Source organism: Gordonia soli NBRC 108243 (assembly GCF_000334455.1).
Taxonomy (GTDB): domain Bacteria; phylum Actinomycetota; class Actinomycetes; order Mycobacteriales; family Mycobacteriaceae; genus Gordonia; species Gordonia soli.
The window spans coordinates 1-40,968 of sequence record NZ_BANX01000046.1 but is presented as its reverse complement, the minus strand read 5'-3'; the positions used below and the strand labels follow the sequence as shown (position 1 = coordinate 40,968).

Here is a 40,968-nt window from a genome sequence, read left to right as displayed (position 1 = left end):
CGTCACCAGCACCGCCGTCAGCGTGATGCGACTCCCGGCCGGGGAGCAGTTGGTGGCCCACGTCGTCGGACCAGATGTCGATCAGGACACGGTTCATGCTGCGGCACGGTCACTCCCGGCCTACATGCGACCGTCTGCCTGGGTATTCCTGGACGAGATGCCGCTGACCACGTCCGGCAAGATCGACCGTCGAGCGTTACCCGCCCCGGTCCGCGAGGCCGATGAGCACCAGGTACCCACAACGCCTGCCGAGCAGATGATCGCCGAGGTCTTCGCCGACGTGCTCGGTGTCGGTGTCGCGGAGGTCTCGGCCACCGACGACTTCTTCGACATCGGCGGCAACTCGCTGGCGGCCACCCGGGTGACGGCCCGCGTCGCCGAACGGCTTGCGGTCGAGGTCGGTATCCGTGATGTCTTCGAAGCCCCGACGGTCCGTGGACTGGCAACTCTGCTCGCCACCCGTCCCGGGGTTGCCCCGCGGCACACGGCCGATCCGATGCCGCGGCCGCCGATCCTCCCCACATCGTCGGCCCAGCGTCGGATGTGGTTCCTCAACCAGTACGACCCGACCGTGGCGAGCTATGTGATCCCGTTCGCGTTCCGGCTCGGTGGCGCGGTGGACCTGGACGTGGTGGAGGCCGCACTGGTCGACGTCGTCGACCGGCATGAGATCTTGCGCACCAGGTACCCCGCCGGCCCGGAGGGCCTGCCGATCCAGGAGATCCTGCCGTCGGGTGGCGCAGTCGACTGGTCGTTCGTCGACACCGACGCCGACGCACTCGACCTCGTCGAGCGTCCGTACGACCTCGTCCGCGATCTCCCGGTGCGGGCCAGGGTGAGCCGTCGGGACGACACCGGTCATGCGCTGCTGGTCATCACCGTCCACCACATCGCCGCCGACGGCGAGTCCGGGCCTGTCCTCGCCCGCGACCTCATGAGCGCCTATCTCGCCCGAACATCGGGCACCGAGCCACGATGGCCCGCGCTCCGGAAGCAGTACGCCGACCACGTGCTCGATCTCACCCGCGTGGATACCGACGCCGAGCAGCGACTCCGCGACCGGGTCGATCACCTGACCGGGGCGCCCTCTCTGCTCGACCTGCCGACGCACCACCCACGGCCACACCGACTGTCGGGGGCGGGCGCAACCGTCCGCTTCACCGTCCCGGGCCGGACCGCCGACAGGGTCCGCGTCGTCGCACGCCGCCGCGGCCTCACCGAGTTCATGGTGTTGCACGCCGCCCTCGCCGCGACCGTGAGTCGACTGTCCGGTACCTCCGACGTGGTGATCGGCACCGCCACGGCGGGCCGAGGAGCTCCCGCAGTCGACGACCTGATCGGCATGTTCGTCAACACGGTCGCCCTCCGGACCACCGTGCGCCACGGGGATCGATTCGACGAACTCCTCGACCACGTCGGCGCCGTCGATCTCGAGGCTTTCGCCCACGCGGACATCCCGTTCGACGATGTGGTGGACGCGCTCGGCGTGCCGCGCTCGGATGCCTTCGCGCCTCTGGTCCAGGTGTTGCTGACCACCTCCGATGCTGCCGACGGCGCAAACGCGATACCTGCCGCGGCCGACCTCGGGGTCGAGCCGGTGGTCGTCCAGGATGCATCCGCCAAGGTCGACCTCACGATCGGGGTGCAGACGGGGCGCACCCCGGGAGCGCCGTGGCAGGGCACGATCACCTACGCCACCGACCTCCACACCGACTCGTCGGCACGTCGTCTGGGCAGCCGCTTCGTCGAGATCCTGTCCTCGGCGGTGGCCGACGACTCGCGCCTCGTCGGCGATCTCGCCCTGCGGCTCGCCGACGACCCGTCTGCGATCATCCATTCCACTGATCCCGAGCCCTCGCCGATCCTCCTGCCCGACATGCTGACCCGCGCCGCAGCGGCCCGCCCGCACCACCCCGCGGTCGTCGCCGCCGAGGGGACGTGGAGTTACGCCGATCTCGACGCCGCGAGCACCCGCCTGGCCCGCCGGCTCATCGCGAAGGGGATCGGACCGGACGATGTCGTGGTCAGTCTGCTACCCCGGTCGGCGACCACGCAGCTCGCGTTGTGGGCCATCGCCAAGGCAGGTGCCGTCTACTGCCCGGTCGATCCGCGGTACCCGGCCGACCGTATCCGGCGCGTGCTGTCGGCCAGCGGCGCGCGGCTCGGGATCACCGATGCCTCGATCGTCGACGCGCACGCAGTCGGTGCGCATTCGGACGGTGCCGGGTGGGGCGGCGTCGAATGGTTGGTGCTCGATCCGGAACAGATCGAGAACGTGCGTCACGCGCCCGAACTCGCCCCGGTCCCACCGACGGATGCCGATCGCACCCGGGCCCTCCGCCACGACGACGGCGCCTATCTCATCTTCACGTCCGGGTCCACCGGTGAACCCAAGGGCGTCCTGGTCACCCACACGGGTCTCGCCGGAGTGGCGCACGTCTTGTCCGACCGACACGGTTCCGGAGCGGATGCACGCTGGCTGGGGATCAGCTCACCGGCTTTCGATGCGGCCATCCTCGAGATCCTCGGAACCTACGGCAGCGCCGCGACCCTGGTCGTCACCCCGCCCGACGTGATCGGCGGCCGGGAACTGGCCGAGTACATGATCGCCGGCGGTGTCACCCACGCGTTCCTCGTCACCTCGGTGGCTGCGTCGCTACCGGACCCGGCGATCCTGCCGTTGACTCATCTGTTGCTGGGCGGCGAGGCGGTGCCCGACGCCGAGAAGAACAAGTGGGCAGTACATCTCGAGGTCCACAACGGCTACGGACCTACAGAGACCACGGTCATATCGGTGACCTCACCGCCGATCTCGACGCGAGAACCGGTCCACCTCGGCCGACCGGTGCCCGGCGTGATCGCCGAGGTCCTCGACGACCGACTCCATCCGGTGCCGCCGGGCGTCGTGGGCGAGCTGTATCTGCGTGGACCCGCCCTGGCACGCGGGTATCACCGACGAGCGTCCGCTACCGCGGAGCGCTTCGTCGCCGCACCGACGGGTTCGCCCGGTGCCGTGATGTACCGAACCGGGGACCTGGTCCGTCGTACCGTCGACGGCCGGCTCGTCTACGTGGGGCGCACCGACCATCAGGTGAAGCTGCGCGGGCAGCGTCTCGAGCTGGGGGAGATCGAACGGACCCTCACCGATCACCCGGCGGTGCGTGCCGCAGCTGTCGTCTCGGTGGGCGATCCGATCACGGCTCTCGCCGGGTACCTCGAACCTGCCGACGAGCTCGAGATCGACGTGGAGGACGTCCGCGCCTTCCTCGCGGCGCGGGTCCCCGGGTACATGGTCCCGGCGACGATGACCGCCCTCGACGCGTTGCCGCGCAACCCGATCGGAAAGATCGACCGGGCAGCGCTTCCCACCGTCGCGCCCGTCCCCGTCGAGGCGTACACGCCACCGGTGGGACGCACCGAGCAGATCCTCGCGACGATAGTCGGAGACGTTCTCGGTGACGACAGCATCGGCGTCACGGTCGACTTCTTCGCCGCGGGCGGGAACTCGTTGTCGGCAACCCGGGTCAGTGCGCGGGCCTCCGATGAACTCGGTGTGCGGGTCGGTGTCCGGGACATCTTCGAGGCACCGACCGTCCGGAGACTCGCGCGGCGGCTCGACGCCGCCCCCGGAACCGACGCCGCGCTACGACCACTCAGGTCCGGTGACCGGCCATCACGTATCCCGTTGTCCTATGCGCAGCAACGGATCTGGTTCCTCAACCGCTTCGACCCAGGAACGTCGGCGTACACGATCCCGCTGGTGCTCCGACTCCGCGGCGGAGTAGACCTCAGTGCGCTGCGTACCGCAGTCGACGATCTGCTCGATCGCCACGAGGTGCTCCGTACCGTGTTCCCCGCCGATGCAGGGGTGCCCTACCAGCAGATCCTGTCGGCCCGCGACGCACGCGATCGCCTGGTGTGGGAGGTCCTCGACGCCCCGACGTCGGTCGCGGGAACAGGATCAGCTGCCGATGGTGATACCTCGGCGAGCCCGGATGCCGCGGAGATCCTGGGCACCACGGGCTTCGACGTCACGCAGGACCTACCGATTCGTGTCCGCGTGCTCGTCGCCGGGCCCCGGGAGTACATCGTCGCGCTGGTCCTGCATCACATCGCAGCCGACGGACAGTCGATGCGGCCCTTGACCGTCGATCTGGCAGCGGCCTATCGCGCGCGATCCGAGGGTCGCGTACCCGACTTCGCCGAGCTACCGGTCCAGTTCGCCGATCATGCAGTCTGGCAACGGGACACCTTCGGCGACGTCGACGACCCGGAGTCGGTCCTCGGCCGGCAGGCCGAGTACTGGGTCGACCGACTCACCGGGCTACCCGATCTCCTGCCGTTGCCCACCGATCGACCGCGTCCGGTCGTCGCCTCCCAGCGTGGTGCTCAGATACGGACGGCGATCCCGGCCGACCTCGCCACGCGGATCGTCGAGTGTGCTCGCCGCCACGGACTCACGGAGTTCATGGTGCTGCACGCCGCCACCGCGATCCTCTTGGCCCGACTGACCGCCGGGCGCGACGTGGTGATCAGCACGCCGGTCGCCGGGCGAGGACATGCGGACCTCGACGATCTGGTGGGCATGTTCGTCAACACCATCGTCCTGCGAACCCATGTCGATCCGGATCAGTCGATCGGTGACCTGATGTCGCAGATCCGATCCGACGACCTCGATGCGCTCAGTCGCGTCGACGTCCCATTCGAGTATCTGGTGGACCGGCTGTCGCCGCATCGATCCGAGGCGTTCGCCCCCCTGGCCCAGGTGATGTTGTCGGTTCTGCCGGCGGTCTCGGGAGGACCGGCACTCGTCGAGCCGGGAGCCGATCCGGGTGAGCTGGAGATCACGCCTGTCTCCACCGGCGTGGCCACCACGCCGCTCGATCTCACCATCGCGGTCGGCCTGGCTCCGGACGGAGACGACTGGGAAGTGGAGATCGTCTACGCCGCAGATCTGTTCGACAGTGGGTCGATCGCGACCGTCGGCGACCGGCTGGTCCGCGTGCTCGAGGCGATCACCGACGAGCAGGCGCCGTTCGCGGACGATGGGCGACGCGCCGGCCGGCCGGTCGATGACACCGGGATCGATGACACCGCGGTCGGTGACATCGAGATCGACGACGACGCCGAGCGTTCGCGGATCGCCGCAGTGGTCTCGGGGCGACACGTCCCACAGAGGTGGCAGACGATCCCCGAGGCCATCGCCGAGAGGGCCGCGCAGATTCCCGACGCCGTCGCGATAGACGCGGGGGAGCGTTCGCTGACCTACCGCGAATTCGTCCTCCGCGTGTCCGATCTCGCAGCCCACCTCACCGACCGCGGAGTCGGCCCGGATGTCTCCGTCGGCGTGTGCATCCCGCGGTCGATCGAACTGGTGATCGCCATCCATGCGATCGGCTGGGCCGGCGGCGCGTACGTGACCATCGACCCCGCGGCCCCTGCGGCACGTGCTGCCGCCATGGTCGACAGCGCGGATGTCCGGCTGGTGGTGGTGGCCGACGACCTACCGGCCCCGGTTGCCGGAGTCGCGATCGAGACGGTGACGGTGGACGCCACGACACCCGTCGACGTGATCGCCGACCTCCCGGTTCCCGCGAGCGGGATCCGCTCCGACAACGCGCTGTACACGATGTTCACGTCAGGATCGACCGGAACCCCGAAGGGCGTCACGCAGACCCACCGCGCGGTACTGAACCGCCTGGCCTGGATGCAGCGGCGAGCACCGCTGGGTATTGACGACGCCGTGCTGCTGAAGACACCTGCCACCTTCGACGTCTCGGTACCGGAGCTGTACGCGCCGTTGCTGTTCGGTGCGCGCATGGTCATCTCCGCCGACGGGGCGCACGTCGATCCGACTCGGCTCGTCGACGTGATCCGGCGGCATCGGGTGACAAGCGTGCACTTCGTGCCGTCGATGATGGCCGCGTTCGCCGAGGCGGTCGCGTCCGATCCGGGACGCGTCGCGTCGCTGTCCGGTCTCCGACGCATCCAGGCGTCCGGAGAAGTGCTCACCGGCGCAGTCGCCCGCACGATGGCGGCGATGGTCCCGAATGCCGTCATCGACAACACCTACGGGCCCACCGAGACCGCGGTCGAGGTGACCGGCCACGTGGTGCGTGCGGACGAAGACCACCTGCCCATCGGCGGCCCTGCCGACAACAGCACGACATGGGTGCTCGACGACCGGCTGCGGCCGACGCCCGTCGGGGTGACCGGCGAGCTGTATGTCGGTGGCGCGCAGTTGGCGCGGGGTTACGCGGCGCGCCCTGATCTCACCGCCGAGCGGTTCGTCGCCGACCCGACGGGCACGACCGGCGAGCGCCTCTATCGCACCGGCGATCTCGTGCGATGGTCGGCGGACGGAGAGCTGGAGTATCTGGGCCGCGCCGATCTCCAGGTCAAACTGCGGGGGCAACGCATCGAGCTCGGTGAGATCGAGGCGGTCCTGCAGCAGATCGAGGGCGTCGGGCAGGCGGCGGTCGCGGTCCATCACGGACACGGTGGAGACGCACTGGTGGGTTACGTCGTGGGCACCGCGCCCGTCGATGTCCTGCGCGACGAGGTGGGCGGTCGGCTGCCCGAGTACATGCGGCCCACACGGTGGGTCGTCCTCGACGACCTGCCGACCACCCCGACCGGCAAGCTCGATCGTCGACGACTACCGGCGCCGGAGGTCGCGACACCCGAGCTCGTCGAGCCGGCCGACGCGGTCGAGCGTGCGGTTGCCGACGTGATCGCGGACGTCCTCGGCCTGGAAGAGGTCTCGGTGACGGTGCCGTTCTTCGATCTCGGCGGCAACTCGCTGGCCGCGATGCGGGTGGTGGGCAGACTGTCGGAAGCCTTCGGCGTCGACCTCGACGTCCGCAGCATCTTCAGTTCACCGACGGTCCGGGGACTGGCGCGCACGCTCGCCCGCCGGCGGGCGGCCGCGACACCGCTGGTGCGTGGTGATCGCCCGGCGTCGATCCCGCTGTCACACGCTCAGCAGCGCATCTGGTTCATCAACCAGTTCGACGTCGCGTCGCCGGTCTACAACATGCCCTTCGCGTTACAGGTTCGGGGACACCTCGACATCGATGCTCTCCGGCAGGCGATGCTCGACGTGATCGGGCGTCACGAACCGTTGCGGACGGTCTACCCGATGGGAGCCGACGGGACTCCGCGGCAACAGATCCTGGATCTCGACGTGGCTGCGTCGATGCTGCGCCGAGTCTCGGGCAGCACGGTCGACGAGACGATGGCACTCATGTCCGAGGGCTTCGATGTCACATCCGACCTCCCGATCCGGATGGGCATCGCCCGCGAAACCGACGGCCCGTCCGGGGCCGGCACGCCTGATCCCGACGGATCTCCGACACATCGCGTCGTGGTGGTCATCCACCACATCGCCGGTGATGCCGCGTCGCTCCAGATCTTCGCCCGCGAACTCCTCGGCGGTTACGAGCGGCGGGTCGACGCGCGGGGAGAGCCTCTCGTCGCGCCGACTGTGGGGTATGCCGACCACACACTGTGGCAGCGGACGACGCTCGGTGAGATCGACGAACCGACCTCGATCATGGCGGCGCAGTACGCATTCTGGGAACGGACCCTGGACGCGGTGCCGGAGATGATCGAGGTACCGACGAACCGTCCCCGACCCGAGGTGATGGATGCCACCGGCGGCCGAGTCCGGATCGAGCTCGGAGCGCGACGCGCCGCGTCGATCGCCGACGTGGCGCGCACAACCGGAACCACATCGTTCATGGTGTGTCACGCCGCTTTCGCGGAGACCATCGCACGCATCGCGGACGTCGACGACGTGTTGATAGGTGCCGCGCTGTCGGGACGCACCCACCCGGCGACCGTCGACCTGATCGGTATGTTCGTCAACACGGTGGTCCTACGGACCATCCACACCGATCACCAGACCGGCCGCGATCTGCTCCTGCGAGTACGTGATACCGACCTCGCGGCATTCGCCCACGCCGACATCCCGTTCGAGTCCCTCGTCGAGCGGCTGGCACCAGCTCGCTCCACTGCACACGCGCCGTTGGTCCAGGTGATGATCAACTACCTGTCGGACCTCACCGGCCGGCCACCTGCGGATCCGCCGATCGACAGCCGGCGGATCGCGGACCTCGAGATCAGTGCCCTCGACCCGGGGGCGCCGCCGGCGAAGGTGGATCTGACCCTCGGCCTCGCCGAACACGTCGGCAGCGCCGGGGAGCTGCTGATCGACGGTGAGATCGACTACGCCACGGCCCTCTTCGACGTGGAGATGATCGAGGTCATCCGAGAGGTGTTCCTGCGCATGGTCGACGCCATCGTCGGCGATCCGGATACGGTGCTCGCAACGGTCGACACGATCGGCACCCCGGTGGTGATCGCGGCGCCGGACGAGGTGCCCTGGTCCGATCCCATGTCCGACGGCACCGGTGTCGCCGACCGCGCGGTCGTGGTGCTCGATCGACTCCATCGCCCGGTGCCACGTGGCGTTCCGGGCGAGGTGTACCTGCGGGCGGTCGATCTCGACTCCGTCGGTGGTGATCTGGACCCCGTCGGTGGTGAGCTGGACGTCCCCACCGGACATGTCGGGCGGTGGACCACCGGCGGCGACGGCACGCCGCGACTCGAGCATCTGGGCCGGTCGGATCGGCACGTCCGGATCCGCGGTCGTCGCGTCGATCTCGACCATGTCGAGTCGACTCTCTCGACGGTCGACGGCATCGCGGACGCGAGTGTCCACGCAGAGGACGCGGTGGACGGCACGCGACTGCGGGCAGCCGTGGTCCGGCGCGATTCGGCGGTGGCGCCCGGTGCCGACCTGTTGCGCCGGCGCCTGGCCGAACACCTGCCCGCACACGAGGTCCCGCCGGCGGTCGTCATCGTCTCGGAGATCCCCAGGGCCGCCGATGGGACGATCGACGGTGCCCGGCTCCACGAACTGATGCCCGAGGTGGACGTCCCGGCGGCAGACGGACGGCCGATCGGTCGCTGGGAGCGGATGGTCGCCGATGCGATGGCTGATGTCACCGGTACGTCCGTGGATCGGGCAGGACAGTCGTTCTTCGATCTCGGCGGCTCGTCGCTCTCGGCGATCCATCTCGTCTCGCGGCTGCGCCGGGAGTCCGGGGTGCCGGTCGAAGTCGCATGGGTGTTCAGCGGGCCCACCCCGCGCGATCTCGGGTCACGGATCGCAGCCGCGACACACGAGACGCCCACCGTGGGAATCGCGCCTACCGGGTCGGTCTCCGACGTCGAGGTCGTGGCGATCGCTCCCGAGGTCGCCGATGCGGCTACCGACGTCGTCGAGTTCACCGACCAATCCGGGAAGCCGACCCCTGACGTCGTCGTCCCGCTCCGCGCCGAGGGCTCACGCCCGCCGCTGTTCTGCATCCACCCGGCCGACGGGCTGTCGTGGCTCTTCGGCGGCCTCGCACCCCACCTCGACGATCGTCCGGTCTACGGGCTGCAGGATCCGTACGTGGTGGCCGACGGTCGACCCGACGCATCGATCCACGATCTCGCCCGGCGCTACGTGGACGAGATCCGGCGAGTCGCGCCGAACGGGCCCTATCACCTGCTCGGCTGGTCGATCGGTGGCGTGATCGCACACGACATGGCGGTGGAGCTCCGCTCACGAGGACACGAGGTCGGGTTGCTCGCACTGGTCGACAGCTTCCCGGCAGGCCAGGCGCCGACGTTGTCGGTCGAACCGGGCGGCAGCGTCCCGACCACGATCCGTGTCACCGAACCCACTGTCATCCAGCCCCCTGTCGTCGATCCGGCTCTCACCGATCCTGATGCGGCGCGCGAGCTCGCACCGGTGTCGGCCGGGGCGGAGACCGACGCGGTGAACGGGCAGGTTCTCGAGATCGATGCTCGCCGAGCCGTTCTCGAAGGCCTCCTCGGTGGCTGGCGCGAGGTGATCGACGTCGACGAACTCGACGGCGTCGGTGACGATCCCGAAGCGATGGCCGCGGCGTTGCGTGCGCGGATCGTCGGACTGGGACTGCTGAGCCCGCGCGCGTTCGACCGCATGCTCGACCGCATGATCGCCTCGGACGATCTGACGGGACGACACCGACCGCAGATCCTCTCGGGTGACGCGATCGTCGTGGTGGCCGCGGCGGACAAGGACGACCCGGACGCCCTGGTGGCGCGCTGGACACCGCACATCACCGGCGGGCTCCGGCGAATGGACGTCGCCGTCGATCACCTCGCGATCATCGGCGGCGACGCGCTGCCGACATGGATGCCGATCGTCGAGGCCGCGATGCTCGAGTCCGACCGTCGCTGACCGGTCCGGAGGAACGTCCAGGCCGTGGCGAGCAGGGTCAGTCGCGGCCGGGCAGGTCGGCCAATTCGGGCGGTAGCGGGTCCGAGTGGACGACGATCAGCTCCTGGGTCGCTCGGGTGAGCGCGACATAGAGGTCGCTGTGTCCGCGCGGCGACTGGTCGATCAGCCGACCCGGATCGACGACGACAGTCGTGTCGAACTCGAGTCCCTTGCACGCGCTCACGGTGAGCACGCGCGGTGGATCCGCGAGCGCCCGGGCCTCGACGGCGGCAGAGATCGCAGCGACCGCGGCGTCCGGTGCGATGATCGCGGTCAGACCGGCGACATCGGTGCCGAGGGCGGCATCCACGGCGGCAGTCGACGGATCGCCGTCCACCGGAATCGCGACAGGTTGCATCCCGTTGCTGCGCAGCGAGGTCGGCGCCGCCTGATCCGGGGCGATCCGCGTCAGCACACGGTTCGCGTACCGGGTGATCTCGGATGGCGTGCGGTAGTTGACCGACAACTCGCGTAGGTGCCAGCGGTCGGCGACATACGGCTCCAGGACCTCGCGCCACGAAGTCGTGCCGGCGAGGTCGCCGGTCTGTGCTGTGTCGCCGATGATCGTCATCCATCGATTCGGGATGCGGCGCATGATCATCCGCCACGCCATCGCGGACAGTTCCTGCGCCTCGTCGACGATCACGTGTCCGAACGTCCACTGACGATCGCCGTGCGCGCGTTCGGCGGTCGTCAGCCGGCGCGTCTCGGTCTGACGTGCGGCGAGCTGCTCGGCATCGATCAGGTCGTAGGCCATCAGGATCTCGGGATCGAGTTCGTCCTCGAGATCCTGTGGAGCCGAACCGGTCAGGATGTCCAGCGCATCCTGGGCCTCGGCGAGTTGTCGGCGCCAGCGTGCCTTCTCGGCGTTCTCGGCATCTTCGGTGCCGTAGCCGATCAACTCCGCGAGTTCGTCGAGCAACGGGACGTCGGCGGGGCCGAGGTCGGCGTCGTCGGTCAGGGCCGGCCGGTGTGGGCGTAGCAGTGCGGTCCGGTCCTCGTCGGACCAGCCGGGTGTCGCCTTGCGGACCGCGGCGGGGTCCGACAGCAGGTCACGCAACATCCCCTGTGGGGTGAGCAGCGGCCAGAACCGCGCCACCGTCCGGCGGATCTCGGGGTCGGCACGCATCTCGTCGCGGATGTCGGCGATGTCCGACGCACTGAGCATCTGCGATCCGTCGAGCAGGCTGGCGCCGATCGTACGTGCGTGTGCACGTGCCAGTTCGTCCATCGCCGCGCGGATGAACGCGGGCTGTGCGAGGTTGTGGGGCCGTCGAGTGCTGCGGGCCTTCGCGCGAGCGGCCTTGACCAGGGTGGAATCGATGGTGACCGGGTATCCGTCGAAGAACACGGTCTCCGGTGATCCCGGCAGCGACTGGCGGGCCCGCACGGCTCTCTTGATCACGTCGACCATCCGGACGTCCCCCTTCACCGCGAGGGTCCGGCGGGACTCCGATGCCCGTGCGCCGACGCCCGGGAAGAGGTCGGCGATGGTCGACAACAGCACACCGGACTCACCGAGTGAGGGGAGCACCTGCCCGATGTAGTTGAGGAAGTCGGGATTCGGTCCGATGATGAGGATGCCGCTGCGCGACAGGATGTCCCGGTGCGTGTACAGAAGGTATGCGGCCCGGTGGAGCGCGACGGCCGTCTTGCCGGTGCCCGGACCGCCCTGGATGACGGTGACCCCGCGGTGGGTCGAGCGGATGATCAGATCCTGCTCGCGTTGGATCGTCTCGACGATGTCGGTCATCTCGCCCGTGCGCGCCGCATCCAGCGCCGCGACCAAAGCCGACTCGTTGACCACGTCGCCGTGGGCCTCGACATCGGCCGGGATCTCGCCGCCGATCAGGTGCTCGTCGCTGACGCCGCGGACGTGCCTGCTGCGAGTACGGATGTGTCTGCGGCGGGCCACGTCCTCCGGGGCGGCCGGGGTCGCGAGATAGAACGGTCGTGCCAGCGGCGCTCGCCAGTCCAACAGCAGTGTCGAATCGGCCGCGTCGTCGTCGAGGATGCCGATCCGACCGATCCGGCGGATCTCGTCGCTGTCGAGATCGAGCCTGCCGAAGTACAGGTTGTGTTCGGCCGCATCGAATTTGGCCAGATCTTCGGTGTACAGACGCTCGTACGACTCGCGCTCCGACAACGCCTGGGGGGTGTCGCCTGCTTCTCGCAGCGTCGAGTCGAGGCGACGGCGGGTGGTGGCGCGCATGCGGTCCAGACGCGCGTACACCGCATCGAGATGGGTCTGTTCCTCGTCGACCTTCGGGTCGGCGGAGATCTCGGTGGTCACGATGGGATCCGTTCGACAGGGGAGAGAGCCGACGCGCGGGCCAGACCGGCGGCATGGATCCGATGGGTGAGGTCGGTGCCGATCGCGGGCTGTGCGAGTCGGGAGCAGAGTTGTTCGGCGGAGCCGGTCAGGTCGGTGTCGATGAGTCGGTGGGCGAGCCACCCGTACACGGCGGTCTGGGTGCCGAAGGGGAGCACTTCGCGGTCGGCGAGCACCTCGCGGTCGGCTGGCATACCGTGCGGGGTGCTGGCGAGCACACCGTGCAGGGAGTCGTAGAGATCGAACTCCCGAACGCCGGGAAGTATTTCCTCGCCCCTCGAGTCGACCGTCGTGAGCCGGAACACGCCTGTCGACACGCTGATCCGGCGGTAGTTCGGTTCGGTGGCGTCGAGGCAGTCGAGTTCGTCCTCGGCCAACCACAGCGCAGTGGTCGACAGTCGGTGATCGGGCGCCGCATACGGTGCCGCTGCGACGAAACCGCGTCTGGAGACATGGGCCGAATGACCGATCGCCACTCCGCAGACGGTCACCGAGCCGATGCGGCGACGGGCTTCATCAGGGGCGATGTCGAGCTTGTCCGCGACGACCCGGGGGCTCGAGTTGGAACCGACCGACACGACCAGCCGGTGGTCGGCCGAGGGGGACGGTCCGACCGGGGCGGACGGGACACCGTCGGTCCAGGGGTACTCATGAGCGGGGCGATCACCGCACCCGGCCGGGGCTGGCCGCGGCCGGGGCGGATCGAACGGTGTGACTATGAGCGGGCCTTCCGCCACAGGCGCCGGCCCTCGTGCGCCTGATCCTGTGCCTTGTCGCGAGCCGACTCGGCCCAGGAGCGCGCGGCATCAGCCTGGTCCTGTGCCTTGTCGCGTGCGGTCTCGGCCCAGTCCCGTGCGGAGTCGGCGAACTCGGGTGCCCGATCACGTAGGCGCGCGGCAGCCTCCGCCGAACGATCGCGCGCCACCTCGGCCAATTCGGGTGCCCGATCCCGGACCTTGCCCGCGGCCTCGGCCGAGCGCTCGCGTGCGGTGTCGGCCAATTCGGGGAGCTGGTCGCGCAGTCGGGCGGCGGCGTCGGCGGAGCGATCACGGGCAGCTTCGGCGAGTGTCGGGGCGTGCTCGCTGATCCAGTCCGCGGCCTCGGCCGAACGCTCGCGAGCCGCATCTGCCAACTCGGGCCCGTGCTTCTCCAACCAGTCGGCGACCTCGGACGACCGGTCACCGATGACGTGGGCGGCGTCGGTGGAACGCTCGCCGATCACGTGGGCGCCCTCCTGTGCGCGGTCGCGCAGAGAGTCCCACGCCGACGAGCCCGCGCTCGCACCCAGCGGCAGTGCGGCAGCGACGACCTGCGCCTTCTGTCGACCGCGCCACGCGAGCGACGGCTTGCCCTCGGTGTCGGCGGCGGCCAGCAGCACGCCCCCGAGCAGCCCGACGTTCTTGATGAACGCGTTGCGCTGCTGCTCCTTACGGACCGGGTCGGCCTCGTTCCAGAAGTCGGCGCCGAACACCGTCGACGGGATCACCGAACCCGCGAGCACCACGGATGCGATTCGGGGCAGCTTGCCGGTGGCCAGCAGCACACCGCCACCGATCTGCGCGGCCGCGTTGATGCGGACCAGCGTCTCCGGATCGGACGGAATCCGCTCGGCGACGTCCGGCGGCAGCACCTCACGTCCGCGGTCGACGACCGGCGCAGCGGTCTGGGCGAGCGGCTTGGGCGTACGCAAGGCGTCGACGCCCGATGCGATGAAGGCGGAGGCGAGGAGCGGACGGGCGATGCGGCGCAGGATCATTGGTGTTCACGACCTTCGTTTCGGGGCGACATTGTCTCGGTTCGATAGCTCAGGTGATTCGGTGCTGCGGATTCGCTGGTTCGTGTTCGGTTCGCTGGTGCTTCGGTAATGCTGCTCGCGCTCGTGCACGGGTACGGTTCGCGCCCGTGCGCTCGATCGGATGGGTCGGAACACCCGCCCCGGCGATCGGCGCGCAATCGAGATTACCCGCAGGCGGCGCCGTGAAACGGCCTCGGTGGATCTCACCAGCCGCGTTGTCGCCACTCCGGGAGAGCGGGACGTTCGGTGCCGAGCGTGGTGTCGGTGCCGTGCCCGGGATAGACCACCGTGGAGTCCGGGAACCGGTCGAAGAGTTTGGTGGTGACGTCTCGGTAGAGGGTCTCGAAATCCTCCGGTCGCCATGTCTTCCCGACACCGCCGGGGAACAAGGAGTCGCCGGTGAACAGATGGACGACGTCATCGTCGGTCAGGGCGAGCGCGATCGAGCCCGGCGTGTGACCGACCAGATGGATCGCCTCGAATCTGAGGTCACCGATTTCGATGACGTCACCGTCGTCGATGAGTCGATCGGGTTCCACCGGCAGTTCGGCGGCGTCCAGACGACCGGTTGCGGTCGGTACGCCGAGTTCGGTGGCGACCCGCTCCAGCGCCTGCCAGTGATCGAAGTGCTGATGGGTGGTGAAGATCGATCGCGGCGTCCCGGGGAGTGCCTCGACGACGGCGAGGATGCGGTCCGCGTCGTTCGCGGCGTCGATGATCAGCTGATCGCCGGTCGCGCGGCTGGTGATCACGTAGACGTTGTTGTCCATCGGGCCCACCGAGGTCTTCACGATGGTGGCCGTCGACAGGGTTCGGCGTTGTGGTGCGGGGGAGTTGGAGAGGTCACCGGTGTACTCGTCGGTGACCGCGGTGTCACTGGGGCTCATGGATGACAGGCTAACGCCGCGGCGACGGTACGCGCGGTGAGCGCACGCGGAGTCCACCGGCCATCCGACCGGCGTATCGTGGGGCCGTGGTTGCGCTCGGGAACAACTCCGGCGGACCTGCGCCGACACCGATGGCCCGACCGGGCCTGCCGTGGCCTGTACCCCGTGCGAGCAGGTAGGACTCTTTTGTCGGTGGCCATCGTTATGGTTGTCGGCGGCATCACGTGCGCCCGTTGTCGGGTGCGCTCGAGCAGCCCGGAGACCCGCCCGAATCCGACGACCCAGCCGACCGTCCTCGGATTCGCGCGGCCAGACATGTAAAGGACAGAAGTGGTTGATCGCCTGATCGTCCGCGGCGCCCGCGAACACAACCTGCGCGGCATCGACGTGGACCTCCCGCGGGACAGTCTCATCGTCTTCACCGGGCTGTCGGGGTCGGGGAAGTCCTCGCTGGCCTTCGACACGATCTTCGCCGAGGGACAGCGCCGGTACGTCGAGTCGCTGTCAGCCTATGCGCGGCAGTTCCTGGGACAGATGGACAAGCCGGACGTCGACTTCATCGAGGGGCTGTCGCCCGCGGTGTCCATCGACCAGAAGTCGACCAACCGCAATCCACGGTCGACGGTCGGCACCATCACGGAGGTCTACGACTACCTGCGACTGCTGTACGCACGAGCCGGCCGTGCCCACTGCCCGGAATGCGGCGCGGCGATTGCCAAGCAGACCCCGCAGCAGATCGTCGACCAGGTGCTGGAGATGGACGAAGGCACCCGCTTCCAGGTGCTCGCACCCGTGGTGCGGACCCGCAAGGGTGAGTTCGTCGATCTCTTCGCCGACCTGCAGACCCAGGGTTTCTCACGTGCCCGCGTGGACGGGGTCGTGCACCAGCTCACCGACCCGCCCAAGCTGAAGAAGCAGGAGAAGCACGACATCGAGGTCGTGATCGATCGCCTCGTCGTGAAGTCTTCGGCCAAGCAGCGTCTCACCGACTCGGTCGAGACCGGTCTACGGCTCGCCGACGGCATCATCGTGCTCGACTTCGTCGATCTCGAGGAGAACGACCCGCAGCGGGAGCGACGGTTCTCCGAGCGGATGGCCTGCCCGAACGGGCACCCCATCGCGATCGACGACCTCGAGCCGCGCTCCTTCTCGTTCAACACGCCCTATGGTGCGTGCCCGGACTGCGACGGTCTCGGCATCCGCAAGGAGGTCGACGAGGAACTGGTGGTCCCGGATCCCGACCTCTCGCTGTCGGAGGGGGCGATCGCGCCGTGGTCGGGCGGCCACAACGCCGACTATTTCCTCCGTCTGATGACCGGTCTGGCCGATCAGATGGACTTCGACGTCGACACACCGTGGAAGAAGCTGCCGGTCAAGGCCCGCAAGGCGCTGCTCAACGGCAGCGACCACCAGGTCCACGTGAAGTTCCGCAACCGGTACGGCCGCACGCGGTCGTACTACACCGAGTTCGAGGGCGTCATGTCGTTCCTCAGTCGGCGGATGGAACAGACCGAGTCCGATGCGATGAAAGAACGTTACGAGGGCTACATGCGGGACATCCCGTGCCCGGTGTGCCAGGGCGCGCGACTCCGTCCCGAGATCCTCTCGGTCACGCTCGACCACCCGGTGTACCCGTCGAAGTCCATCGCCGACGTGTGCGCGCTGTCGGTGGCCGACTGCGCCGAATATCTCAGCGGTCTGCAGCTCGACAGTCGGCAGAAGGCCATCGCCGGGCCGGTCCTCAAGGAGGTCCAGGCCCGCATCACGTTCCTGCTCGACGTCGGGCTCGACTACCTCTCGCTGGCGCGGGCCGCGGGCTCACTGTCCGGCGGTGAGGCGCAGCGTATCCGCCTGGCCACCCAGATCGGTTCGGGTCTCGCGGGCGTCCTCTACGTCTTGGACGAGCCGTCGATCGGTCTGCACCAGCGCGACAACCGTCGCCTCATCGACACCCTGACCCGACTGCGGGATCTGGGCAACACGCTGATCGTCGTCGAGCACGACGAGGACACCATCCGCGCGGCGGACTGGATCGTCGACATCGGTCCGCGCGCCGGTGAGCACGGCGGGCATGTCGTGCACAGCGGTAACTACCGCGACCTGTTGAAGAACCGGAAGTCGTTGACCGGTGCCTACCTGTCGGGTCGCGAGTCGCTGCCGGTCCCGGCGATCCGTCGTCCCATCAACCGCAAGCGGCAGCTGACCGTCGTCGGCGCACGCGAGCACAACCTCCGCGGCATCGACGTGGCGTTCCCGCTCGGTGTGCTCACCGCGGTGACCGGGGTGTCGGGTTCGGGCAAGTCGACGTTGGTCAACGACATCCTGGCGACCGTGCTGGCGAACAAGCTGAACGGGGCCCGGCAGGTTCCCGGTCGACACAAGCGGATCAACGGTCTCGACCAGCTCGACAAACTGGTCCGTGTCGATCAGTCGCCGATCGGTCGGACCCCGCGATCCAACCCGGCGACCTACACCGGCGTCTTCGACAAGATCCGCACGTTGTTCGCAGCGACGACCGAGGCGAAGGTCCGCGGGTACCAGCCGGGCCGGTTCTCGTTCAACGTCAAGGGCGGCCGATGCGAGGCGTGTACCGGTGAGGGCACGATCAAGATCGAGATGAACTTCCTCCCGGACGTGTACGTGCCGTGCGAGGTGTGTCAGGGCGCGCGCTACAACCGCGAGACCCTCGAGGTGCACTACAAGGGCAAGACGATCTCCGAGGTACTCGACATGCCGATCGAGGAGGCGGCCGACTTCTTCGAGCCGGTCACCTCGATCCATCGGTACCTCAAGACGCTGGTGGACGTGGGTCTCGGATACGTGCGGCTCGGTCAGCCCGCGCCGACGCTGTCCGGCGGCGAGGCACAGCGCGTGAAGCTGGCGGCCGAACTCCAGAAGCGGTCGGCCGGCCGGACCATCTACATCCTGGACGAGCCGACCACGGGACTGCACTTCGAGGACATCAAGAAGCTCCTGGGCGTCATCAACGGTCTCGTCGACAAGGGCAACACGGTCATCGTCATCGAGCACAACCTCGACGTCATCAAGACGGCGGATTGGGTGATCGACATGGGACCCGAAGGCGGTACCGGCGGTGGCACGGTGATCGCAGAGGGCACGCCCGAGGACATCGCGGAGGTGCCGGAGAGTCATACCGGCGGGTTCCTGGCCGACATCCTCGACATCGAGGAGTCGGTCGCGACCGCAGGCTGACGGCAGGTCAGGCCCGCACGCAACGGACGCAGAAGGCGCACGATCTCTGGCAGATCGTGCGCCTCTCGCGGGTCTGCGTCCCTACGCGTCGGTTCGGATCACCCCTGGCCCATCGACTTCCGGATCTCGTCCAGCTTCTTCTTCGCGGCCTCGTCGCGCTTGCGGATCATCTCGTCGACCTGCCGGCCCTCGGCCGACTCGTGGGCGAGTTCCTCCGAACCGATCGCGGTCGCGATCCGGTTCTCGATCTTGTCGCGGACGAAATCGAAGGTCGGGACGCCCGCGTCGGTGTACTGCGCCCCGGGCAGATGGGGATCGCCGGGCGTCGGTGGGATCGGTGTGCCCGGGGAGACGATCTCGGCATCGAAGATCTCGTCGTCGCGGGATGTCGCGGCGGCCGATGGATCCGAGGACTGCCCCGTCGGCGTATCGGTCGGCTGGTCGGGAGTCGATGCGTCGGGGGAGGAGGACCCGGGTGTACTCATCCCTCCAGGGTAGAGCGGTCACCGGACCGAGGTCTTCGATCGATTTGGACGGTTGACTCAGCGCCGGCTGTCGCGGACCGGACCGGTGTACTTCTCACCGGGTCCGTCGCCGGGCTCATCCGGATGTGAACTGGCCTCGCGGAAGGCCAGCTGCAGGCTCTTGAGCCCGTCGCGAATGGGTGCCGCGTGGATGCCGAGGTCTGCCTTCGACGCGTCGACCAGCCCGGCCAGCGCGGTGATCAGCGTCCGCGCCTCGGCGAGATCGGTGTGCTCGTCGGACGCCCCCTCGGCGAGCCCGAGTTTCTCGGCTGCGGCGCTCATCAGCATCACGATCGAGCGGGTGATGACCTCGATGGCGGGAATATCGCCCAGGTCGCGCACGTTATCGAGATCGGTCTGCCCCCGACCGGGATCCCGGCCGCCACCAGCCGAATGCGCAGGTGGCGAATAGGAGTTGTCGGTCATGGCTGCTAGACTCCCACAGTACGACCGCCCCGGTGCATGCCGGGGTCGCAAGTGGAGTTCCGCTCCCACCGTTCGACACGGGTTCCCCGCAGTTGCACGGTCCGGTTCACAACCGACGGTCGTCGCACCCAACGGTGCGTCGATGACGTCGACCGATGTGCCCCATCGGCAGCGAACCGGTCGGTATCGGAGCCCCGCGATGACCACGTCATCCGGGGCTCTTCTGCTGAGGAACCCCTCGCACCTCGAATGATCGCGGCGGCCACCACAGAAGCATTGATCAAGGAGGCCCCATCAGCACTGAGACCCGCATCAACGAGCGCATCCGCGTCCCAGAGGTCCGACTCGTCGGACCGAATTCGGAGCAGGTGGGCATCGTGCGTGTTGAAGATGCGCTTCGCCTGGCCTATGAGGCCGACCTGGACCTGGTAGAGGTCGCGCCCGACGCGCGTCCGCCCGTGTGCAAGATCATGGACTACGGCAAGTTCAAGTACGAAGCGGCCCAGAAGCAGCGTGAATCGCGTCGCAACCAGCAGATGACCGTCATCAAGGAGCAGAAGCTCCGCCCGAAGATCGACGACCACGACTACGAGACCAAGAAGGGTCACGTCGTCCGGTTCCTCGAGGCGGGTTCGAAGGTGAAGGTCACCATCATGTTCCGCGGTCGTGAGCAGTCGCGACCCGAACTCGGCTACCGCCTGTTGCAGCGGCTCGGAAACGACGTCGCCGACTACGGCTTCGTCGAGACCTCGGCCAAGCAGGACGGCCGGAACATGACCATGGTCCTCGCCCCGCACAAGGGAGCGAAGACCCGCGCGAAGGCGCAGGAGACCCGCGACCAGGCCCCGCGCCCGGCAGCCGGTCAGACAGCGTCCGAATAGCCATCGGCGCGGCGTGACCGACTCGAAGGTCGGTGCGCCCGCGAGCGCCCCAGTCCATCGTGGACGACGCCACCCGTGTCACACGGGCGGCGACGTTCGCCTGAACGAAGGAAAGACATGCCCAAGAGCAAGACCCACAAGGGCACCGCGAAGCGATTCAAGGTGTCCGGCAGCGGCAAGATCCTCCGCCAGAAGGCCAACCGCCGCCACCTGCTGGAGCACAAGTCGTCGCGACGGACCCGCCGCCTCGACGGCGTCGCCGTCGTGAGCGAGAACGACGCACCGCGCATCAAGCGACTGCTGAACCGCTGACGCGGTTCACGCCCATCCCAGACATCTGACGAACGAAGAGGTATCAACCAATGGCACGCGTGAAAAGGGCTGTCAACGCCCAGAAGAAGCGTCGTACGGTTCTCGAGTCCTCCAAGGGCTACCGGGGTCAGCGGTCGCGTCTGTACCGCAAGGCCAAAGAGCAGCAGCTGCACTCGCTGACCTACGCGTACCGCGATCGCCGCGCTCGCAAGGGTGAGTTCCGCAAGCTGTGGATCGCGCGTATCAACGCGGCGGCCCGCGCCAACGACATCACCTACAACCGTTTCATCCAGGGCCTGAAGGCCGCGGGTGTCGAGGTCGACCGCAAGGTCCTCGCCGACATCGCCGTCACCGACCCCGAGGCCTTCACCGGTCTCGTCGAGGTCGCGCGCACCGCGCTGCCCGCCGATGTGAACGCACCGGCCGCCTGATCGGCGACCCGAGCACCACTTCACGACCCGCGATGGATGTTCTCACCGAACGTTCGTCGCGGGTCGTGTCGTATGCCAAACTCCACCGCCCGTCGGTGCGGCGCAGCGAGAACCGGTTCCTCGTCGAGGGGCCCAACGCGGTCGGTGCAGCGCTCGACACCGGTCGCGTCCGGACGCTGCTTGTCCGCGACGGGGACGACGGTCGCTTCGCCGATCTGATCTGCGCCGCGCAGACCGCCGGTGTGGATGTCGAGACCCTCACCGAGCGGGCCGTCGGCAAGCTCTCCGAGGCGACCACGCCGCCGGGCATCTTCGCGGTGTGCACCCTCCTCGACCGGTCGCTGGCCGAGGTGCTGGCCTCTGCCCCTCGACTCCTGGCCGTGGCCGTCGAGCCGAGGGAGCCCGGCAACGTCGGGACGCTGATCCGATGTGCCGACGCGATGGGCGCCGACGCCATGGTGCTACTGGGGGATTCGGCGGATCCCCACAACGGCAAGAGCATTCGCTCCTCGGCGGGGTCCATCTTCCATCTGCCGATGGCCCGTGAGCGGTCGGTGACCGACGGGTTGTCGGCGATCCGGGCGGCCGGCGTCGCTGTGCTGGCCACCGCGGCAGACGGCGACACCGACCTCGACGCCGCCGATCCGATCCTCGCCGGCCCCACCGCGTGGCTCTTCGGCAACGAGGCGCATGGCCTGTCCGACGATGTCCTCGCACTGGCCGATCATCGGGTCTCCATACCGATAGCGGGACGTGCGGAGAGCCTCAACATCGCTGCCGCGGCCGCGATCTGCCTCTACGCGAGTGCCCGCGTCCATCGCACGGCCCGGTAACCCCACGATTCGGTAGAACTTCCTCCCGGAAACCGGGAAGAGCCTCTACGAAATCGGGAACGGGGGAGTTTGCGCTCGCCGACTGAGTAATTGTGCTCAGGCCGGTGCGGCGCGATCTCGCGAGACTCGTCGCATGTCACAGCGCACGATCCCCACCGCCCGCGAGCTCGATGCACTGACCGGTTCCCGGGACCGCGTCGTCGACCTCATCCGACTCGTCTCGCTCGTGGTCGTCATCGCCGGCCACTCGTTGATGCTCACCGTGCAGATCGATTCCGACGGCATCGAACTGGGCAGCCTGCTCGCCGACGCCCGGATCCTGCAGGCACTCACGTGGGTGCTGCAGATCCTGCCGTTGTTCTTCTTCGCCGGCGCGGCCGCCGCCACCTACGGCTGGGACACGGATCGGCCACCGAGCCCCGGCCACTGGCTGCTCACCCGTGCGCAGCGGCTGCTGCGGCCGGTGTTCTGGTACCTGGCCGCAGTTCTGGGAGTGCTCGGACTTCTCCGCGTGTTCCACGCATCCGCCCTCGCCGACGTCGTCGCGCGTCTGGGCGTGCAGCTGTTGTGGTTCCTCGGTGCCTACCTCCTCGTGCTCGCCATCCTGCCGCTGATGCAGCGCATCTCGACCGGACGCGACGTGGGAGTGGTGGTCGGCGGCGCGTGGTTGCTGACCGCTGCCGTCGACACGCTTCGCCTCACCACCGGCCTCGACGGCCTCGGGGACCTGACCTTCGTCACCGTCTGGATGATCCCGGCGGCGCTCGGGGTCGGGTACGCCAAGCGGCTGGTCAGCGTGCCGGTGGCTGCGGCAACCGCGCTCGCCGCGTTACTGGTCGACGTCGCGATGGTCGTCTTCGGTCCATACGAGGTGTCGCTGGTGACGGTTCCCGGGCAGCAGCTGTCCAACATGAGTCCGCCGACGGCGTTGCTCGCCGGCCACGCGATCGTCCTCTGCATGCTCGCGATCGCGCTGTGGGCCCGATTGTCGCGATTGGTGTCCCGCCCGCGGATCTGGTGGTGGGTGGTCCTCGGCAACCGGAATGCGATGACCCTCTACCTCTGGCACCTGCCGGTGCTGGCCCTCGTCATCGCGCTCGGCTGGGCGGCGGGTCTGCCGCGTACGGGACCGACCGACGGATTGGGGTGGTCGGTGGTCGTCACCGAGACGATTCTGCTGGTCGCGCTGATGATCCCGACCATCAGACTGCTGGGTGCGACGGAGAACCGACTGCTGCCGCTGTGGGACGCGCCCGTCGCCCGGCGGGCCGGACGGCTTCGCGATGCCGGGGTATGGGTATTGGTGACGATCGGAGGCCTGGGCCTGCTCATGCTCGCGCGCGACGGTCTGATCGGCACCGGCCTCGGTTGGGGTGCGATGGCCGTGGGCGCGATGGTCTGCGGACGTCTCCTGGCCGCGTCGCGGGCCGATGCCGCCGTCGCCCCCGTGCCACCTCTGCCTGCGGCTAAACCCGTTGAACGGGTCGACTAGGCTCGATGACTGACGACCGGCACAGACCGCAGGTCCCGATGCCGCCCCGACGTTCCGATCCCCAGAGGAGAGCTCCGCCCGTGTCCCAGTCCGGCGACGACGCAACCGACTCCGCACAGTTCCCCACCACCGCGGAGCTCGATGCCGCAGCCCAGGCGGCGGTCGCGGCATTCGAGGAGGCCACCGACCTCGAGCAGCTCGGGGCCGCGAAGTCTGCGCACCTCGGGGACCGCTCGGCGATCGCGTTGGCGCGGCGGGCATTGGGAGCGCTGCCCAAGGATCAGCGCTCGGCCGCCGGCAAGCAGGTCAACGAGGTCCGTGGTCGGGTCAGCGCCGCACTGGACCTGCGCCAGGCGACCCTGACCGGCGAACGCGATGCTGCGGTCCTCGTCGCGGAGGCGGTGGACGTGACCCTGCCCAGCGGTCGGCGCCCGGCCGGTGCCCGGCATCCGATCACCGTGATCTCCGAGCAGGTCGCCGACGTCTTCGTCGGGATGGGGTGGGAGATCGCCGAGGGACCCGAGGTGGAGACCGAGCACCACAACTTCGACGCACTCAACTTCCTGCCGGACCACCCGGCGCGCTCGATGCAGGACACGTTCTACATCGCCCCCGAGGGGTCGCGGCAGGTGCTGCGTACCCACACCTCGCCGGTCCAGGTGCGGTCGATGCTCACCCGCGACCTGCCGATCTATGTGGCGTGCCCCGGTCGCACCTTCCGCACCGACGAACTCGACGCGACCCACACCCCGGTCTTCCACCAGATCGAGGGCCTGGCCGTCGACAAGGGGCTGACGCTGGCCAACCTGCGTGGGACCCTCGAGCTGTTCGCGCAGGCGCTGTTCGGTCCAGAGACCACCACACGCATGCGCCCCAGCTACTTCCCGTTCACCGAACCCTCCGCGGAGGTCGACATCTGGTTCCCCGCGAAGAAGGGCGGACCGGGATGGGTCGAGTGGGGTGGTTGCGGCATGGTGAACCCGAACGTGTTGCGCGCGAGCGGCATCGACCCGGAGACGTACAGCGGGTTCGCGTTCGGCATGGGGCTGGAGCGCACCTTGCAGTTCCGCAACCACATCCCCGACATGCGCGACATGGTCGAGGGCGACATCAGGTTCACGCTGCCCTTCGGTCCGGCGGCCTGACCCCGCCCCGCCGACAGCCGAGAGATCATCCGAACGACGAGAGAAGTTGGTAGACAGTGCGTGTTCCGCAGTCCTGGATCACCGAGGTCCTGCGTCAGGGTGCCGCCGACTGGTCGGCGAGTGCCGCGGAGATCGACGAGGGCTTCGTCCGGGTCGGATTCGAGATCGAAGACGTGGAGTCCTTCCCGGAGATCACCGGTCCGCTCGTGGTCGGGCGGGTCCTGGAGATCGAGGAACTGACCGAGTTCAAGAAGCCGATCCGTTTCTGCCAGGTGGAGGTCGGTGAGGCCGAGCCACGCGGGATCGTCTGCGGCGCACGCAACTTCGCTGTCGGCGACCTGATCGTCGCCGCACTGCCGGGCGTGGTGCTTCCCGGACCGTTCGAGATCGCGGCCCGCAAGACCTACGGCCGCACCTCGGACGGCATGATCTGTTCGGTCTCCGAACTCGGTGTCGGCAGCGACCATTCGGGCATCCTCGTGCTCGCCCCGGGCACGGCCGAACCGGGTGCCGACGCCCGCGAGGTGCTCGGCCTGGTCGACACCGCCATCGACGTGAACGTCACCCCCGACCGCGGCTACGCATTCTCGATGCGCGGACTCGGACGCGAGATCGCCGGCAGTTTCGGCGTGCCCTTCGTCGACCCGGGCGCGGTGCCGCCGTCGGCGTCCGAGGGCGACGACGGCCGTCCCGTCGAGATCGACCCGACCTCGACGGCCACGCGGTACACCGCGCGGACCATCACCGGGGTCGACCCGCACGCCGTCTCGCCGTGGTGGCTGCAGAAGCGTCTGCTCGTGGCCGGGATCCGTCCGATCTCCGCGATCGTCGACGTCACCAACTACGTGATGATCGAGCTCGGCCAGCCGCTGCACGCCTTCGATGCCGATCGGGTCGTGGGCACGGTGCGGGTCCGTCCCGCGCGGGCAGGGGAGAAGCTCACCACCCTCGACGGCGTCGAGCGCACTCTCGACGCCGAGGACGAGCTCATCACCGACGACTCCGGCCCCATCGCGCTCGCCGGCGTGATGGGCGGTGCGACCACGGAGGTCGGCGACGAGACCACCACCGTCCTCCTCGAGTCGGCCACCTTCGACCCGGTCCGTGTGTTCCGAACCGCCAAGCGGCACAAGCTCACCTCGGAGGCGAGCAAGCGTTTCGAGCGCACGGTCGACCCCGAGATCACCGTCGCGGCGTCCGACCGCGCAGCACACCTGATCGTCGAGATCGCAGGCGGCGTCGTCGGCGCCGAGCGCACCGAGGCGCGCATCGCGACCCCGCAGGTGCAGCCGATCACCATCGCCGTCGACGAACCGGACCGCACCGCGGGCGTCCAGTACCCGGCGGGTACGACCGCGGCACGTCTGGTCGAGGTCGGATGTTCGGTCGACGGCAGCGACCCTCTGCAGGTCATCCCGCCCTCGTGGCGACCCGACCTCCGGCAGCGCGCAGATCTCGTCGAGGAGGTCCTCCGACTCGAAGGCCTGGAGGACATCCCGGCCGTGGTGCCGCGCGCGCCGGCCGGACGGGGCCTGACCGCGGCGCAGCGTCGTCGGCGGAGTATCGGACGCACGCTGGCTCTCGACGGTTACGTCGAGGTCCTCCCGTACCCGTTCCTGCCCGTCGACGTCTTCGACGCGTGGGATCTGCCGGCCGACGACGAGCGACGCGCCACCGTGCGGGTACTCAACCCGCTGGAGTCCGACCGCCCGGAACTCAACACCACCCTGCTGCCGGGGCTGTTGGAGATGACCGCGCGCAACATCTCCCGCGGACAGCGCGACGTCTCGCTCTACACCGTCGGGCAGGTCGTGTTCGCCGGACCGCAGGTGGCCTCGGTGCCTGCCATCGACGTCACCCGACGGCCGACGGACGCGGAGATCGCGGCACTCGACGCCTCGCTGCCGCGGCAGCCGCTGCACGTGGCGGTCGTCGTGACCGGCGCGCGCGAGCCTGCCGGACCGTGGGGGCCCGGTCGTCCTGCGGATGTGGTCGACGTCTTCGAGGCCGCCCGCAGCATCGGTTCCGCAGCCGGGGTGAGAATCGAACTGTCCGCCGACGACGCCCGACCGTGGCACCCGGGCCGCTGCGCTCGGCTGTCGGTGGACGGCCAGACGGTCGGGCACGCGGGAGAACTCCATCCGGCGGTCCTGGAACGCCTGGGCCTACCCGCCCGGCTCGCCGCACTCGAGATCGACGTCGATGCCCTGCCGCTGCGCACCGTCCTGCCTGCGCCGCAGGTGTCGGTGTTTCCGGCGGTGCTGCAGGACGTCGCCGTCGTCGTGCCGGCCGAGATCGCCGCCGCCGACGTCGAGGCCGCCCTGCGCACCGGCGCAGGCGACCTCCTCGAGTCGGTGCACCTGTTCGACATCTACACCGGCGCCCAGGTCGGCGAGGGCAACAAGTCGTTGGCCTTCGCCCTGCGGTTCCGGGCCGCAGATCGCACGCTCACCGAGGACGAGGCCAGCGCGGCGAAACTGGCGGCAGTGGAGGAAGCCGGGACGCGCGTCGGCGCCCGCTTGCGCTGACAGACGGCGCCCCGGGAGGCCGTGGCGGGGTACACACCCGGCCCGGCTGTGAATTGATTTGCATGTCGATGCATAATGATTGCATGACGATCAAGGTGGCGGTCGCCGGTGCGAGCGGCTACGCGGGCGGCGAGATCCTGAGACTCCTACTCGACCATCCGCGTCGACGCAGCGGCGATCTCGAGATCGGTGCGTTGACCGCGGGTGCGAACGCCGGGGAGCGGGTCACGTCGCTGCATCCGAACCTGTTGCCGCTGGCCGATCGGCTTCTCGAGGAGACGACCCCGGAGACCCTCGCGGGTCACGACGTCGTGTTCCTCGGGCTGCCGCACGGTCAGTCCGCGGTGATCGCCGACGCCTTGCCGCCGACCACCCTGGTCATCGACTGTGGCGCCGACTTCCGGCTGGAGGATGCGTCGGCCTGGACCGCCTACTACGGCGGCGACCATGCAGGCACCTGGCCGTATGGGTTGCCGGAGATCCCCGGCAACCGTGATGTGCTGCGCGATGCCGCACGGATCGCGGTTCCCGGCTGTTACCCGACGGTCTCCTCTCTGACCCTGCTGCCGGCCGTGGCCGCAGGGATCGTCGAGCCCCGCGTGACGGTGGTCGCGGTGAGTGGCGCATCCGGTGCCGGTCGGTCGCCGAAGGTCGATCTGCTCGCGGCCGAGGTCATCGGTTCGGCACGTGCCTATGGAGTCGGTGGCACGCATCGACACACACCGGAGATCTCGCAGGTGTTGTCGGCCGCGGCCCGGACCCCTGTCTCGGTGTCCTTCACCCCGGTGCTGGTGCCGATGGCACGCGGCATCCTGGCCACCTGCTCGGCTGCGACCACTGCATCCGTCGACGAGGTCCGCGCGGTGTATGAGAAGGCGTATGCGGACGAGCCGTTCGTCCATGTACTGCCCGAGGGGCAGCTGCCGACCACGGGCTCGGTGGTCGGGTCCAATGCCGTCCAGATCGCGGTGTCGGTGGACGATCGGGCCGGGACCCTCGTGGCGGTCGGTGCCGTCGACAACCTCACCAAGGGCACCGGTGGCGGTGCCGTGCAGTCGATGAACCTGGCGCTCGGCTGGGACGAGATCGAGGGCCTGAGCACCGTGGGGGTCGCACCGTGACCTCCCAGGACGCGCCACAGCAGGCCGACGAACAGATCCAGCCGGGTGCACCGATGGGTGCGCCGCGTCTGGTACGAGACCAAGGCGTCACGGCGCCACTGGGATTCCGGGCGGCAGGCATCGCCGCGGGTATCAAGGCATCCGGCGCCGACGACCTAGCCCTGGTGTTCAACGAGGGACCCGACCACACCGCCGCCGGCGTGTTCACCAAGAACCAGGTGAAGGCGGCACCGGTGTTGTGGTCGCAGCAGGTGCTGACCACCGGGCGGTTGCGCGCGGTGATCCTGAACTCCGGCGGTGCCAACGCGTGCACGGGACCCGAGGGGTTCGGTGACACCCATCGGACGGCTGAGGCAGTCGCCGCGGCGCTGAGCAACTGGGGGACGAGCACCGGCGCCGTCGAGGTCGCGGTCTGCTCGACCGGGTTGATCGGCGACCGCCTGCCGATGGACAAAGTCCTCGCCGGGGTCACCGAGATCGTGCAGGACATGGGCGGCGGACTCTCCGGCGGCACCGACGCCGCGTACGCGATCATGACCACCGACACCGTGCCCAAACAGGCTGCGCTGCATCATCCCGACGGCTGGAACGTCGGCGGGATGGGTAAGGGCGCGGGGATGATGGCGCCGTCGTTGGCGACGATGCTGTGCGTGTTGACCACCGACGCGCAGGCGAGCGCCGAACAACTCGACCTCGCATTGCGCCGCGCCGCGGCCCGCACGTTCGACCGGCTTGACATCGACGGGTCGACGTCGACGAACGACACGGTGCTCCTGTTGAGTTCGGGTGCGAGCCAGATCCCGGTCGGGCAGGACGATCTCGACGCCGCGGTGTTCACGGTGTGCGACGAGCTCGCCGCCCAACTGATGGCCGATGCCGAGGGGGTCACCAAGCGCGTGACGATCACGGTGGCCGGCGCGGTGATGGAGGACGACGCACTGGCCGTCGCCCGGACGGTCGCACGTGATTCGCTGGTGAAGACCGCGTTGTTCGGGTCGGATGCCAACTGGGGTCGTGTCCTCGCCGCGGTCGGGATCTCGCCGGTGACCATCGATCCCGATCGGATCGCAGTGACGTTCAACGGCTCTCCGGTGTGTCGCAACGGTCACGGTGTGCCGGGGGCCCGCGACGTCGACCTGTCCGGCACCGACATCACCGTCGACATCGACCTCGGACTCGGCGACGCCTCGGCGAGCATCCGGACCACCGACCTGTCGCACGCGTACGTCGAAGAGAACTCCGCGTACTCGTCATGAGCGGCGACATCACCGCCGAGGCGACCACCGCCGGACTCGAACCGGGGGTGCGCGCCGCGGTGCTCGCGGAGGCTCTCCCCGCCCTCCAGGAGCTCCACGGTGCGACCGTCGTGGTCAAGTACGGCGGCAACGCGATGGTCGACGACCAGCTCAAGCGTGCGTTCGCCGCGGATGTGGTCCTGTTGCGCGCATGTGGGATCCACCCGGTGGTCGTCCACGGCGGAGGTCCGCAGATCTCCGCGATGCTGGCGCGCCTTGGCCTCTCGGGGGAGTTCCGCGGCGGCTTCCGCGTGACCACACCCGAGGTGATGGACGTCGCGCGGATGGTGCTCTTCGGACAGGTCGGCCGAGAACTCGTCGGGCTGATCAACGCTCATGGTCCGTACGCCGTCGGCATCAGCGGTGAAGATGCGCATCTGTTCACCGCGGCACGGCGCACCGTGCTGGTCGACGGCGTGGCCACCGACATCGGGTTGGTCGGCGACATCGAGACCGTCAACACCTCCGCGGTGCTCGACCTCATCGGTGCCGGCCGGATCCCGGTGGTCTCCACGATCGCGCCGGATCGTGACGGCGTGGTGCACAACATCAACGCCGACACCGCCGCCGGCGCGCTCGCGGAGGCGCTCGGCGCCACGCGGCTCGTCGTGCTGACCGACGTGGAGGGCCTCTACACCGACTGGCCCGATCGGTCGTCCCTGGTCGAGCGGATCGGTACGACCGAGGTCGCCGATCTGCTCCCCACCCTGGACGCGGGGATGGTCCCGAAGATGGAGGCGTGCCTGCGAGCGGTCGACGGAGGTGTGGACCGAGCGCATGTGATCGACGGCCGCGTACCGCATTCCGTCCTCGCCGAACTCCTGACTGCGGGCTCGACCGGCACCACCGTCGTGGCCGGATCGACCGCCGAACCGAAGGTGGACACACCATGAGCGAACCGATCACAGACCCCCGGCACGGCGGGCACCACGCGACCGAGCATGGCACCGAAGGGTTGCGCGAGCGGTGGTCTGCATCGCTGATGAACAACTACGGAACCCCGGCGGTCGCCCTCGTCGGCGGCTCGGGCGCAACGGTCCGCGACGCCGACGGACGTGAATACCTCGATCTGCTCGGCGGCATCGCGGTCAATGCACTCGGGCATGCCCACCCGGCGATCGAGGCGGCGGTGTCCGCGCAGTTGCGGACCCTCGGCCACGTCTCGAATCTCTACGTGAGCCCACCTGCGGTCGAACTCGCCGAGCGGCTGCTGGACAAGTTCGGCCACCCGGGCCGGGTCTTCTTCGCCAACTCCGGGACCGAGGCCAACGAGGCGGCCTTCAAGCTGGCACGCCGGACGGGACGCCCCGAGATCGTGGCCACCGAGAAGGCATTCCACGGACGGACCATGGGTGCCTTGGCGATGACCGGGCAGCCGGCCAAGCGGGCTCCGTTCGAGCCGATGCCCGCGGGTGTCCGCTTCGTGCCCTACGGTGACGTCGATGCCCTCGCGGCAGCGGTCACCGACCAGACCGCGGCCGTCATCCTGGAACCGATCCTGGGCGAGAGCGGGGTGGTGGTCCCGCCGCCGGGGTACCTGCTGGAGGCACGTCGGATCACCAGTGCGCACGGCGCCCTGCTCATGCTCGACGAGGTGCAGACCGGGGTGGCCCGGACCGGACCGTTCTTCGCGCATCAGGCGGTGGGCATCGTGCCCGATGTGGTGACCCTGGCAAAGGGACTCGGCGGCGGATTGCCGATCGGCGCCTGCATCGCGACCGGCTCCGCGGCCGAACTGTTCGAACCGGGACACCACGGCTCGACCTTCGGTGGCAACCCGGTCTGTGCGGCGGCATCGCTGGCCGTGTTGGGGGTGATCGACTCCGAAGGTCTGACCGACCACGTGGAGGCGATCGGCAAGACGATCGTCACCGGTGTCGAGGACCTCGGCCACCCACTGATCGCGGGCGTGCGTGGAGCCGGTCTGCTGCTGGGAGTCGTTCTCACCGAACCGATCTCGCCGACCGTGGAGTCGGCCGCGCGCGCGGCCGGTTTCCTCGTCAACGCACCGGCACCGGATGTCATCCGACTCGCGCCACCACTGATCATCACCGAAGAGCAGGCCGCGTCCTTCGTCGCGGCACTGCCCGACATCCTGGACGCCGCCGTCGCGACGACCCGGTCGACACAGGAGAACGCCTGATGCCCCGTCACTTCCTCCGCGACGACGACCTGACGCCCGCCGAGCAGGCCGAGGTGCTCGCGCTTGCGGCCCGGGTGAAGGCAGAACCGTTCTCGTTCCGCCCGCTCGACGGACCACGCGGGGTCGGGGTCATCTTCGACAAGAACTCGACGCGTACCCGGTTCTCCTTCGAGGTCGGGATCGCCCAGCTCGGCGGCCATGCGGTGGTCGTCGACGGTCGGACGACGCAACTCGGGCGTGACGAGTCGCTCGAGGACACCGGGCGCGTGCTGTCCCGCTTCGTCGAGGCCGTCGTGTGGCGCACGTTCGGTCAGGATCGTCTCGAGGCACTGGCCTCGTCGGCCACGATCCCCGTCGTCAACGCGTTGTCGGACTCGTTCCACCCATGTCAGGTCCTGGCCGACCTGCAGACGGTGATCGAGCGCAAGGGGCGCACCGAGGGTCTCACGATGACCTATCTCGGTGACGGTGCCAACAACATGGCGCACTCGCTCATGCTCGGCGGCGTCACGGCCGGGATGCACGTCGTCGTGAGCGGTCCGGAAGGGTTCCAGCCGGACCCGGACGTGGTCACCGCGACCGTGACACGGGCGTCGGAGACCGGTGGCTCCTACCGCCTGGAGACCGATCCCGTCGCCGCGGTGCGCGGCGCCGACGTGCTGGTCACCGACACGTGGACCTCGATGGGCCAGGAGGACGACGGCAAGGATCGGGTGGCGCCGTTCCGCCCGTACCAGATCAACTCCGACCTGCTGACCCACGCGGCCGACGATGCCATCGTCCTGCACTGCCTCCCGGCCCACCGTGGCGAGGAGATCACCGACGAGGTCATCGACGGGCCCGCCAGTGTGGTGCTCGACGAGGCCGAGAACCGTCTGCACGCGCAGAAGGCGCTGTTGATCTGGCTTCTGGGGCAACGATGACCGCGTCCGGAGCGACCTCTCGCGATGCGACCGTCGCCGAGAACCGTGATCACTCCGAGGGGCGTCTGGCGGCCACTCGGGCAGGGCGGCACGCCCGCATCGTCGACATCCTGTCGAACCATCAGGTGCGCAGCCAGTCCGAGCTGCAACGCCTGCTCGCCGAACATGGCATCGACGCCACCCAGGCGACGTTGTCCCGGGATCTCGACGAGCTGGGGGCGGTGAAACTGCGCGCCGCCGACGGTGGCGCGGGTGTGTACGTCGTCCCCGAGGACGGTTCGCCGGTACGCGGTGTGTCCGGTGGCACCGACCGCGTCGCACGTCTGCTGTCCGACCTGCTGGTGTCGACCGACAGCAGCGGCAACCTCGCCGTGCTGCGGACACCTCCGGGAGCTGCGCACTATCTGGCCAGTGCACTGGACCGGGCGAGCCTCCCGGATGTCGTCGGCACCATCGCCGGCGACGACACCATCTTCGTGGTGGCGCGCGAGCCGGTCACCGGCGCAGAACTGGCACGACGAATCGAGGGCCTCGTGTAGGCCCCGTGACCTGACACCCCGCGATCGGCCGTCCCGCGCCGCATCGCACAATTACCACGACAGTTGCCGACCCGTCGCCCACGCGCGACGACCGTCGGAACAGATGGAACAGGAGCTTTCTCACATGGCAGAACGGGTCGTACTCGCATACTCGGGTGGGCTGGACACCTCGGTCGCGATCAGTTGGATCGGCAAGGAGACCGGCAAAGAGGTCGTCGCAGTCGCCCTCGACCTGGGCCAGGGTGGCGAGGACATGGACGTCGTGCGCCAGCGGGCGCTCGACTGCGGTGCCGTCGAGGCCGTCGTGGTCGATGCGCGTGACGAATTCGCCGACGACTACTGCCTGCCGACCATCGCCTCCAATGCGCTGTACATGAATCGGTACCCCTTGGTGTCGGCGATCTCGCGCCCGTTGATCGCCAAGCACCTCGTGACCGCAGCGCGTGATCACGGTGGCACCGTCGTCGCCCACGGTTGCACCGGCAAGGGTAACGACCAGGTCCGGTTCGAGGTCGGATTCGCCTCGCTGGCACCCGATCTCGAGGTGATCGCGCCCGTCCGCGATTACGCGTGGACGCGTGAGAAGGCGATCACCTTCGCCGAGGAGAACGCGATCCCGATCAACGTCACCAAGAAGTCGCCCTTCTCCATCGATCAGAACGTCTGGGGCCGAGCCGTCGAGACGGGCTTCCTCGAGGACCTGTGGAACGCGCCGACCAAGGACGTCTACGACTACACGGAGGACCCGACCGTCAACTGGCAGTCACCCGACGAGGTCATCATCGGCTTCGACAAGGGCCGGCCGGTTGCCATCGACGGCCGACCGGTCAGCGTGCTGGAGGCCATCCAGGAGCTCAACCGCCGTGCCGGGGCGCAGGGTGTCGGACGACTCGACGTCGTCGAGGACCGCTTGGTCGGCATCAAGAGCCGCGAGGTGTACGAGGCACCCGGCGCGATGGTGCTGATCCGGGCGCACGAGGAACTCGAGCACGTCACGGTCGAGCGCGAACTCGGGCGGTACAAGCGCCTCACCGATCAGAAGTGGGCGGAGCTGGTCTACGACGGTCTCTGGTTCTCCCCGCTCAAGCGGTCGCTGGACGCGTTCGTGACCTCGACGCAGGAGCACGTCACGGGCGAGATCCGTCTCGTCCTGCACGGCGGTCACATCTCGGTCACCGGTCGCCGCAGCAGCGAATCGCTCTACGACTTCAACCTCGCGACCTACGACGAGGGCGACAGCTTCGACCAGTCCGCGGCACGCGGTTTCGTCGAGCTGCACGGCCTCTCGTCGAAGATCGCCGCCAAGCGGGACCTGGACCTGTGAGCGACTCCGCGGCCGGCGGCACCAACGAGGGTTCGCTCTGGGGCGCCCGGTTCGCGGAGGGGCCGGCGGACGCCCTCGCGGCGTTGAGCAAGTCGACCCATTTCGACTGGGCGCTCGCGCCCTACGACATCCGCGCATCGAAAGCGCATGCACGGGTGCTCAACCGGGCGGGCCTGCTCACCGATGACGACCTCGTCGGCATGATCGACGGCCTCGACCGACTCGCGTCGGACGTCGCCGACGGCTCGTTCGGGCCCGCCGAGACCGACGAGGACGTGCACGGGGCCCTCGAACGTGGACTCATCGAGCGGGTCGGCGCGGAACTCGGTGGACGGCTGCGCGCGGGACGTTCGCGCAACGATCAGGTCGCCGCGCTCTTCCGGATGTGGGTGCGTGACGGGATCCGGCGGGTGGCGGTGGTGACCCTGGACGTGGTCGACGCACTCATCGCGCAGGCGCAGGCCCATCCGGATGCGGTGATGCCGGGCAAGACCCACCTGCAGGCCGCACAGCCGGTGCTGCTGGCCCATCACCTGCTCGCCCACGCGCAGCCACTGCTGCGTGACGTCGACCGCCTGTCCGATCTCGATCGCCGGACTGCGGTGTCGCCGTACGGATCGGGTGCGCTCGCCGGCTCGTCCCTCGGTCTCGACCCCGCTGCAGTTGCGGCCGACCTGGGTTTCGACGCCCCCGCAGAGAATTCCATCGACGCGACCTCTTCGCGGGACTTCGCGGCCGAGGCCGCCTTCGTCCTGGCGCTCATCGCGGTGGACGTATCGCGTCTCGCCGAGGAGGTGATTCTCTGGAGCACCGCCGAATTCGGCTATGTGACGCTCGCCGACGCATGGTCGACCGGGAGCTCGATCATGCCCCAGAAGAAGAACCCCGACGTGGCGGAACTCGCGCGCGGCAAGTCCGGGCGCTTGATCGGCAACCTGACCGGACTCCTCGCGACGCTCAAGGCGCAGCCGCTGGCCTACAACCGTGATCTGCAGGAGGACAAGGAACCGATCTTCGACTCGGTCGCGCAGCTGGAGCTGCTGCTTCCCGCGGTGGCGGGTCTGGTCGCGACACTCACCTTCCACGAGGACCGCATGGCCGAACTCGCGCCTGCAGGGTTCACCCTGGCCACCGACATCGCCGAGTGGCTGGTGCGCGAGGGCGTGCCGTTCCGAGTCGCCCACGAGGTGGCGGGTGCGTCGGTGCGGGTGGCGGAGGAACGCGGTGTCGGCCTGATCGATCTCGACGACGAGACCCTGCAGTCGATCAACCCGGCGCTCACCCCCGAGGTCCGGTCGGTGTTGACCGTCCGTGGGTCGATCGAGTCGCGCGACGCGCATGGTGGCACCGCGTCGGTCCAGGTGGACCGTCAGCGGGCGAAGGCGCAGGAGTTGTCGGCATCGCTGCGGGCACGATGGCAGCCGGAAGGTGTCGACTCCACCCGGTGAACCGGGGCAGCACTGCCATCTGAGTAGAGTGACACGGGTCACGTCAGCACGGGTCCGGTCGACGCTCGCGGTGTCCCGCGGGTTCGACCCGGCGACGGGGAGGGAGCGAAATGGTGCGAATCGCCGGCTTGCCGGACATCGGCGCCGCGTTCGATCGGGTCGTGGCGACTGCGCAGAACGGTTTGGAGGTCCTCCGACTCGGCGGCCTCGAGACCGGGACCGAGCCGGCTCCGTTCTCGGTCGTCGAGACGGAGCGGATGTTCCGGCTGCGGCGCTACTTCCCCGACGACACGACGAGTGGCCCGCAGATCATCCTGGTCCCCCCGATGATGGTGTCGGCCAACGTCTATGACGTGACCGAACAGAACGGCGCGGTGTCTGTTCTCCGGCGACACGGCATCACTTCGTGGGTCATCGACTTCGGTTCCCCGGACACCGAGGAAGGGGGCATGGAGCGAACCCTGGCCGACCACATCGTCGCGGTGAGCCGCGCGATCGACATCATCGTCGAGTCCACGGGACAGGATGTCCATCTCGCCGGGTACTCACAAGGCGGCATGTTCGCCTATCAGGCCGCGGCCTTCCGACGCTCCAAGAACATCGCCAGCCTCATCACCTTCGGTAGTCCGGTCGACGTGCTGGCCGCACTGCCGCTCGGCCTGCCTGCGGGTCTCGTGGTGCCCGGTGCGGAACTGCTCGCCGACCGGGTGTTCAACCGGGTCTGGGTGCCGAGTTGGATGGCCCGTACCGGATTCCAGTTGCTCGACCCGATCAAGACCGCGCGCAGCCGGATCGAGTTCTTGCGCAAGCTCCACGATCGCGACGCGCTGCTGCCGCGCGAGGATCAGCGTCGGTTCCTCGAGGCCGAGGGCTGGGTGGCCTGGTCGGGACCGGCGATCGCAGAACTGCTGCGTCAGTTCGTGTCCCACAATCGCATGGTGTCCGGCGGATTCGTCATCAAGGACGAACTGGTGACCCTTGCCGAGATCACCTGCCCGGTGCTCGCGTTCGTCGGAGAGGCCGACGACATCGGCCAGCCGATCGCAGTGCGGGGCATCGTCCGCGCTGCTCCCGAGGCAGATGTGTACGAATCCCGGCTACCGGTCGGACATTTCGGACTCGTGGTCGGCAGTGCCTCCGGTAGCCACACCTGGCCGACGACAGCGGATTGGGTTCTCTGGCAGTCGGGTGCCGGCCAACGCCCCGAACTCATCGAGGAGATGGAGATCCCCGATGCGGCGCAGGGGAGCGGGGTCAGTCTGTCGTCGCGGATCACGCACGGCCTGAGCTCCTTTGCGGGTGCGGGCTCCGGTGTGTCGCGGGAGATCCTGGGTGTTGCCAACTCGGTGTCACGCACATCACGCGCGGTCGCGCAAGAATCGGTCCGCACCGTGCCGCGCCTGTTCCGGCTGGGCCAGATCCAGTCCGGGACCCGGATCTCGCTGGGCAAGCTGATGTCGGAGAACAACAAGCGCGGCGGTCGGCAAGAACTGTTCCTGTTCGAGAACCGCGTCCTCACCCACGCACAGGTGAACACCCGTATCGACAACGTGGTCGCGGGTCTCATCGAATGCGGCATCCGCCCGGGTGTGCACGTGGGCGTGATGATGGACACGCGCCCCAGTGCTCTCGTCGTGGTTGCGGCATTGTCCCGCCTCGGTGCCGTCGCGGTTCTGCTCGCCTCGGAATCCGATGTGGCGGAGATGCTCCGGCTGGCCGACTGTTCGGTCGTGATCGCCGACCCGAATCACCTGTCGATCGCTACCGAACACAGTGACCGCGTCCTCGTGCTGGGTGGCGGTAGCGGCGAGAAGCGTGACATCCAGGGTGCCGACGGTTCGTCGGTGATCGACATGGAGCTGATCGATCCCGACGCGGTGTCGATCCCCGCCTGGTATCGCGCCGATCCGGGGCTCGCCGGAGACCTCGCGTTCATCCTCTTCACCCGGACCTCGAACAAACTCGCGCCGTGGCCGGTGACCAACCATCGATTCGCCATGTCGGCCTTCGGTGCCGCGTCGGCGGCGGGATTGACCGATCGCGACACCGTCTACTGCTTACCGCCCCTGCATCACGCCTCGGGGCTGCTCACCACCCTCGGCGCGACGGTGGTCGGTCAGTCGCGGATCGCGTTGTCGGACGGGATCGACCCCGAACGGTTCGCGACCGAGGTCAGTCGTTACGGCGTCACGGTGGTCTCGTACACGTGGACGATGCTGCGAGAGGTCGTCCGGTCCGAGGACTTCCGGATCAACCAGTACAACCCCATCCGGCTGTTCATGGGCTCGGGAATGCCCACCGGACTGTGGCGCGATGTGACCGTCTCGTTCCCGAATGCCCGGGTTCTCGAGTTCTTCGCGACTGCGGACGGTTCCGCGATCCTGGCCAATGTCGCCGGCGACAAGATCGGCAGCATGGGCAAGCCGCTACCGGAGACCAACCCGGTCCAGGTGGCCGGCTACGAACTCGACGAGGCACGCCTCTCGATCGATGCCGACGGGTTCGTCCGGCGTGCCGACGTCGGTGAGGTCGGTCTGTTGCTCGCGAAGTCGCGCCACCGGTTCGAACTCTCCGCGACCCTGCTCCGGGACGTCTTCGCCCCGCGTGACCGGTGGGAGGTCTCCGGGCACCTCTTCCGGCGGGATGCCAACGACGACCTCTGGCTGCAGGGGTCGGTGGACAGCGTGATCCGCACCGCCGAAGGTTCGGTCTTCGTGCCTCCCATCGAGAACGCGCTGTCGGAGATCAGGGGAGTCGACATCGCGGTCGTGTACGGACTCGGGGAGCCAGGGGCCGAGATCGCCGTCGCCGCGGTGTCCACCCGGCAGGGCGCACGATCTGAATCGCTCACGGTGTCACAGCTGCGGATCGGGCTCGGCGCTCTACCGGCGGAACAGCGGCCACACCTCATCTGGGTGGTCGACGAGATCCCGGTATCGGAGTCGTATCGTCCGCTCGTCGGACCACTGGTCCGCCAGGGCGTGCCCAAACCCGGTGCGCGCGTGTGGTTCCGAGACGCCGAAGGCCGCTACCGTCGTTACACGAGGACGGCAGCCGCGGAACTGGACTGGGATGTGCGCACCATCGACGCGTCCACGGCGGACACGCGCGGATGATCTCCGGCACTAGCATGGTCGGGGTCGACCCCGACCCGACGAAAGGGCAGTGACCCGATGACCTCCCGTGCAGCGTCCATCGATCCGGTGACCCGCGCACTGCTGGTGTGCCCACAGGATCGCGAGCCGCTCCTCGATGCCGGCGACGAGCTGTACAACCCGCGCCTGCGCGTCGCCTATCGCGTCGACGAGGACGGGATACCCGTGCTGCTCGCGACGGAGGCACGCCCGGTCTCCGATGACGAGCACGAGCGGTTGACCGCCGCGTCCTGACGTGTCCTCGGTGGGCGCACCGTCGGTCGGCCGACCCCGGAATGGCAAGATCAGGGGGTGAGTTCGACGACGTCTGACACCCCTGACGCCCCTGGCATCATCGAGGAATTGACCTGGCGCGGTCTCATCGCGCAGTCCACCGACCTCGACGACCTACAGGCCGAGATCGACCGGGGCCCCATCACGCTCTATGCGGGATTCGACCCGACTGCGGCCAGTCTTCATGCCGGACATCTGGTCCCGTTGTTGACGCTACGTCGATTCCAGCTGGCCGGACATCGTCCGATCGTGCTGGCCGGCGGCGCGACCGGATTGATCGGCGACCCGCGTGACGTCGGCGAACGGAGTATGAACACGTCGGAGACGGTGGCCGAGTGGGCGGGCAACATCACCGACCAACTGCGCCGATTCGTCGACATCGACGACTCTGCGAACGGCGCCGTCCTGGTCAACAATCTGGACTGGGTCGGGGCGCTGTCGGCGATCGACTTCCTCCGGGATCTCGGCAAGCACTTCTCTGTGAACGTCATGCTGGCGCGCGACACAGTGCGCCGACGCCTCGACGCAGACGGGATGAGCTACACCGAGTTCAGCTACCTACTGCTACAGGCGAACGACTTCCTACAGCTGCGCCGCGACCACGGATGCACGTTGCAGATCGGCGGATCCGACCAGTGGGGGAACATCGTCGGCGGGGTGGACCTCATCCGTCGGGTCGATGCGGCGAGTGCACACGGGATGACCGTCCCGCTGGTGACCTCGTCTGACGGCAAGAAGTTCGGCAAGTCGACCGGCGGTGGGAGCCTGTGGCTCGATCCGTCGCTGACCAGTCCCTACGCGTGGTACCAGTACTTCGTGAACACCGCCGACGCGGACGTGATCCGGTACCTGCGGTGGTTCACGTTCCTTGATCGCACAGAGATCGCGGGGCTGGAGGCCATCACCGAGGAGTCCCCCCATCTGCGGACGGCGCAGAAGCGTCTGGCCGAGGAGATGACGACGCTCATCCACGGCCCCGAGCACACCGCAGCGGCTCAACTCGCAAGTCAGGCGCTGTTCGGTCGTGCCGAACTGGTCGGACTCGACGAGCAGACGCTCGCCGCAGCTCTGGGGGAGACGTCGATCGCCGAGTTCGGCGACGCACGTCCGACGCTCGTGGAGCTGCTCGTGTCCACCGGTCTGTCGGAGAGCAACAAGGCTGCTCGCCGTGCCGTCGCGGAGGGAGGCGCGTATGTCAACAACGTCAAGATCGACGACCCGGAGTGGACGCCGGCCGACGCTGATCTGCTGCATGGCTCCTGGGTTGTCATCCGACGCGGGAAGAAGAATTTTGCGGGTGCACGAATCTCGCTCTGACCAGGCGATTTGACGCTGAGTTCATAGCTGTGTAACTTTCTTCGAGTCAGGCCGCCACGGCGCCGGCCGGGAAGCTCCGAGAGGGTGCGGATCGGTTACGGAAACCGGGTTCTGGCCAGACCGCCTCCGCTTCATCGATACGGGCACTTCGGTGCCGGGATCGACGCGGGTGCGACCAGATCCAGAAACGCCCACGACTTCAGGGTTGCGGGCCGGGACCAGGGTCTGGTAGGTTGGAAGAGTTGCGCCGGAGTCGGTGTGATGGTCTTCTGAATGATCGTAGTCTGCTGGAGTTCGCCCTTTGTTGTGGGGG

General features: G+C 68.5%; 26 protein-coding genes. 20 read left to right on the top strand and 6 right to left on the bottom strand.

Annotation, left to right across the window (positions count from 1 at the left end; genetic code table 11):
• Positions 1-124: 124 nt before the first annotated feature.
• Complete coding sequence (locus tag GS4_RS24140) at positions 125-10,279, top strand: non-ribosomal peptide synthetase (RefSeq protein WP_245555816.1); 10,155 nt, start codon at positions 125-127, stop codon at positions 10,277-10,279.
• A 37-nt stretch (positions 10,280-10,316) separates the two neighbouring features.
• On the opposite strand, the gene GS4_RS24135 is transcribed toward GS4_RS24140, so the two are convergent.
• The 4 genes from GS4_RS24135 to GS4_RS24120 all read right to left on the bottom strand — a co-directional run bounded on the left by GS4_RS24135 (position 10,317) and on the right by GS4_RS24120 (position 15,332).
• Positions 10,317-12,611, bottom strand: coding sequence for a HelD family protein (locus GS4_RS24135; RefSeq protein WP_007625603.1), 2,295 nt, complete (start codon positions 12,609-12,611; stop codon positions 10,317-10,319).
• Positions 12,608-13,228: a hypothetical protein gene (locus GS4_RS25375; RefSeq protein ID WP_083862844.1), complete on the bottom strand. Its 621-nt coding sequence runs from the start codon at positions 13,226-13,228 to the stop codon at positions 12,608-12,610. The genes GS4_RS24135 and GS4_RS25375 overlap by 4 nt, the downstream gene beginning before the upstream one ends.
• A 137-nt stretch (positions 13,229-13,365) precedes the next feature.
• Entirely contained in the window at positions 13,366-14,406 is a 1,041-nt protein-coding gene (locus tag GS4_RS24125; RefSeq protein ID WP_007625599.1) for a DoxX family protein, read from the bottom strand.
• 242 nt (positions 14,407-14,648) lie between these two features.
• A complete protein-coding gene (locus GS4_RS24120; protein ID WP_007625597.1) occupies positions 14,649-15,332 on the bottom strand; it encodes an MBL fold metallo-hydrolase in 684 nt (227 codons plus the stop codon).
• A gap of 330 nt (positions 15,333-15,662) precedes the next feature.
• Here GS4_RS24120 and uvrA point away from each other — a divergent pair, with 330 nt between their 5' ends.
• Positions 15,663-18,545 (top strand): excinuclease ABC subunit UvrA, encoded by a 2,883-nt coding sequence (uvrA, locus tag GS4_RS24115; RefSeq protein ID WP_007625589.1) that lies wholly within the window; start codon positions 15,663-15,665, stop codon positions 18,543-18,545.
• Positions 18,546-18,643: 98 nt separating this feature from the next.
• Here uvrA and GS4_RS24110 read toward each other — a convergent pair whose 3' ends face one another.
• Together GS4_RS24110 and GS4_RS24105 are read right to left on the bottom strand one after the other, a co-directional pair.
• Positions 18,644-19,030, bottom strand: a complete 387-nt coding sequence (locus GS4_RS24110; RefSeq protein ID WP_007625587.1) for a hypothetical protein — start codon at positions 19,028-19,030, stop codon at positions 18,644-18,646.
• 57 nt (positions 19,031-19,087) lie between these two features.
• On the bottom strand, positions 19,088-19,495 hold the full coding sequence (locus GS4_RS24105) for a DUF1844 domain-containing protein (RefSeq protein WP_007625585.1): 408 nt from the start codon (positions 19,493-19,495) through the stop codon (positions 19,088-19,090).
• Between the two features lie 275 nt (positions 19,496-19,770).
• Here GS4_RS24105 and infC point away from each other — a divergent pair, with 275 nt between their 5' ends.
• The 18 genes from infC (at position 19,771) to tyrS (ending at position 40,655) form a co-directional block, all read left to right on the top strand.
• Entirely contained in the window at positions 19,771-20,376 is a 606-nt protein-coding gene (gene infC, locus GS4_RS24100) for a translation initiation factor IF-3 (protein WP_083862843.1), read from the top strand.
• 117 nt (positions 20,377-20,493) lie between these two features.
• Positions 20,494-20,688: a 50S ribosomal protein L35 gene (gene rpmI, locus GS4_RS24095; RefSeq protein ID WP_007625580.1), complete on the top strand. Its 195-nt coding sequence runs from the start codon at positions 20,494-20,496 to the stop codon at positions 20,686-20,688.
• A gap of 50 nt (positions 20,689-20,738) precedes the next feature.
• Positions 20,739-21,119 carry a 50S ribosomal protein L20 gene (rplT, locus tag GS4_RS24090; RefSeq protein WP_007625566.1) on the top strand — a complete coding sequence of 127 codons (381 nt, stop codon included), beginning with the start codon at positions 20,739-20,741 and terminating at the stop codon, positions 21,117-21,119.
• A gap of 32 nt (positions 21,120-21,151) precedes the next feature.
• Positions 21,152-21,952, top strand: a complete 801-nt coding sequence (locus GS4_RS24085; protein ID WP_007625564.1) for a TrmH family RNA methyltransferase — start codon at positions 21,152-21,154, stop codon at positions 21,950-21,952.
• A 133-nt stretch (positions 21,953-22,085) separates the two neighbouring features.
• Positions 22,086-23,444: an acyltransferase family protein gene (locus GS4_RS24080; RefSeq protein WP_007625562.1), complete on the top strand. Its 1,359-nt coding sequence runs from the start codon at positions 22,086-22,088 to the stop codon at positions 23,442-23,444.
• Positions 23,445-23,524: 80 nt separating this feature from the next.
• Positions 23,525-24,589, top strand: a complete 1,065-nt coding sequence (gene pheS, locus GS4_RS24075) for a phenylalanine--tRNA ligase subunit alpha (RefSeq protein WP_007625560.1) — start codon at positions 23,525-23,527, stop codon at positions 24,587-24,589.
• 56 nt (positions 24,590-24,645) lie between these two features.
• Positions 24,646-27,117, top strand: coding sequence for a phenylalanine--tRNA ligase subunit beta (gene pheT / locus GS4_RS24070; RefSeq protein WP_007625558.1), 2,472 nt, complete (start codon positions 24,646-24,648; stop codon positions 27,115-27,117).
• Positions 27,118-27,200: 83 nt separating this feature from the next.
• On the top strand, positions 27,201-28,238 hold the full coding sequence (gene argC, locus GS4_RS24065; RefSeq protein WP_007625556.1) for an N-acetyl-gamma-glutamyl-phosphate reductase: 1,038 nt from the start codon (positions 27,201-27,203) through the stop codon (positions 28,236-28,238).
• 53 nt (positions 28,239-28,291) lie between these two features.
• Positions 28,292-29,494 carry a bifunctional glutamate N-acetyltransferase/amino-acid acetyltransferase ArgJ gene (gene argJ, locus GS4_RS24060; protein WP_083862845.1) on the top strand — a complete coding sequence of 401 codons (1,203 nt, stop codon included), beginning with the start codon at positions 28,292-28,294 and terminating at the stop codon, positions 29,492-29,494.
• Complete coding sequence (argB, locus tag GS4_RS24055) at positions 29,491-30,426, top strand: acetylglutamate kinase (protein ID WP_007625553.1); 936 nt, start codon at positions 29,491-29,493, stop codon at positions 30,424-30,426. Before argJ ends, argB begins: the two co-directional genes overlap by 4 nt.
• Positions 30,423-31,676 (top strand): acetylornithine transaminase, encoded by a 1,254-nt coding sequence (locus GS4_RS24050; RefSeq protein ID WP_007625543.1) that lies wholly within the window; start codon positions 30,423-30,425, stop codon positions 31,674-31,676. The genes argB and GS4_RS24050 overlap by 4 nt, the downstream gene beginning before the upstream one ends.
• A complete protein-coding gene (gene argF, locus GS4_RS24045; RefSeq protein ID WP_007625541.1) occupies positions 31,676-32,599 on the top strand; it encodes an ornithine carbamoyltransferase in 924 nt (307 codons plus the stop codon). Before GS4_RS24050 ends, argF begins: the two co-directional genes overlap by 1 nt.
• Complete coding sequence (locus tag GS4_RS24040; protein WP_007625540.1) at positions 32,596-33,138, top strand: arginine repressor; 543 nt, start codon at positions 32,596-32,598, stop codon at positions 33,136-33,138. Before argF ends, GS4_RS24040 begins: the two co-directional genes overlap by 4 nt.
• Before the next feature lie 124 nt (positions 33,139-33,262).
• Positions 33,263-34,462, top strand: a complete 1,200-nt coding sequence (locus GS4_RS24035) for an argininosuccinate synthase (protein WP_007625539.1) — start codon at positions 33,263-33,265, stop codon at positions 34,460-34,462.
• Positions 34,459-35,910: an argininosuccinate lyase gene (gene argH, locus GS4_RS24030; protein WP_007625538.1), complete on the top strand. Its 1,452-nt coding sequence runs from the start codon at positions 34,459-34,461 to the stop codon at positions 35,908-35,910. The genes GS4_RS24035 and argH overlap by 4 nt, the downstream gene beginning before the upstream one ends.
• A 110-nt stretch (positions 35,911-36,020) precedes the next feature.
• Entirely contained in the window at positions 36,021-39,026 is a 3,006-nt protein-coding gene (locus GS4_RS24025; protein WP_007625537.1) for an alpha/beta fold hydrolase, read from the top strand.
• Positions 39,027-39,083: 57 nt separating this feature from the next.
• Positions 39,084-39,299, top strand: a complete 216-nt coding sequence (locus GS4_RS24020; RefSeq protein WP_007625536.1) for a Trm112 family protein — start codon at positions 39,084-39,086, stop codon at positions 39,297-39,299.
• A 57-nt stretch (positions 39,300-39,356) separates the two neighbouring features.
• A complete protein-coding gene (gene tyrS, locus GS4_RS24015; RefSeq protein ID WP_007625535.1) occupies positions 39,357-40,655 on the top strand; it encodes a tyrosine--tRNA ligase in 1,299 nt (432 codons plus the stop codon).
• Positions 40,656-40,968 lie beyond the last annotated feature (313 nt).

What these genes read in the sequence shown, in the direction of transcription:
- GS4_RS24050 (WP_007625543.1), top strand. Translation starts at nt 30,423, where the DNA reads ATGAGCGAACCGATCACAGACCCCCGGCACGGCGGGCACCACGCGACC.
- GS4_RS24140 (WP_245555816.1), top strand. Translation starts at nt 125, where the DNA reads ATGCGACCGTCTGCCTGGGTATTCCTGGACGAGATGCCGCTGACCACG.
- GS4_RS24035 (WP_007625539.1), top strand. Translation starts at nt 33,263, where the DNA reads ATGGCAGAACGGGTCGTACTCGCATACTCGGGTGGGCTGGACACCTCG.
- rplT (WP_007625566.1), top strand. Translation starts at nt 20,739, where the DNA reads ATGGCACGCGTGAAAAGGGCTGTCAACGCCCAGAAGAAGCGTCGTACG.
- GS4_RS24040 (WP_007625540.1), top strand. Translation starts at nt 32,596, where the DNA reads ATGACCGCGTCCGGAGCGACCTCTCGCGATGCGACCGTCGCCGAGAAC.
- GS4_RS24020 (WP_007625536.1), top strand. Translation starts at nt 39,084, where the DNA reads ATGACCTCCCGTGCAGCGTCCATCGATCCGGTGACCCGCGCACTGCTG.
- GS4_RS24080 (WP_007625562.1), top strand. Translation starts at nt 22,086, where the DNA reads ATGTCACAGCGCACGATCCCCACCGCCCGCGAGCTCGATGCACTGACC.
- argC (WP_007625556.1), top strand. Translation starts at nt 27,201, where the DNA reads ATGACGATCAAGGTGGCGGTCGCCGGTGCGAGCGGCTACGCGGGCGGC.
- GS4_RS24085 (WP_007625564.1), top strand. Translation starts at nt 21,152, where the DNA reads ATGGATGTTCTCACCGAACGTTCGTCGCGGGTCGTGTCGTATGCCAAA.
- GS4_RS24125 (WP_007625599.1), bottom strand. Translation starts at nt 14,406, where the DNA reads ATGATCCTGCGCCGCATCGCCCGTCCGCTCCTCGCCTCCGCCTTCATC.
- rpmI (WP_007625580.1), top strand. Translation starts at nt 20,494, where the DNA reads ATGCCCAAGAGCAAGACCCACAAGGGCACCGCGAAGCGATTCAAGGTG.
- argJ (WP_083862845.1), top strand. Translation starts at nt 28,292, where the DNA reads ATGGGTGCGCCGCGTCTGGTACGAGACCAAGGCGTCACGGCGCCACTG.
- argB (WP_007625553.1), top strand. Translation starts at nt 29,491, where the DNA reads ATGAGCGGCGACATCACCGCCGAGGCGACCACCGCCGGACTCGAACCG.
- GS4_RS24105 (WP_007625585.1), bottom strand. Translation starts at nt 19,495, where the DNA reads ATGACCGACAACTCCTATTCGCCACCTGCGCATTCGGCTGGTGGCGGC.
- argF (WP_007625541.1), top strand. Translation starts at nt 31,676, where the DNA reads ATGCCCCGTCACTTCCTCCGCGACGACGACCTGACGCCCGCCGAGCAG.
- GS4_RS24120 (WP_007625597.1), bottom strand. Translation starts at nt 15,332, where the DNA reads ATGAGCCCCAGTGACACCGCGGTCACCGACGAGTACACCGGTGACCTC.
- GS4_RS24110 (WP_007625587.1), bottom strand. Translation starts at nt 19,030, where the DNA reads ATGAGTACACCCGGGTCCTCCTCCCCCGACGCATCGACTCCCGACCAG.
- GS4_RS24025 (WP_007625537.1), top strand. Translation starts at nt 36,021, where the DNA reads ATGGTGCGAATCGCCGGCTTGCCGGACATCGGCGCCGCGTTCGATCGG.